The following is a 57086-nucleotide window of genomic DNA, read 5'->3' on the forward strand; positions in this document are numbered from 1 at the left end:
CCGGGGGCCTCGGCCTCGTCGCCGAGGCGGTGGGGACGCGGACGGGCCGCCCCTTCGGGCGGTACCGCTACGCCGGGACGCTCGGACCCCAGGTGCTCGACGTGCCCGTCGTCGTGCCGCTGGCGTGGACGATGCTCGCCCACCCCGCGGTGCGGCTCGGCCGGCACCTCGCCCGGGACCTGCCGCCCGGCACGCGGGACGCCGCGGCCGTCGCCGCCGCGGCCTGGACGCTGGCGTCCTGGGACCTCTTCCTCGACCCGCAGATGACGGCCGCCGGGCACTGGGCGTTCCAGACGCCGCGACCGCACCTGCCGGGGGTCCCGGGGATCCCGCTGAGCAACTACGCCGGCTGGCTGCTGACGGCCGCGGCCATCTGCGGCGCCGTGCACGCCACGACGCGCGACACCCCCGGCACGACCACCCCGCAGACGGTCCCCGCCGTCCTCCTGGGGTGGACGTGGCTGGGCTCCACGCTCGGCAACGCCGTGTTCTTCCGCCGGCCGGTGGTCGCGGCCTACGGCGGGGTCGCCATGGGGCTGACCGTCCTGCCGTACCTGCGCTCGGTGTTCACCGGAGGGGGCGAGCGCCCGTGAGGCCCTGGCGCGCCCTGACCTGGGCCGGGTCGGCGAGCGCCGTCGCGCTGACCGTGCACTCCCTGCTCAACGCCCGGGGGTTGCGGGTGCCCGTCCTCGACCCGCCGCCGGCGCCGGGCCGGGTCAGCGTCCTCGTGCCCGCCCGCGACGAGGAGGAGGACCTGCCGGCGTGCCTGGCGTCCCTGCTGGACCAGGTGCAGGTCCCCGACTACGAGGTCGTCGTCGTCGACGACGCCTCGAGCGACCGCACGGCCGAGGTGGTCGGGGCCGTCGCGGCGTCCGACGCACGGGTGCGGCTGGTCCGCGGGGCCGGACCGCCCCCGGGGTGGCTGGGCAAGACCGCGGCCTGCGACCAGGCGGCCCGGCACGCCACCGGGGAGGTCCTCGTCTTCGTGGACGCCGACGTCGTCCTGGCCCCGCACGCGGTGGCGGCGGCGGTGGACCTGCTGCGCCGCACGGGCCTGGACGTGGTCTGCCCCTACCCGCGCCAGCTCGCCCTGACGTGGAGCGAGCGCCTCGTGCAGCCGCTGCTGCAGTGGTCGTGGCTGACGACGCTGCCCCTGCGGACGGCGGAGGTCTCCCCGCGGCCGTCGCTGGCGGCGGCGAACGGGCAGTTCCTCGTGGTCGACGCGGCGACGTACCGGCGGGCCGGTGGGCACGCGGCCGTGCGCGGGGAGGTGCTCGACGACCTGGCGCTGCTGCGGGCCGTCAAGGCCGCCGGCGGCACGGGTGGGGTCGCCGACGGGACGGCGCTGGCGACGTGCCGGATGTACGGCGGCTGGGAGGACCTGCGGGCGGGGTACGCGAAGTCGCTCTGGTCGGCGTTCGGGTCCGCCCCGGCGGCCGTGGCCGTCGGCGCCGGGCTGGTCGTGACCTACCTCGTCCCGCCCGCCGCGGCGCTGACCGGTTCACCGGTCGGCGTCGTCGGCTACCTCGCGGGCGTCGTCGGGCGGTACGCGGCGGCCGAGCGGACCGGTGGGCGCTCGGTCCCCGACGCGTTCTGGCACCCCGCCTCGGTGGCGTTGCTGCTGGGGCTGCTGGGGGACTCCTGGCGCGGCCGCCGTCGGGGCGGCCTGGTCTGGAAGGGGCGGTCGCTCTGAGCCGGGTGGTCGTCGTCGGCGCCGGGTTCGGCGGGTTGTCGGTCGCGGCGCGGCTGGCCGCGCAGGGGCACCGGGTCGACGTCTTCGAGCAGGGCCCGGAGGTGGGCGGCAAGCTCGGCTGGTTCAGCCGGGACGGCTTCTCCTTCGACACCGGCCCCTCGCTGCTGACCCTCCCGGCGGTCCAGCGCGACCTCTTCCTCAAGACCGGGGACCCGGTGGAGTCCGTGCTCGACGTCGTGCAGCTGGACCCGGTGGCGCACTACCGGTTCGCCGACGGGACCGAGCTGGACCTGCCCGGGGGCGGTCTGCCGCAGGTGGCGCGCGCCCTCGACGACGCGCTCGGGGCGGGCACGGGCGCGCAGTGGACGGCGTTCCAGCGCCGTGCGGCGCAGATCTGGGACGTCGCCCGCGAACCGTTCCTGGAGTCCGCGCTCGAGGGCCCCCGGACGCTGCTGCGCCTGGCGAGGGACACGCGCGGCCTGCGGACGGTGGCGCCGTGGTCGTCGTTGCGGGGCGTGGGCCGCCGGTACCTGCAGGACCCGCGGCTGCGGACGTTGCTGGACCGGTACGCGACGTACTCCGGGTCCGACCCGGGGCGGGCGCCGGCCGCGCTGGCCACCGTCCCCTTCGTGGAGCAGGCCTTCGGGGCCTGGTACGTGCGCGGCGGCCTGCACCTGCTGGCGCAGGCCGTGGCCGACCGGGCCCGCGAGCGCGGAGCCCGCATCACCACGGAGGCGCCCGTCGTCCGCGTGCTGGAGGAGGGCGGCCGGGCCGCCGGGGTCCGGCTGGCCGACGGGACGCGGGTGCGGGCCGACGTCGTGGTCTCGGCGGTGGACGCCGCCCGCCTCTACGGCGACCTGCTGCCGCGGCCCCGGTCGCGGCCGCCGCGCCGGCTGCGGTCGAGCTCGGGGTTCGTGCTGCTGCTGGCCCTGGACGGCCGCACCCCGGGCCTGCGGCACCACACGGTGCTGTTCCCCGACGACTACGACGCGGAGTTCGCCGACCTGGCCGCGGGGCGGCCGGTGGCCGACCCCACCGTCTACGTCAGCGCCCCGGACGACCCCGCCCTGCGGCCCTCCGAGAGCACCGAGGCGTGGTTCGTGCTGGTCAACGCGCCGGTGCACGACCCGGACCGCGGGACGGACTGGCGCTCGGGGGACCTCGTGGCCCGGCACACCGACGTCGTCCTGGACGCCCTGGCCCGGCGTGGCCTGGACGTGCGCTCGAGGCTGCGGTGGGCCGAGGTCCGCACCCCCGCCGACCTGGAGGAGCGCACCGGCAGCGACGGCGGGGCCATCTACGGCACCGCCAGCAACGGGGCGCGCTCGGCCTTCCTGCGACCGGCCAACCGCTCCCCCGTCCCGGGGCTGTTCCTCGTCGGCGGGTCCTCGCACCCCGGCGGCGGGCTGCCGCTCGTCGGGTTGTCGGCGCGCATCGTCACCGACCTCGTCGGCCCGGCCTGACGGGAGCGGGCGGCTCAGAGCCGGCGGGCCACCGCGCCGGTCACCTGGACGATCCCGATGAGGCCCAGCACGGCCCAGACGCCGGCCCCCAGGGTCGCCCAGTCGAGCCACACGACGATCGCGGTGGCGATGGAGCAGCTGGCCGCGAGGGCGAGCCGCACGGGACGCTCGGCGACGGAGACGACGGTGACGTCGTCCGCGCCCAGGCCCTGGGCCCGGGCGCGGACGTACTCCTGCAGCTGCGCCAGGCCCCCGGCGACGAGGACGAGCCAGGCCGGGGCCCCGCACCCCCAGAGCACCACGGCGCAGGCGGCGTCCCCGACGCGGTCGACCACCGCGTCGAGCAGCGCGCCGCGGCGGGAGGTGCGGTCGGTCATGACGGCCACGGCGCCGTCGAGGTTGTCGAAGACCCCGGCCAGGGCGAGGAGCACCCCGGCCCCCACGGCGGCGACCCCGCCGCGACCACCCGTGACGGCCAGCGCCGCGGCGGCGGCCGCGAGCGCCGCCCCGGTCAGGGTGAGGACCCAGGGCGCCGTGCCCGCGAGGGCCAGCGGACGGGCCAGGGCGTGGGCACCGCTGAGCCAGCCGCGCACGAGCGCGTTGGCGTGCGTGCCGCCGTGCAGCGCGCTCCAGCGCTGCAGGTACGCCTCCCGGTCCATCACCACGTCCCCACCGTAGGAGACGGCACCCTGTGACCTGCCCGTGACCAGGACCGAGCCGGGGACTGACCAGGGACGACGCCCGTTCGCCGGTGTCGGGGCTCGTGCCTAGAGTGCCCCTGTGCCGCCCACCCCCAGTGTCGAGTCGACGGCCGCCGAGATGAGGGCACCCCTCAGGGCGACGGCTGAGCTGCGGACCGCCGTGTCGACGGTCCTCGAGGAGTTCCTGCACGACCAGACCGCCGTCCTGCGCGAGGTGAGCGCCGACTGCGACCCCGTCCTGGACGCGATCTCCGCCCTGCTCAGCGGGGGCAAGCGGCTGCGGCCCGCGTTCTGCTTCTGGGGTTACCGCGGTGTGGCCGACGACCTGCCGGACGAGGGTGTCGTCACCGCCGCCGCCGCCCTGGAGCTGTTCCAGGCCGCCGCGCTCATCCACGACGACGTCATGGACGACTCGGACACGCGGCGCGGTCAGCCGGCCGTGCACCGCCGGTTCGAGGCCCTGCACCGCGAGCAGGACTGGGAGGGCAGCCGGACGCGGTTCGGCCTGGCCGGGGCCGTCCTCGCCGGGGACCTGTGCCTGAGCTGGAGCGACGAGCTGTTCTCCCGCAGCGAGGTGCCGGCCGAGGCGATGCTGCGGGGCCGTCGCGTCTTCGACACGATGCGCACCCAGCTCATGGGCGGTCAGTACCTCGACATGCTGGAGCAGGCGTCCTCGACGCAGCGCGGCAGCGCCGGCGCGGTCGACCGGGCCCGGCGCGTCCTGACGTTCAAGAGCGCCAAGTACTCCATCGAGCACCCGCTGCTGCTGGGCGGTTCCCTCGCCGGCGCCTCGACCGACCTGCTGGCGGACTACTCCCGGTTCGGGCTGGCCCTGGGTGAGGCCTTCCAGCTGCGGGACGACGTGCTGGGGGTCTTCGGCGACCCGGCCGAGACGGGCAAACCGGCCGGTGACGACCTGCGCGAGGGCAAGCGGACCGTCCTGGTCGGGCTGGCCGTGCAGAACGCGACCCCCGCCCAGGCCGAGACGGTGCGCCTGCTGCTGGGGGACCCCGACCTGACGACGGAGGGTGTGGACACGTTGCGCGACGTCCTGACGGACACCGGCGCCCTGGCCGAGGTGGAGGAGCTGATCGACCAGCAGGTCGGGGTGGCGTGCGAGACCCTCGACGGCGCCGACCTCACCGAGGACGCGCGCGCGGCGTTGCACGCCCTCGTCGTGGCGGCCACGAGCAGGCGCTCGTGAGCGCCCTGCAGAACGCCCTGGACTGGCTGCCGGGCCGGACCCGGCACGTCGCGGGGCGCACCGACGACGTCGTGGTCGTGGGGGCGGGCCTGGCCGGCCTGTCCGCGGCCATGCGACTGGCCGGGGCGGGGCGCAACGTCACGGTGCTCGAGCGCGAGGACGTCCCCGGCGGCCGCGCCGGCCTGGTCGTGAAGGACGGCTACCGCTTCGACACCGGTCCGACGGTGCTGACGATGCCCGACCTCATCGCCGACTGCTTCGACGCGCTCGGCGAGGACGTGCACGACTGGCTGGACCTGCGCCCGGTGGACCCGCTGTACCGGGGGAACTTCGCCGACGGCACCGCGCTGCACGTGTCGGCGGACGTCGAGCGGACCGCGGTGGCGATCGGCGAGCTGTGCGGGCCGGGCGAGGCGGAGGGTTACCGGCGCTTCGTCGACCACGTCGCGAACCTGTACCGCTGGGAGATCCGCGACTTCATCGACAGCAACATCGACACCCCCCTGGACCTGCTCAAGCCGAACCTCGTGCGGCTGCTGGCGGCCGGGGGGTTCAAGAAGCTGGCGCCCGAGGTCGGCAAGTTCCTCAAGGACCCCCGCACCCAGCGGATGTTCTCCTTCCAGGCCCTCTACGCGGGGTTGTCGCCGTACGACGCGCTGGCGCTGTACGCGGTCATCGCCTACATGGACTCGGTCGCGGGGGTCTTCTTCCCCGCCGGCGGCATGCACGCCCTGCCGACGGCGATGGCGGCGGCCGCCGAGAAGCACGGCGTGCAGTTCCACTACGGCACCACGGTGGACCACGTCGAGCGCGAGGGCGGGCGCGCGAGCGCCGTCACGACGACCGACGGACGCCGCTTCCCGGCCGACGTCGTCGTCCTCAACCCCGACCTGCCGGTGGCGCGCGAGGAGCTCCTGGGCCGTCCGGTCCGGCGCAACCTGTCCTACTCCCCCAGCTGCTACCTGCTGCTGGCCGGCTCCTCGAAGGACTACCCGGACCCGGTGCACCACTCGATCCACTTCGGCGACGCCTGGGAGGAGGTGTTCGCCGAGCTGCTCGACGGCCGCCTCATGAGCGACCCGTCCGTGCTGGTGTCGCGCCCCACGGTCTCCGACCCGTCGCTGGCGCCCGCCGGCAAGCACATCTACTACGTCTTGTTCCCGACGCCGTCGCTGTCGGCGGGGTCATCCCCGCTGGACTGGGACCGCATCGGGCCCCGCTACCGCGAGCACGTCGTGCAGACGCTGGAACAGCGCGGGTACACCGGGTTCGCCGAGGGCGTCGAGGTCGAGGACGTGACGACCCCGGCCGACTGGGAGCGGCGCGGCATGGCCGACGGGGCGCCGTTCGCGGCGGCGCACTCCTTCCGCCAGACGGGCCCGTTCCGACCGGGCAACCTGTGGGGCGAGAACGTCGTCTTCACCGGCTCGGGCACCCAGCCCGGGGTCGGGGTGCCGATGGTCCTCGTCTCCGGCCGCCTGGCCGCCGAGCGCGTCACCGGCCGCGACCGCGCCTACCGCTCCCGCGCGTGGCGGCGCGCGTGATCCCCCGCAGCAGCGCCGTCTGCCTCGACGCCGCCGCGCAGGACGACCCGGCCCTGCTGGACCCCGACCTGCGCGAGGCGTTCGAGACGTGCCGCCTCCTGCACGCCGAGCACGGCAAGACGTACTACCTCGCCACGCTGCTCCTGCCGCCGGCCAAGCGGCCGTACGTGTGGGCGCTGTACGGGTTCGCCCGGTACGCCGACGAGTTCGTCGACTCCCTGACGGACCCGGACCCGGACGCGCTCGTGCGCTGGTCGGACGACTTCCTCGCCTCCCTCGACGTGCAGGACGCCGCCGAACCGGTGGGCCGGGCCATGGCCGCGACCATGCGGCGCTGGGACCTGCCGCGCGAGCACGTCGAGGCGTTCCTGGAGTCCATGCGGATGGACATCACGACGACCGGGTACGCCACCTACGAGGACCTGCGCCACTACGTGTACGGCTCGGCGGCCGTCATCGGGCTGGAGATGCTGCCGATCCTCGAACCGCTGACCCCGGACGCCGCGCCGCGCGCGCGTGCGCTCGGTGAGGCGTTCCAGCTGACGAACTTCGTCCGCGACGTCGGGGAGGACCTCGACCGGGGTCGCGTCTACTTCCCGGCCGAGGACCTCGACCGCTTCGGCCTGACCCGCGAGGACCTCTTCGCGGCGCGGGCCGCGGGCACGACCCCGCGGGCGGTGCGCGACCTGCTGGCGTTCGAGGCCGCCCGGACGCGCGAGCTCTACGACTACGCCGAGCCGGGGCTGGACATGGTCCACCCGACGTCCCGCGACTGCCTGCGGACGGCCTACCTGCTCTACGGCGGCATCCTCGGCGAGGTCGAGACCGCCGGCTACGACGTGCTGTCGCGGCGGGTCAAGGTCGGGGTGGGGCGGCGGCTGGCCGTCGCCGTGCCGGGCCTGGTCCGGGCGCGCTTGGCCCGCCGGGACGAGGCGCGCTGGACGACGGCGTCGTGACGGCCGGCCCTCAGAAGCTGAGGGCCTGGGCCCGCCGCCGGACCTCGGTCTTGCGGTTGGCCCGCAGGGCGTCGATGGGCGTCCCGGGCAGGGTGTCGTCGGGCGTGAAGAGCCAGGCCAGCGCCTCCACGTCGGTGTACCCCGAGTCCCCCAGGACCGACAGGGTCCCCTTGAGGTGGTTCAGCGGCCCCTCGTCGGTGACGAACGCGGCCGGTACCTGGGCGACCGAACGCTCACCGCGGCGGACGGCGACGAGCTCGCGCTCCTGCAGCCAGCGGCGCACGACGCGCTGGTCCTGGCCGGTCTGCTCGGCGATGTCGGGGACGGTCAGCCAGGCCGGGACGAGGGCGTCGAGCCCCTCGGTGCTCTTCTCCCGGGCGATGTCAGCTCTCAGCGGTGCGACCACGCCTCCAGTCTGCCGTGTCCGCGGCGGTGGGCACGAACGCAGACCCCGGCAGCGGCGCGACCGCCCGAGACCCCCGCGCGACGCGCCCGGTCACCTCCCGCGAACGGGGGCCCGCCTCCGACATCGTGGAGGTCGGTGCGCCCGGGCCGTCCGATAGGTTCAGCACGCCCCACTGGTGCACCACCTGCACCACCCGTCACGACCAGCGAGGGACGCCATGGCCGACGAGACCCCCGACACCCCGACCCAGAGCTCGCGGCGCGGCCGGTGGCTGACCGCCGCGCTGGTCGGTGCCGCCGCCCCCACCGCCCTCGTCCCGGCCGCGCACGCCGCCGCGGCCGCGGGCGAGACCGTCGTGACGGTGCGGGCCGGGGACACCGTGGGGGCCATCGCCGCCGCGCACGGCAGCACCGTCGAGGCCGTCGTGGCGGCCAACGGGCTGGGTGAGGACGCCTTCGTCGTCGAGGGTCAGCAGCTGCGCGTGCCCGGACCGCAGAGCACGGCCACGGGCGGGTCCTACACCGTGCAGGACGGCGACACCCTGTCCCACATCGCGGTGGCCCAGGGCACGACCGTCGGCGCGCTGCGCGAGGCCAACGGCCTGGCGGCCGACGGTTTCATCCGCGCCGGTCAGGAGCTGACCCTGCCCGGGGGCGGTTCACCCGCCCGCACGTCGGGCGGCGGGACCACGACGGGCGAGGGCTCCTACACCGTCCGGGCCGGTGACACGCTGTCCCACATCGCGCTGCGGACGGGGGTGAGCGTCAGCGACCTGGTGGCGCTCAACGCTCTCGACGAGACCGGTTTCATCGTCGAGGGCCAGACGCTGCGCACGGGCGGGACGGCCCGGTCCGCCGAGCCCTCCCAGCCGGCCACCCAGGCCCCCACCGTCTCCGACGCGGTGTCCGTCAACCGTGCCCGGATCCGGGCGAGCGAGCAGCCGGGCAAGGCGGAGATGCGCGAGATCATCCGCTCCACGGCCGTGCGCCTGGGGGTGGACCCCTCCCTGGCCCTCGCGATCGGGATGCAGGAGTCCGGCTTCCAGATGAAGGTCGTCTCCCACGCCAACGCGATCGGCGCCATGCAGGTCATCCCGAGCTCCGGGGAGTGGGCCTCGGACCTGCTCGGGGAGCCGATCGACCTCTTCGACGCCCGCGACAACGCCAAGGCCGGGGTCGCGATCCTGCGCACCCTCGTGGCGAACAACCCGCCGGACGTGGCGATCGCGTCCTACTACCAGGGTCAGGCGTCCGTCCGGTCCCGCGGGATGTACGACGACACGCGCCGCTACGTGGCGAACGTCCAGACGCTGCAGGCGCGCTTCCGCTGAGTCGTTCGCCGGATCGGGCGCGGAGTCGACCTAGACTCGCTGACCGTGGACGCGACCCTCTCCGACCCGCTCGTCGGACGACGCCTGGACGGTCGGTACCACGTCCTGGGGCGCGTCGGGCGCGGGGGCATGGGGGTCGTCTACCGGGCCGAGGACGAGCGGCTCGACCGCGCCGTCGCCCTGAAGGTGCTGCGCGCCGACCTCGCCCACGACCCGACCGCGCGCTCCCGGTTCGTGCGCGAGGCCAAGTCCGCCGCCCGCCTGACGCACCCGGGCATCGTGGCCGTCCTGGACCAGGGCGTCGACCACGAGGGCGGCACGGAGACGGCCTACCTGGTCATGGAGCTCGTCGACGGCCGCACGCTGCGCGACGTCGTCCTCGACAAGGGCGCCCTGACTCCCGGTGAGGCCCTGGGCGTGACGGCGGACGTCCTCGACGCGCTCGCCGAGGCGCACCGCAAGGGCGTCCTGCACCGCGACGTCAAGACGGCCAACGTCCTCGTCGCCGACGACGGGCGGGTCAAGGTCGCCGACTTCGGCCTGGCCCGGGCGGCCTCGACGGGCGGGCAGAGCACCACCGTCGGCATGGGCGACCTCATGGGCACCGCCGAGTACCTGGCCCCCGAGCAGCTGGAGGCGGGCGAGCCGGACGCGCGCAGCGACGTCTACGGCGTCGGCGTCATGCTCTACGAGATGCTCACCGGCGCCCCGCCGTTCACCGGGGACAGCCCCTTCACGATCGCCTACAAGCACGTCCACGAGCCGGTCCCGCCGCCGTCGGCGAAGGCGCCGGGACTGCCGAAGGCGCTCGACGCGCTCGTGCTCGACGCCCTCGCCAAGGACCCCGACGAACGCCCCGCCGACGCCGGGGAGATGCTCGAGCAGCTGCGGGCCGTGCGGTCCTCGCTGACCCCCCAGCAGCTCGGCGCCCGTGCCCCCCGGCCCGCGGCACCGGCCGCGCCGGGCAGCACGACCCGCATCGGGACCGTCGCCACGGGCACGACGAGCACGACGGGCACGGCGGACGACGGGGCCGCCCCGGAGGGCCACCGGTCCCGCCGCGGCCTGCTGGTCGGGATCGTGCTGCTCGTCCTGGCCCTCGTCGCGGGCCTCTCCTGGTACTCCCTGGCCGGTCCCGGCGCCTACACGACGACGCCCGCCGTGGCCGGGAAGTCGCCGCAGGAGGCGCAGTCGATCCTGCAGGCGGCCGGGCTCGACGTGACCGAGGAGCAGGGGTTCAGCGACACCGTCCCCGCCGGGCTCGTCGCCGCCAGCGATCCCGGCGAGGGTGAGCGCGTCCGCAAGGACGGCACCGTGACGCTCGTCGTCAGCCGCGGGATCGAGCAGTTCCCCGTGCCGGACGTCGTGCGGGCCCCCCGGTCCGCCGCCGAGGACCGGCTCCGCGAGACGGGGCTGGCCGTCGGCGCGATCAGCCAGGAGTTCAGCGAGGACGTGCCGGAAGGCGCCGTCATCCGCGCCGACCCCACCGTCGGGCAGGTCGTGGACCACGACACGCCCGTCGCTCTGGTCGTGTCCCGGGGCCGGGAGCCCATCGAGGTGCCGGACGTGGTCGACCAGCCGCAGGACGCGGCGACCACGGCGATCACCGACCGGGGCCTGGCCGTCGGGTCCGTCGACCAGCAGGTCAGCGAGACCGTGCCGAAGGGGCAGGTCATCTCCCAGACCCCCGCCGACGGCACCCTCTTCCGCGGCGACGCCGTCGAGCTCGTCGTGTCCTCCGGCCCGCCGCTCGTGCCGGTGCCCGAGGTCCAGGGCAAGAACGTCGACGCGGTGACCCAGCAGCTGCAGGGGTTGGGTTTCCAGGTGGCGCGCAACAACATCCTCGGCGGTGTCTTCGGCACCGTGCGCAGCAGCGACCCCGCCGCCGGGCAGCGCGTCCCCAAGGGCTCGACCATCACCCTGACCGTGGTCTGACCCACCGGCGCACGAAGGGCCCGGGACCGCGCGGTCCCGGGCCCTCCGTCGTCTCGGCCGGTCAGCGCTGCGAGAGCATCTCCGCCGCGAGGAACGCCAGCTCCAGGGACTGCTGGTGGTTCAGCCGCGGGTCGCACAGCGACTCGTAGCGGGTCGCCAGGGCCGCGTCGTCGATGTCGAACGCGCCACCGAGGCACTCGGTGACGTCGTCGCCCGTGAGCTCCACGTGCAGGCCGCCAGGCACGGTGCCCAACGCGCGGTGCACCTCGAAGAACCCGCGCACCTCGTCCACGACGTCGTCGAACCGGCGCGTCTTGTACCCGCTGGTCGAGGTGATCGTGTTGCCGTGCATGGGGTCGCAGACCCACGTGACCTGCGCCCCGGCGCGGGTGACGCCCTCGACGAGCGCGGGCAGCGCCTCGCGGATCGTCGAGGCCCCCATGCGCGTGATGAAGGTCAGCCGGCCCGGCTCGCGGTACGGGTCGACCTTCTCGACGAGCGCGAGAGCGTCCTCGACGGACGTCTTCGGGCCCAGCTTGATGCCGACGGGGTTGCGGATCCTCGCCGCGAAGTCCACGTGCGCGCCGTCGAGCTGACGGGTGCGCTCCCCGATCCACACCATGTGCGCGGAGACGTCGTAGGGACCGCCCTGGCGCACGTCGCTGCCGACGGGCTCGCTCAGCGGCGGTTCCTCGTCCAGGGTGCGGGTCAACGGCCGCTCGTAGTCGAGCAGCAGGGCCTCGTGGCTGGCGAAGAAGTCGACCGACTTGAGGGCGTCGAAGTCCGCACCGCAGGCGATCATGAACTTCATGGCCTTGTCGATGTCGCGCGCCAGCGCCTCGTACTCCTGGTTGGCCGCCGTCGCCGCGAAGCCGCGGTTCCACTCGTGGACCTTGCGCAGGTCCGCGTAGCCGCCGGTGGTGAAGGCGCGGATGAGGTTCAGCGTCGCCGAGGACGTGTGGTAGGCGCGCAGCAGCCGCTGCGGGTCCGGGATCCGCGCCTGCGGGGTGAAGGCGTAGTCGTTGACGGCGTCCCCGCGGTAGGCCGGCAACGTGACCCCGTCGCGCGTCTCGTCGTTGCTGGAGCGCGGCTTGGAGAACTGCCCGGCCATCCGGCCGACCTTGATCACCGGCAGGCTCGCGCCGTAGGTGAGGACGGCCGACATCTGCAGCATCGTCTTGAGCCGGCGGCGGATGCCGTCGGCCGTCGCACCGGCGAACGTCTCGGCGCAGTCCCCGCCCTGGAGCAGGAACGCCTCGCCGCGGGCCGCCTCGGCCAGCTGCGCGCGCAGCTGGTCGGCCTCCCCGGCGAACACGAGGGGCGGGTACGACGCGAGTTCCGCCTGCACCTCGGCCAGCGCGGCGGCGTCCGGCCACTGCGGCTGCTGGGCGGCGGGCAGGTCCGGCCAGCTGGTGCTGGACTGACCCGGGATCGAGCTCGGGGCGGTCGTCGCGGTCGTGTGCGTGCTCACGCGGGCCAGTGTCGCACCCCGGTGCCCCCGCGGGCGCCGGAGTTCACCAGCGCAGGCCCGCCGTCTCCGCGCGCCGGCTCTCGGGAACCGTTCGCAGGACGCCGGTCGCGTCGGCGAGCGGCACCTGCACCACGTCGACCCCGCGCAGCGAGGCCATGGTCCCCAGGTCCCCCGCGGCCAGGGCCTCGATCGCGGACAGCCCGAACCGCGTCGCGAGGACGCGGTCGGCGGCCGACGGCGTCCCGCCGCGCAGCAGGTGCCCCAGGACCGTGACGCGCGTGGACAGCCCCGGCACCCGTGCGGCGACCTCGTGCTCCAGGGCCTGGCCCGCGCCGCCGAGCTGGACGTGTCCGAAGGCGTCCCGCGGTGCGTTCCTGACGGCCTCGTCGCCGTGCACCCTGGCGCCCTCGCTGACGACGACGAGCGGCGCCTCGCCGCGGGCCAGCACCTCGCGCAGCGTCGCGCCCACGGCGTCGAGGTCGACGTCCTCCTCGGGCAGCAGCGTGACGTGGGCGCCCGCGGCCATCCCGGTGTGCAGCGCGATCCAGCCGGCGTGCCGGCCCATGACCTCCACGATCATCGCCCGGTGGTGGCTGGCGCCCGTCGTCCGCAGGCGGTCGCACGCGTCGACCGCGGTCTGGACGGCGGTGTCGAAGCCGAAGGTCGCGTCGGTGGCCGACAGGTCGTCGTCGATGGTCTTGGGCGCACCGACGACGGGGACCCCCGCCTCGTGCAGCGCCGTCGCGACGCCGAGGGTGTCCTCCCCGCCGATGGCCAGCAGCGCGTCGACGCCCAACGCCGCCAGCTGCTCCTGCACCCGGGCCACGCCCTGCTCGGCGCCGCCCTCGAACGGGTTGGTCCGCGACGAGCCCAGGACCGTCCCGCCCAGGCCCAGCAGCGGCCGGACGGCGGCCTCGTCCAGGGGGACCGTCTCGCCGTCCAGCACGCCCCGCCAGCCGTCGAGGAACCCGACGAACCCCATGCCGTGACGCTGCGTCCCCGCGATGACCGCCGCACGCACGACCGCGTTCAGACCGGGGCAGTCGCCGCCCCCGGTGAGGATCCCCACCCGCATCCTGGACTCCACTCCCCGGCGTCCTCGCCGGCGTGCCGCACCCTCGGACGACCCTGGACGGGCAGCACTCTGCCACCGCGCGGTCAGCGCGGCGCGGCACCCCCGCCCGGCGCGTCGCCGCCCGGCCCCCCGGCGCGCGGCGCCTGCCCGGCCGGGGCCGCGCGCCCGCCCGGCCCGCCGGAGGACGGCGTCGCCGGTGCGGGGACGCCGGTCCCCCTCGACAGCTCGGCGCGCAGGCGGCTGCGCTCGGCGTAGACGTCGACGTACTCCTGGTGCGACAGGGCCTGGACGGCCGCCATGACCTCGTCGGTGACCGAGCGCACGACGAGCTGGTCGTCCGCGCGGCCGGCGTAGCGGGAGAAGTCCAGCGGCTCACCGATGACGACCCCGACGCGGCGCACCTTGGGCAGCACCCGGCCCGTCGGCAGCAGGTCCTCGGTGCCGACCATCGCGACCGGCAGCACGGGTGCCCCGGAGGCCAGGGCGATGCGGGCCACCCCCGTGCGCCCGCGGTAGAGGCGCCCGTCCGGTGAGCGCGTCCCCTCGGGGTAGATCCCGAACAGCTCGCCCCCGCGCAGGACCGAGACCGCGCTGTCGATCGCGGCCGAGGACGCCCGTCCCCCCGACCGGTCCACGGGCAGCTGCCCGATGCCGTGCAGGAGACCGGCCGTCAGGCGGCCCTTGAGGCCCGTGCCCCGGAAGAGGTCGGCCTTGGCGATGAAGGTGACGCGGCGGCGCACCACCGTCGGCAGCAGCACGGTGTCGGCGGCCGACAGGTGGTTGCTCGCCAGGATCGCCGGACCGGAGGCCGGGACGTGCTCGAGACCGCGCACCCACGGCCGGAAGACGGCGGTGACCAGCGGTTCGGCGACGAGGAGCTTGATCGGCCAGTACAGGACCGGGAACCGGGGCACCTCCGGAACGCTACCGGTGGGCACACCGGCGCCGCGGCGACCTCGACCGGTCCGGGCCCGGCGTGACACGATGAACTCGTGGCCCGCACCCCGGACGACGGATCCGGCCCCCTCGACGTCGACGCGGCGTTCGCCGAGATCGTCGCGCACTGGGGGGACGACGTCACGGCTCCGGAGCGGCCCGACGACACCCAGCGCCCCGACCCCCGCGACGACGTCGAAGACGGCGCCGCGCCGACGGACCCGGCCGCCGAGACGCCCGCGGACGAGCAGACCGCGGACGAGCAGACCGCGCCGCCGGAGCCGGACGAGGACCGCACCCCCCGGCACCGCGCCGCGGAGGAGGCCGGCGAGGGCACGGAGGACCGCGGCCGGCTCGTGCGGCCCGCGGCCCCGCTGCCGCCGCCCCCGCGCGAGGACGTCCCGCCCCCGGAGTGGTTCGCGACCCCCCGCCAGCGCGACGACGAGCCGGCCGAGCTGCGCGCGTTGGGCGAGGAGCGCTTCGTCCCGGCCGAGCCCGCCCCGCTGCCGCGCGACGTCGTCGGCTGGGCCGCCTGGATCGCCGTCGTCGGCGCTCCCCTGTTCCTCCTCGTGGTCGCGCTGGGGTGGAAGGACGTGCCCCAGGTCATGACGGCGATCACCGCGGCCGTGTTCGTGGCCGGCTTCGCGACCCTCGTCATCCGGCTGCCCGGCAGCCGCGACGACGACGATGACGACGGTGCCGTCGTCTGAGACCCGGCGTCCGCCTCCTCAGCGGGGTCCGGCGGGCACGAGCAGGTCCGCGACGACGGGCAGGTGGTCGCTGGCTCCCGGGTGGTCGGCCGGGGTGCGCACCTGCAGGACCGACAGCTGACGGTCGGCCAGCAGCACGTCCAGCCGGCGGCGCGGGGCCCGGGCGGGGAACGTCGGCGCCGCGGCGCCGGCGGCCTGCGCGACGTCCACGAGCACGGTGGACAACCGCTGGTGGACCGGCCCACCGGGTTCCTCGTTGAGATCGCCCGCGAGGACCGTGGGCGCGTCGCGCCAGCCGGTGAGCGGGCCGTCGACGGCGGCGCCGGGCACGAGCCGGGACAGGTGGTCGAACCGTTCCCCCGCCTCGAGGCCGAGGTGGACGCTGCGCACCAGCACCGCCGCCGACCAGCCGCCGGCCAGCGGCACCCGCACGACGGCCTCGGCCGTGCCGCGACGGCGGACCGGCCTCCACCCGCGACGGCACGGGGTCGGCAGGGCGCGGACCCCGGCGGCGCGGACGTCGACGCGCGTGGCCGTCAGCACGGCGGTGCCGGCACCTCCCGGCCCGGCGGCGGCGACCCACAGCCCCGTGTCGGCCGCCAGGACACCCAGGCGGTGCCGGGCCAGGACGTGGGTGGGCACCTCCTGCAGGCACACGACGTCGGGGGTGAGCCCGCGCAGGAGCTCGCGGACGGCGACGGTGTCGTCGAGCAGCTCCCGGACGTTGAAGGTGGCGACCCGCAGCCGGGCCGCGGCCCGTCCACCGGCCGACGGGGTGGCGCTCACCCCCAGCCGCGCGAGAGGTCCGCGGCCCCCACCAGGCCGGCGGCCGGACCCAGGCTCGCGCGCACGACGGTCAGCTCGGGCCGGAAGCCGCGCCCGGTGAGCGTGCGCCGGTAGGCCTCGCGGCACGGACCGAGCAGCAGCTCGTCGGCGTCGGAGACCCCGCCGCCGATGACGACGGTGCCCGGGTCGAGGGCGGCGGCCAGGTTGGCGACGCCGATCCCCAGCCAGCGGCCGACGTCCTCGAAGAGCTCGACGGCGGCCGGGTCCCCGGCACGGGCGGCGTCGGTGACCATCGGGCCGTTGATGGCCTCGGGGTTGCCGCCGGCGAGGTCGAGGAGGTGGTGGGCCACGGGCGAGTTCGACCGGGCCAGCTCGCGGGCCTCCCGGACGAGGGCGTTGCCGGAGGCGTACTGCTCCCAGCAACCGCGGTTGCCGCACTCGCAGCGGTGCCCCCCGGGGACGACGATCATGTGCCCGAACTCGCCGGCGATGCCGTAGCGCCCCCGCACGACGCGGCCCTGGGTGACGATCCCGCCGCCGATGCCGGTGCCCATCGTCACGCACACGAGCCGGGACTCCCCCCGGCCGGCGCCGAAGCGGTACTCGGCCCAGGCGGCGGCGTTGGCGTCGTTCTCCACGACGGTCCGCCGCCCCACGCGCCGGCCGAGCCGGGTGCGGACGCGGCGTTCGACGGCCTCGCGCAGCGGCTCGTTGCGCCAGGCCAGGTGCGGGGCGAAGAGGACGTTGGCGCGCTCGGCGTCGACGAAGCCGGCCGCACCGATGCCGACGGAGACGATGTCGTGGTGGGCGGCGAGCTCCTCGACGACCTCGGCGATGGTGTCCTCCACGCCCTGCGGGCTCGTCGTGGGGGTCTCCCGGCGCAGCTGCGCGACGACGCGGCCCTCCCCGTCCACGACGCCCGCGGCGACCTTCGTCCCCCCGATGTCGACCCCGACGGCGGGACCGTCCCCGATGAAGACGCGGCGCGTCTGCTGCCGCAACCGCTGCTGCAGCGCCACCCGGCGGGGGTCGGGCGCGCGCCGGCGACGCGGGGTGCGGGGTGCGCGGGGGGTGGCCATGCGGTCTCCCGGGATCGTGGGGTGGCCGGAGCTCAGACGCGGGCGAGGTCGGCGGCGCCGATGATCCCGGCGTCGTTGCCCTTGGTCGCGGTGCGCAGCGGCGGCGGCTCCCGGTGGGTCCGGCCGGGCAGGTTCGCGGCCAGGCTGACCCGCGCCGGGCCGAGCAGCAGGTCACCGGCGCTCGAGACACCGCCGCCGATGACGACGACCTCCGGGTCCAGGACGGCGACGAAGCTCGCCACGGCCTCGCCGAGCCAGCGACCGACGTCGGCCAGCAGCCGCGCGCACCCGGGGTCGCCGGCCTGGGCGAGACGGGTGACGACGGGACCGGTCACGGCCTCGGGGTCACCCCCGACGGCCGCCAGCAGCGGCGCACCGCCCGGGTCCCCCGAGAGCAGCAGGTCGCGCGCGTCGCGCACGAGGGCGTTGCCCGCCACGTACTGCTCCCAGCAGCCGGAGTTCCCGCAGCCGCACGCGCGACCACCGGGGACGGCGCGGACGTGGCCCAGCTCGGCCGCGGCCCCGTTGGCCCCGCGCTGCAGGACACCGCCGGTGACGATGCCGCCGCCGAGCCCGGTCCCGAGGGTGAGCATGACGAGGTCGTCGACGGCGTTGCCGTGCTCGTCGAGACCGCCGCCGAAGCGGTACTCGGCCCAGGCGGCGGCGTTGGCGTCGTTCTCGACGACGACGGGCGCGTCGATCCGCGCCTCGAGGTGGTCGGCCAGCGGTTCGTCCCGCCAGGCCAGGTTCGGGGCGAAGACGACCTGCCGGCGCGCGGCGTCGACGAAACCCGCGGCCGCGACGCCGACCGGGCCGAAGACGTGGGTGGTGCGCAGCTCCGCGACGGCGTCGGCGACGGCGTCGGCGATGGCCGAGGGGTGCGAGGCGGGGGTCTCCCGACGGGTCTGGACGAGGATCTCGCCGCGGTGGTCGACGACCCCGGCCGCGATCTTGGTGCCGCCGATGTCGACACCCACCGCGTGGGGCACGGCGTGGGGGACGGGGTTCTGGGCTGCCAGCTCGACCATGCCGGTGCGGTTCTCCCTGCGACGTCGGCCCCGCGGCGCAGGGCGGCCACGCGGACGCGGGCCCGCCAGAGGTTACCCGGTCGCTCGGGCCGCTCCCGCGCCCCCGGGCCTCAGCCCAGGACGGAGCCGAGCACCGCCGTCCCCGCGAGCAGCAGCGCCGTCAGACCGGCCGCGCCACCGGCGGCGACGAGGACCTTGGCCCGCCGGCTGCCGAGGCCGCGCAGGCCCGTCCCGCCCTGGCGGGACAGCGCACCGAGCATTCGCTCGACCTCGGCCTCGTCGAGGGCCGGGCGTCCGGGGGTGCCCGCGGGCGCGCCGAGGTCGAGGGCGAGCTGGCCGCCGTCGTCCTCCACGACGCGGGCGGGCCGGGACGGCGCGGGGCCGGGAGCCGGGGTGGCCGGGGTGGCTGAGGTGGCCGGGGTGGTGGGGGGCACCGGGGCGGGCAGCAGGGAGGTGTGGCACAGCGAGCACCACGACTCCTCCGGCCGGGTGCGCGCACCGCAGGACGGGCACCGCTGCGCGGCGACCGCGGCGCGGGCGGGCCCGGCCGGGGCGGGAGCGGGCGCCTGCCCGGGCGCGGGGACCGCGAGCCGGCTCACCGGCGGGCCGACCTCGAGACCGCCGAAGGCGGCCGACGTCGCCGTGGTGGGGCGGGGGCCCCGCCGCGGGACCCAGCCGAGGTCGCCGTCCTCGTCCGTGGCGGGGTGCAGCGCGCCGAGGAACGAGCTGGGCCGCGACGCGCGGGGGTCCTGGGTCACACCCGGCGGCATCGGCAGCCGCGGCCCCCTCCTTGAGCCCCGCGGGAACCCCGGGCCCGGGTGCGCGTTGAGCCGGACGTGGGACCGCGCGGCGCACGCGGGGTGCGCGGCGGCTCCACGGGTAGGGTCGCTGCCACCCGTCGGGCTCGGTCCCGCGGCACCACCACGACCGCACCACCCGACCGCGCGACCACCGCACGACCACGTCCTCGCAGCGCGGCGAGGCCGACCTGGGAGGAACACCGTGCCGAGCAGCAGCGAGCCCCCGCTCGTCCCCCCGGCCACGACGGGGAACATGACGGACTGCGTCGCCCGGACGGCGCGCGAGGACCCGGGCCACGTCTCGGCGAGCCGCAAGCAGTCCGACGGCAGCTGGCGCGACGTGACGGCCGCCGAGTTCCTGGGCGACGTCACGGCGGTGGCGAAGGGGCTGCTCGCCGCGGGGGTCGCCCCCGGGGACCGGGTCGGGATCATGGCCCGCACGAGCTACGAGTGGACGCTCGTCGACGTCGCGGGCTGGTTCGCCGGAGCGGTCACCGTGCCCGTCTACGAGACGAGCTCGCCCGAGCAGGTCGAGTGGATCCTGTCGGACTCCGGGGCCGTGGCGTGCTTCGCCGAGACGAGCGCCAACGCCGCCCGGATCGCCGCCGTCCGCGACCGGCTCCCGGGACTGCGGGACGTCTGGACGCTGGAGGCCGGCGGTCTGGACGAGCTGCGCGCCGCCGGCCGCGAGGTCCCCGACGCCGACGTGGACCGGGCCCGCGCGATCGCCGGACCGGGCGACCCGCTGACGGTCATCTACACCTCCGGCACCACCGGCCGTCCCAAGGGCTGCGTCCTGACGCACGGCAACTTCCTCGACCTGGCGCGCAACGCCGAGGCCGCCATCCCCGAGGTGCTGCGCCACCCCGAGGCCGCGACGCTGCTGTTCATCCCCCTGGCCCACGTCTTCGCCCGCTTCATCCAGGCCCTGTGCCTCGTGTGCCGCATCCGCGTCGGGCACACCCCCGACGCCAAGGACCTGCTGCCCGACCTCGGGGGCTTCCGCCCGACCTTCATCCTCGCGGTGCCGCGCGTGTTCCAGAAGGTCTACGCCGGCGCCCAGCAGAAGGCCGCCGCCGGCGGGAAGCTGCGCTCCCGGATCTTCGAGCAGGCCGCCGCGACCGCCGACGCGTGGTCGCGCTCCTTGGACACCGGCGGTCCCTCGCCCGCGCTGCGGGTGCGGCACCTGGTCTTCGACCGCCTCGTCTACGCCAAGCTGCGCGCCCTCATGGGCGGCCGGGTCGAGTACGCGGTCTCCGGGGGCGCCCCCATGGGCGAGCACCTCGCCCACTTCTTCCGCGGCGCGGGCCTCGTCGTCCTGGAGGGCTACGGCCTCACCGAGACCACCGCCCCCCTGGCGGTGAACCGCCCCTCGCGGCTGCGGATCGGCACGGTCGGGCCGCCGCTGCCGGGCACCGACCTGCGCATCGCGCCCGACGGGGAGGTCGAGGCCCGCGGGATCGGGGTCTTCACCGAGTACCGCGGGCGGCCGGAGGAGACGCGCGACGCCTTCGACGACGGCTGGTTCCGCACCGGTGACCTCGGCTCCCTCGACGAGGACGGCGCCCTGCGCATCACGGGCCGCAAGAAGGAGATCATCGTCACCGCCAACGGCAAGAACGTGGTCCCGGCGGCGCTGGAGGACCGCCTGCGGGCGCACCCGCTCATCTCGCAGGCCGTCGTCGTCGGCGACCAGCGGCACTACGTCGGCTGCCTGCTGACCCTGGACGAGGAGGCCCTGCCGCCCTGGGGCGCCAACCACGGCAAGGCGGGGCTGGACCTGTCGACGGCGCGCACCGACGCCGACGTCCTCGCCGTGCTGCAGGCCGCGGTCGACAAGGCCAACGAGTCGGTCAGCCGGGCGGAGTCGATCCGGAGGTTCCGGGTCCTGACCGAGGACTTCACCGTCGAGAACGGGTACCTCACACCGTCGCTGAAGGTGAAGCGGCACGAGGTCCTGCACGACCTCGCCGACGAGGTCGAGGCGCTCTACCGCTCGTGAGGTCGCGCGACACCGCCGCCCTCGCCGCCTGGACGGCGCTGCTGGCCCTGGCCACCCACAGCGTCGTGCGCTACCGGTGGTGGATCGTCGCCGGGTACGTCGTGGTCGCGGCCGTCGTCGTCGCGCTCGCGTGGACGGCCCGCGCCGACCCCGGCCACCCGGCGCCCCGCACGGGGGGCTGGGTGCCGTCGGCCGTCCTGGCGGTCGTGGGCCTGGTGCACCTGGCGGTGACGCCGTTCTCCTACCTCGACGCGCGGGCGCTCTCGGGCGTCCAGCTGATCCTGGGCGTGGCCTCGGTCGCGGCCGCGGGGCTGCTGCTGCCGGGCCGCGGCGCCTCCCGCGTCCTGGCGGCGGGGGTCGCGCTCGCCGGGGCGGTGGCGAGCGGGGCGCTCGTGGTCGTGGGTGACCCGGCGCCGCGCATCGACGTGTGGGTGATCCTGCAGCAGGCCGCCGACGCGACGGCGCGCGGGGAGTCGGTCTACGGCCGGCAGTGGGTGGGCTCGCCCGGCATCTCCGACGCCTTCGCCTACCTGCCGTGGACGGCGGTCCTGTCGGCCCCGGGGCGCTGGATCGCCGGGGACGTGCGCTGGGCGATGCTCGCGCTCGTCGTCGTCAGCGCTCTGGCCGTGGCCGCCGTGGGCCGGTGGCGCCGGGGAGCGGTCGCGGCCGCGGCGCTCCTGCTGCTCGCGCCGGGGTCGAGCACGCTCGTCGAGCAGGCGTGGACCGAGCCGACGGTGCTCGTCGGCCTGGCGCTGTGGGCGTGGCTGGTCCGCGCCGACCGGTGCTGGTGGTCGGTGGCACCGCTCGCCCTCGCCCTGGCCAGCAAGCAGCACGTCGTGGCCCTGCTGCCGCTGCTGGCCGTCTGGCCGCGGTTCGGCTGGCGGCGGGCGCTCGCGGCGACGGGCGGTGCGGGGCTGCTCATGGCCCCCTGGATCGTCGCCGACCTGCCGGTGTTCTGGCACGACACCGTGCGCACGATGCTGGGCCTGCCGCCCCTGCGCTTCGCCGACACCCTCTACACCCTCGTGCTCAACGAGACGGGCGTGCGGCTGCCCCTGCCCGTCGTCGGGCTCGTCGTCCTCGCGGTGCTCGGCGCGGCCGTCGTGACCCTGCGGCGGCACCCGGTCGGCCTGGCGGGGCTGCTCACGTGGTGCGCCGCCGTGCTGTTCGCCGCGAACCTGGTCAACAAGCAGGCCTTCTACAACCAGTTCTGGCTGGTGGGGGCCCTGCTGCTGCTCGCGGTCGCCGCCTCGGCCGGTGAGGGCGCGGGGCGGGGCGTCAGCGGGACGGCCCGGCGGGGTCGGCCGGGACGTCGGCCCCGGCCAGCAGGGCCACCAGCCGCCGCGTCTGCTCCTCCCAGCTCCAGCGCCGGCTGACCCACTCCCGGCCGGTGGCGCCGAAGGCCGCCGACCGGGCCGGGTCGGTGAGGAAGCCGGCGACCTCGCGGGCCACGGCCGCCTCGTCCCGGCCGTCGACGACGACGCCGTTCGCCCCCGCCAGGACCGCGTCGGGCGCGCCCCCGGAGTCGCCCGCCACGACGGGCAGCCCGCAGGCGGCCGCCTCCAGGTAGCAGATGCCCAGCGCCTCCGGTTCCAGGCCGCCCAGGCGCGTGCGCGTGGGCATGCAGAACACGTCCCCGGCGGCGTAGAGCGCCGGGGTCCGCTCCCAGGGGACCGCCCCGGTGAGGACGACGTGCTCGCGGACGCCCTCGCGGTCGGCCAGCCGCTCCACGGCGGACCGGTGCGGGCCGTCCCCGACGAGGAGCAGGACCGCGTCCGGCACCCGCTCCCGCAGCGCGGGCAGGGCCCGCACGAGGACGTCCTGGCCCTTGCGGGCGACGAGGCGGGAGACGCACACGACGACGGGCCGCTCGCCCAGGCCGTACCGGTCCCGGACCGCGCGGCGGGCGCCGGGGTCGGGGCGGAAGACCGCCGTGTCGACGCCCGGGGTGAGCCGGCGCATCCGCGACCGGGCGGCCGGGGTCAGGGGCCGTTGCACCCGCGAGCGGCACCAGTCCCCCAGGTAGGTGACGGTGTCGTTGCCCTCGCCGATCCGGCGCAGCGCGCTGCGCGAGCCCGGCAGGCTCGACCACCACACCTCGTGCCCGTGCGTCGTGGCCACCGTGCGCTCGACACCGGCCGCGCGCAGGGCGGGCGCCATGAGCCCCAGCGGTGCGGCCGCCCCGAACCACGCCCGGTCGGCGCCGTGCTCGCGGGCCGTCCGCTGGACGCGGCGCACGATCCCGGGGGTGGGGACCAGGAACGGGGACGGGTCGCGCACGACGGTGATCCCCGCCTCGGCGAGCGCCGCGTCGGTCCCCACGTCCCCCCGCTGGCGGGCCGTGTGCACGACGACGGGCCCACCGCCGTGCTCCGGCAACCGCCGGACCACGGCGTGGACGAACGACTCGATGCCCCCGGTGCGCGGCGGGAAGTCGTTGGTGACGACGAGGGTGCTCACGGCACCCACCCCACCAGGCCGGTCCGCACGTCGCGGCGCCAGGTGGCGACGACGTCGGCGAGCGGTCGCCCGAGCCGCGCGGCGCACGCCGCCCCCAGGGCCGTGCCCGTCCACACGTCCCGCACGAGCGCGGTGACGGCGGGGGTGCCGCTCACGCGCGCGGCCGAGGTCACGAGCGTCCACGCGGCGGCGTAGGCGACCTGGGCGCGGGCGGGGTCCGGTGCCGTGAAGTCGGCGTCGGCCGGGACCTGCGGTTCGCCGGGGTCGGCGAGCAGGGCGGCGGCCAGCGCCGTCGCCGGGACGTCGCGCCCCCGGCGGGCGACGTGGTCGGCGTAGCCCTCGGTGAGCCAGCGCGGCACGAGGGCCCCGGGCGGGCGCGGGGTGGCCCGGGTCGCGACGTGCACGAGCTCGTGGGTGAGGACGACCGCTCGCCCGAGCGGTGTGAGCGCGGCGAACCGCTCGGCGGGCAGGACGACGCGGACCCCGGCCGGACGGCCGTCGGCGAGGTCGGCGTCGAGCCCGACGGTGACGGCGTCGAGGTCACCGCCGGTCCCGGCGAGCCGGGTGAGGTCCTGCGCGCGGGGGACGACGACGACGGCCGTGCCCCGCGGCCGGTCGGCACCCCACGCCGCGTCGACGCGGGCGGTGGCGTCGGCGAGGTCGGCCGCGACCTCCCGGCCGACCGCCGACGGCCGGCCCACGTGCAGGACGACCCCGCCGTCGACGCGCTGGGCCGTGACCGGTGCGGACAGGTCCCAGGGTTGCGGCGTGCCGGTCGCCAGGTGCAGCGCTCCGTCCCACCGCACGCGCACCTCGGACGCGACCGCCCGCCCCTCCCCGGCGACCCGCACCCGCAGCAGTCCCCGGACCTCGCGGTCGCCGCCCGTCGCGGCGGCGGGCAGCTCGACGGCCCAGTCGTCGAGACCGGCGGCCAGGGCGGCGGCGTCGCGGACGCGCTGAGCCGCCCGGTCCCCCGGGGCCAGGACCGCCACCGCCCCGTCGAGGTCACCGGCGAGGAGGGCGCTGCGCCGGTCGGCCAGGGCCTGCGCGGCCGGAACCCGCACCGGCGTCCCGGGCCCGTCCGCGACCGGTGCCGCGGGGCCGCACGCCGCCAGCGCCGCGGGTGCGAGGACCGGGGCGAGGAGGAGGGAGCGCCGGGGGAAGGACGGACCGGCGGGCACGGGGCCATCATCCCGCCTGCCGCTCCCCCGAGCGCGCCGCCGGCAGGCCGACGACCCGCGCCACCGGGGTGGTCGTCCGCAGCCGCAGCGGCGGGACGAGCCCGGAGGCCGCGAGCACCTCCACCGCACCGACCTCCTCCTCGTCCAGCACCCGCTGGTCGGGGGCGCCCAGCAGGACGGAGACGACGCACTCGGAGCAGGCCAGGGGACGGGCCGTGCAGCTGTCGCAGTCGATGAGCACCGGGACCTCCAGCTCGTCAGGACCGGTCACCGCGACCGGTGCTGCGCACTGAAGCACCGACCTCCGACACGAGGGGTCGAACAGGGGTTCGAGGACCCCCGGCCGCCGGCCCGCCGCGTGTCGGCGGCGTGGTGTCGGACCGCTCGCCTACCGTCCGCCCCATGCCCGGCGACACCCACGCCCCGACGAGCTTCCAGGCCAGCTTCGACGACCTCGGGCAGCCGCTGGCGGACGTCACGTTCGTCGTGCTGGACCTGGAGACGACGGGTGGGCCGCCCTCGGGCGGGGAGATCACCGAGATCGGCGCGGTGAAGGTCCGCGGCGGTCGGGTGCTGGGCGAGTTCCAGACGCTCGTGCGGCCCGCCTCCCCGATCCCGGCCTTCGTCCAGGTCCTCACCGGCATCACGAACCGCATGGTCGCGGGCTCCCCGACGACACCGGAGGCGCTGCCGAGCTTCCTGGAGTTCGCCGGCTTCGACCGAGGGGCCGTGCTCGTCGCGCACAACGCCCCCTACGACGTCGGCTTCCTCAAGGCCGCGTGCGCGCTGACGGACCGGCCGTGGCCGGCGCCGCGGGTGGTGGACACCGTCGTCCTGGCCCGCCAGCTCGTCGACCGGGACGAGGCGCCGAACCGCAAGCTGGGGACGCTGGCCCGCCTCTTCGGCACGACGACGACGCCGGACCACCGGGCGCTGCACGACGCGCGGGCGACGGTGGACGTCCTGCACGCGCTGCTGTCCCGGGTGGGCAACCGGGGGGTGCACTCCCTGGAGGACCTGGCGGCCTTCACCGCCACCGCGGTCAACCCGGCTCGACGGGCCAAGAAGCACCTGGCCGTGGGGCTGCCCTCGGCGCCGGGGGTCTACCAGTTCCGCGACGGTGCGGGCCGGGTGCTGTACGTGGGGACGTCGGTGGACGTGCACCGGCGGGTCCGGTCCTACTTCACGGCCTCGGAGACCCGGCCGCGGATGACCGAGATGGTGCGGGCCGCGACGACGGTGGTGCCGGTGGTCTGCGAGACGCCCCTGGAGGCGCGGGTGCGCGAGCTGCGCCTCATCGCCGAGCACTCCCCGCCGTACAACCGGCGCTCCAAGACCCCGGAGAAGGTCACCTGGGTCAAGCTGACCGCCGAGGCGTGGCCGCGGCTCTCCCTCGTCAAGCAGGTGCGCGACGACGCCGCCGACGGGGCGGAGTACCTCGGGCCCTTCCGGTCGGCCCGGACCGCCGAGCTCGCCGTCGCCGCGCTGCACGACGTCCACCCGCTGCGCCAGTGCACCCGGCGCATCCCCCGCGCGCCGAGGGCCGACGGGCCGGGGGCGTGCGTCCTGGCCGAGATCGGCCGGTGCGGGGCGCCCTGCCTGGGCACCGAGCGCGGCGGGCAGGACGCGCAGTCTTACGCCGAGGTCGTCGAGCAGGTGCGGCGGGCGCTGCGCGAGGACGCGGGCGCGACCCTGGACCAGGCCCGCCGGCGGCTGCAGGCGCTGGCCGCGCAGCAGCGCTACGAGGAGGCCGCCGGTGCCAGGGACCGCCTCGAGGCCTTCCTGCAGGCCGCCGACCGCGCGCAGCGCCGCGCTCCGGTGGCGGCGAACCCGGAGATCGTCGCCGCCCGGCGCAGCGCGCCGACACCCGGCTGGCCCACGGGCGGCTGGGAGGTCGTGCTCATCCGCCACGGCCGGTTCGCGGGCACCTGCCTGACCCCGCGCGGGGCCGACCCGGTGCCGCACATCGAGGCGCTGCGCGCCACGGGTGAGGTCGTCGCCCCGCCGGGCCCGGGGCGGGCGGGGCTGCTCGTGGAGGAGACCGACGCCCTCGTCAGCTGGCTCGAGCAGCCGGGGGTGCGGCTCGTCGCGCTGCAGGACCCGGACGCCTCGCCGTGGACGTGCCCGGTGCGCGGCGCGGGCTGGGCGCGCAGCCGGCTGGCGGCGACGGCGGTAACCTCACCCGCGTGATCACCGCCATCGTCAACGTGGCCTGCGACGGCCGGCGCATCCCCGAGGTCGCCCAGGCCCTCGCCGAGCTCGACGGCGTCAGCGAGGTGTACTCCGTGACCGGTGACGTCGACCTCGTCGTCATGGTGCGGGTGCGCGAGCACGAGCACCTGGCCGACGTCATCGCCGGCGGCGTCAGCCGCGTCGAGGGCGTCGTGTCGACCACGACGAACATCGCCTTCCGCGCCTACTCCCGGCACGACCTGGAATCGGCGTTCGCGCTCGGCGTGGACTGAGCCCTCCCCGCGGTCTGCCGGCGGGTCCGCGTCCTCGGGCCGTGCACGCGCTGTGGACCGGTGCCCCGACCGCGGCACGGGGCCTCACGCGGACGCGCGCACCCACCGGTCGAGCACGTCGGCGGCCGCACCGGAGTCCAACGAGGCGGACGCCTGCCGCACGCCCTCGGCCAGGTGGGCGGTGAGGCCCTCGGCCAGCCCGCTGCCGTCGGCCCGCACCCCGGCGGCGACGAGGGCGGCCGCGGCGTTGAGGACGACGGCGTCGCGGACCGGACCGCGGGTCCCGGCGAGCAGGTCCCGGGCGACCCCGGCGTTGTGCGCGGCGTCGGCCCCCCGCAGGTCCGCCAGCGTCGTGGGCGCCAGCCCGAGCTGGGCGACGGGGTCCAGGCCCACCTCCGTGACGTGCCCGTCGTCGACGACCCAGACGCGGGCGGGGCCCGTGCTCGTCAGCTCGTCGAGGCCGTCCTCGCCGCGGAAGACGAGGGCCTGGGTGCGGCGGGCGGCCAGGACGTCCGCCACGAGCGGGGCGATCCGCCGGTCCGCGACGCCCACGGCCGTGGCTCCGGCGCGGGCCGGGTTCGTCAGGGGCCCCAGGACGTTGAAGGCCGTGGGGACGCCGAGGCCGGCGCGGGCGCCGGCGGCGTACCGCATGGCCGGGTGGAAGACCTGGGCGAAGCAGAACGTGATGCCGACCTCGACGGCCAGCTCCCCCACCCGCCGCGGCGGCAGGTCCAGCCGCACGCCGAGCGCCTCCAGGACGTCGGCGGACCCGGAGGCCGACGTCGCGGCGCGGTTGCCGTGCTTGACCACCCGGTGCCCGGCCCCGGCCAGGACGAGGGAACCCATCGTCGAGATGTTCACCGTGTGCGCGCGGTCACCACCGGTCCCGACGAGGTCGACGACCGGTCCGGGCACGGACAGCGGCACGGCGTGCGACAGCATCGCGTCGGCCAGGCCCGTGAGCTCCTGGCTCGTCTCCCCCTTGGCCCGCAGCGCCACGAGGAAGCCCGCGAGCTGGACGTCGCCGGCGTCACCGCGCATCACCTGGTCCATGGCCCAGCCGGCCTGCTCCGCCGTCAGGTCGCAACCGGCGAGCAGCTCGGTCAGCAGCCCGGCCCACGTGGGTGCGGCGGTGGTCATGGCGTCCTCGGCTCCCGCGGGTCGTGTGCGCGCCCCGGCGTGCCCGGAGCGCTCCGCACCCTACTGAGGGGGCCGTGCCCCGGGTCGGCGGCCCCGCCGCGCGGGCTCCCGGCAGATCGAGACCGTTCTGTGATCCGGGACTGAGGCTCCCCTGACCGCCGGGGTCCTCGCCCGCACGGACGAGCGGTCGCGGGCACCCTGCGCACGACCTGCGCACACCGCGTGCCGAACCTCCCCCACCCGGCGGAGCGGTGGTCTACGACACGTTGTCGGTCCCCGGGCAGCGAACCGCGCCGGGGGTGGGGCATGATTGGCGCCGTGGCGAGTGCACAGGCTGTCCAGAGCAGTACCCCGAGTCCTGCACACGGGTCGGTGAACCGACCCAACATGGTGTCGGTCGGCGTGATCGTGTGGCTGTCCAGCGAGCTCATGTTCTTCGCCGGGCTCTTCGCCATGTACTTCACGATCCGCTCCGTGGCGCCGGCGCTGTGGGAGTCCGGGCCGGAGCTGCTCAACGTCCCGTTCTCGAGCGTCAACACGACGATCCTCGTGATCTCGTCGTTCTGGTGCCAGTTCGGCGTCTTCGCCGCGGAACGCTTCCAGCCCCGCCGCACCGGTGGCCTCCTGCAGTTCTCCAAGTGGGGCATGCAGGAGTGGTTCATCCTCACCTACGTCTTCGGCGGGCTCTTCGTCGCCGGCCAGGTCTTCGAGTACGCCGAGCTGGCGCACGAGGGCCTGACGATCGCCACGAACGCCTACGGCTCGGTCTTCATCCTCGCCACCGGCTTCCACGGCATCCACGTCTTCGGCGGGCTCGTCGCCTTCCTCATGGTGATCGGCCGCTCCTACGCCTCCAAGCGCTTCGGCCACCAGGAGGCGACGAGCGCGATCGTCGTCTCGTACTACTGGCACTTCGTCGACGTCGTCTGGATCGGCCTCTTCACGGTCATCTACGTCCTCAAGTGACGAGCAGGACCCCGACGACGTTCCCCCCGCGCAGTTCCGATCGCCCCCGTAGGAAGCGAGCACCAGCACCGTGACCAGGACCCTCACCGCACTCAGCGCCCGGCGGCGCCACCCCATGGCCGTCGTCGTGCTGATCGCGTTGGCGCTGCTCCTCGTCGGGGGTCTGTACGCGGCCCTGTCGCCCCGCCAGGCCCAGGCGACGACCGCGACGGCCTCGGCCGACGACATCGAGGAGGGCAAGCGGCTCTTCCTCGCCAACTGCTCCACCTGCCACGGCATCGACGCCCAGGGCGGCGGGGTGAACGACGGCCGCAACCCCGGCCCGTCCCTCATCGGCGTGGGGGCGGCCTCGGTCGACTTCCAGGTCGGCACCGGCCGGATGCCGCTGGCCCAGTCGGGCCCGCAGGCCCCCGAGGTCGACAAGATCCGCTTCTCCCAGGAGCAGATCGACCAGATGGCGGCCTACATCGCCTCGCTCGCCCCGGGCCCGGCCATCCCGACCGAGGAGCAGCTCGGCACGAGCGGCGTCTCCGACGAGGAGGTCGCCCGCGGCGCGGCGATCTTCCGCACCAACTGCGCGATGTGCCACAACTCGCAGGGCAAGGGCGGAGCGCTCACCGGCGGCAAGTACGCCCCGGACCTGACGGGCACCTCGGCCAAGCACATCTACGAGGCCATGCAGACCGGCCCCCAGTCGATGCCGGTCTTCAACGACAACAACATCAGCCCCGAGGACAAGACGGCGATCATCGCCTGGCTGACCGACCGCGGCGGGCAGGACACCCGTCCCGACCCGGGCGGGCTGACCCTGGGTTCGCTCGGACCGGTGTCCGAGGGGCTGGTGGCCTGGATCGCGGGCATCGGCGCCCTCATCGGCGTCTCGGTGTGGCTGGGGATGAAGTCCTCCTGATGAGCACCCCGACGCTGACGAGCACCTCAGTGAGCAACGTGTTGGAACCGGACGGGCAGGGAGCATGAGCGACATCGAACGCGCCGACGAGGCGCACGGGCAGCCGGGGAACACCCTGGCCAAGCCCGGGGGCGGCGTCCCCGACCGCTTCGAGAACCCCGGGCTGCCCCCGCACCGCCACCGCATGGGGGACACCGACCCGAAGGCGGCCAAGCGCGCCGAGCGGCAGGTCGCCTTCTTCCTGCTGCTGTCCATCCTGGGTTCGATCGGGATCGTCGTCGCGATCATCGGGATCAAGTACGACGGCAGCTTCGAGCGCGTGAGCTGGTCGACGAAGGCCATCGGCCTGTCGATGTTCCTCTCGCTCTTCGCCCTCGGCGTCGGCGCCGTGCACTGGGCCAAGACCCTCATGCCGGACGACGAGCGCATCGACATGCGCCACCGCCAGCGCGGCACGACGGCCGAGCGCGAGGAGGCCGTGGCCATCCTCAAGGAGGGCGTCGGCGAGGCCGGCCTGGGCCGGCGGCCGCTGATCCGCAACACCCTCGTCGGTGCGCTGGTGCTCTTCCCGATCCCCGCGGTCTTCTTCCTGCGCGACACCGGCCCCCTGCCCGGGGACGACCTGTCGACCACCATGTGGGCGGAAGGCACCCACCTGGTCAAGGACCCCGAGGGCGGACGGATCCGCGCCGCGGACGTCACGCTGGGCTCGGTGGTCCACGTCCTGCCCGAAGGCATCGAGGACCTCGAACACCCCCTGGACGAGAAGGCCAAGTCCGCCGTGCTGATCATGCGGCTGGAGCAGGACCTCCTGAGCGCGAAGCAGAACGAGTGGGGTGTCGACGGGACCGTCGCCTACTCCAAGATCTGCACCCACATGGGCTGCCCCGTGGCCCTGTACGAGCAGCAGACCCACCACCTGCTGTGCCCCTGCCACCAGTCGACGTTCGACCTGACGCAGGACTGCAAGGTGATCTTCGGCCCCGCCAAGCGGCCCCTCCCCCAGCTCCCGATCGCTGTGGACGACGAGGGTTACCTGGTGGCGACGAGCGGCTTCCACGAAGCCGTGGGCCCGAGCTTCTGGGAGCGCGGATGAGCACCATCGACAAGGCAGCGGGTGGCGTCGCCAACTTCGCCGACGACACCGTCGGCGCGAGCAAGGTCGTCAACGGGTTCGCCCGCAAGATCTTCCCCGACCACTGGTCGTTCATGCTGGGCGAGATCACGCTGTACAGCTTCGTGATCCTGCTCCTCACGGGCACGTTCCTCACGCTGTGGTACGAACCCAGCGCGGCCGAGACGACGTACACCGGGAACTACATCCCGCTCTACGGCCAGCACGTCTCCGAGGCGTACCAGTCGGCGCTGCGGATCTCCTTCGACATCCGCGGTGGTCTGCTCATGCGGCAGATCCACCACTGGGCCGCCCTGGTCTTCGTGGCCGCCACGGTCGTCCACATGGCCCGCGTCTTCTTCACCGGCGCGTTCCGCAAGCCCCGCGAGGTCAACTGGGTCATCGGCTCGATCCTGGCCATCCTGGCCGTCTTCGAGGGCTTCACCGGGTACTCGCTGCCCGACGACCTCCTCTCCGGCACCGGGATCCGCATCGCGCAGGCGATCATCCTGGCCGTCCCGGTCGTGGGCAGCTACATCAGCTTCTTCCTCTTCGGCGGCGAGTTCCCCGGGGTGGACTTCATCCCGCGGTTCTTCACGATCCACATCCTGCTGCTGCCGGCGGTCATCCTGGCCCTCATCGCCGTGCACCTCATGCTGGTCGTCGTGCACAAGCACACCCAGTACCCCGGCCCCGGCCGGACCGAGGACAACGTCGTGGGGTTCCCGCTGTTCCCCGTCTACATGGCCAAGGCCGGCGGGTTCTTCTTCATCGTCTTCGGCGTCATCGCGGCGCTCGGGGCACTGGTGCAGATCAACGCCATCTGGGCCTACGGCGCGTACGACCCCTCGCCCGTCACCGCCGGCTCGCAGCCGGACTGGTACATGGGCTGGCTCGACGGTGCGGTCCGCCTCATGCCGGGGTGGTTCGAGTTCACGCTGTGGGGCTTCACGTTCTCGATGAACATCTTCATCCCCACCACCGTCGTCATCCTGCTGACGATGGGCGTGATGGTGCTCTACCCGTGGATCGAGCAGGCCGCGACGGGTGACCGCCGCGAGCACCACCTGCTGGACCGCCCGCGCAACCAGCCGACCCGCACGGGTCTCGGCGTCATGGCGCTGACGTTCTACATCCTGCTGTGGATCTCCGGCGGCAACGACATCATCGCCCACATGATGAGCCTGTCGATCAACGACATCACGCGGTCGCTGCGCGTCCTCGTGTTCGCGCTGCCGGCGCTGGCGTTCGTCGTCACCAAGCGCATCTGCCTGGGGCTGCAGCGCAAGGACCGCGAGAAGGCGCTGCACGGCCGCGAGACCGGGCGCATCGTGCGGCTGCCGCACGGTGAGTTCATCGAGGTCCACGCCCCCCTGACGGACCTCGAGCGCTGGACCCTCGTCCAGCACGACTCGCTGCGCCCGATGGAGATCGAGGACCGTGTGGACGCCGGGAACCCGGACACGCTGTTCGGCAAGGTCCAGCGCCGGCTCTCGAAGTTCTACTTCGAGGACCGCGTCGAGCCGGTCACCCCGACCGAACTGGCCGCCGCCCACCACGACCACCACGGTGAGCTGGAGCAGGCGCACGCCGACGAGCTCGACCGGGCCGACCACCCGGCCATCGGGACGTCGCAGACGACCCACAGCTGATCCGCCACCAGAAGGGCCCCGAGCCACCGGCTCGGGGCCCTTCTGCGTGAGCGGACCGGCCGATCCGCACCCGACCACCCCCGTCCCGACGAGCAGTTAGGCTCCTGCCCCGTGACCAACCCCCTCGCCCCCGGCAGCCTCTCCGGCCAGCGCGTCCTCATCACCGGATCCTCCCGCGGCATCGGCGCCCAGACCGCGACGTACCTCGCCGAGGCCGGCGCCTCGGTCGTCGTCAACTACCGGAACAAGGCCGCCCGCGCCGACAAGCTCGTCGCCACCCTCACGGCCGGTGGGGCCGAGGCGAGGGCCGTCGCCGCCGACCTGACGGAACCGTCGTCGGTGCAGGCGATGTTCGACCGCGTGCGGACCGAGCTCGGTGGGCTGGACGTCCTCGTCCTCAACGCCTCCGGCGGCATGGAGCAGGGTGTCGCCGAGGACTACGCGATGCAGCTCAACCGCGACGCCCAGGTCAACGCGCTGGAGACGGCGCTCCCCCTGCTGGCACCCGGTTCGCGCGTCGTCTTCGTGACGAGCCACCAGGCGCACTTCATCGAGACGGTCCAGACGATGCCGGAGTACGAGCCGGTCGCGCGCAGCAAGCGCGCCGGCGAGGACGCGCTGCGGGCCCTCATCCCCACGGTCGAGGCCGCGGGAGTCGAGTTCGTCGTCGTGTCCGGGGACATGATCGAGGGCACCATCACCGCCACCCTGCTCGAGCGGTCCAACCCCGGCGCCCTCGCCACCCGCAAGGAGGCGGCCGGCAAGCTCTACGACGTGGCGGGGTTCGCCGCCGAGGTCGCGCTGGCGGCGGTCGAGCCGGTCCCGGCCGACCACACCCGCTACGTCGGGGACATCTCCTCCTTCGTGAGCTGACCCCGGACACCGGGGCACCGCGCGCCGGGGTGCCCCGGCCCGTCGGACGGCCCTCGAACGGCTCTCAGACGGCGTGGCGGCGCCGCAGCCACAGCAGCGCCACCCACGCCGGCGGCACCCGCACCCAGAACGTGAGGGCCCGGTGCAGCAGAGCCGCGGACAGGGCCGCCTCCGCCCCCAGCCCGCAGGCGACGAGACCCGCGGTGAGGGCGGCCTCGGAGGCCCCGATGCCGCCGGGCACCGGGACGGCCGCCGTGACCGCGGAACTGCCCACGACGACGAGGACCAGGAGCAGGAGCGGCGCTTCGCCCCCGACGGCCCGGGCGGAGCACGCCAACGTCGCCGCGAACCCCAGCGGGACGGTCAGGTGGCCGAGCAGCGCCACCGCCACCCGCCCGGGGTGGGTCAGCACCCGACGCAGCGCCGGCCACTCCGCGCGCACCGGCTCGACCACCCGTCGCACCGACCACCGCCGCAGCCGCGGGTGCCACCGCACGACCAGCACCGTCACGGTCAGGGCGGCGGCTCCCACCCCCAGGACCGGCCACGGGACGCTCAGAGCCGACGCGGCGGACCGCCCGGCGCTCAGCAGCGCGGTGAGCACCAGCACGCCGGTCACGACGAAGGACGTCGACTGGACGACGCCGATGGTGGTGACCGCCACTGCGAGCGGCAACCCTCGGCGCTGCAGGTAGCGGACCGTGAGGGCCACCCCGCCCGAGCTCGAGGGCGTGACGAGGTTGACGAAGGAGGTGGCCAACCACACCACCACCGTGCGGGGCACGGGGATCGGCACGGGTGACAGTGCGGTCATCGACGCGACGTTCCCGGCGATCGGCAGCAGGGAGCAGACGGCGGCGGCGAGCACCCAGACCGGGTCCGCCGACCGCAACCGCTCCCCGAGGTCGGCGGCCTCCAGCCGTCGGGTGAGCACGACGACGGCGACCGCCGTGGCGACGACGAGGACGACCCGCCACGCGCGGCGGGCCGTCACCCGCCCCGTCAGGCGCGGAGGGCCGAACCCTGCTGCCACTGCGGGTAGGCCTCGTTCCAGACCGTGAAGCCGTTGCCCGGCTCGATGCCCCGGTCGCTGCCCGTGTAGACGACGACGTCCCCCACCTTGGACTGGTCGAACATCCACTTCGCGTTCTCGGTGCTCATGCCGGTGCAGCCGTGGCTGACGTTGGCGCGTCCCTGCGACGACACCGACCAGGGTGCCGCGTGGAGGAACTCGCCGGAGTTCGTCACGCGCATCGCGTACTCGACGTTGACGTTGTAGTAGTTCGGGTCGTCCTGCCCGATGCCCGTGGTCTCGGAGTCCATCTGCCGTGAGGCCTCCAGGCTCATGATGACCTTCGTCCCGCTGCGGGTCACGAACTTCCCCCCGTGGCCGGGCTGACCGAGCGTGACGGGGATGGTCTTGAGGACCTCACCGTCGCGGGTCACCGTGAGGGTGTGGGCGGCGATGTCGACGGTGCTGACCATGGCCGACCCGATGGTGAAGTCGATGTCGCGGGTCTTCCCCCACACCCCCGGGGCCACCTCGATGGACCCCAGGTCGACGTCCAGGTGGACCGCCGAGCGGGCGGGCCAGTACTGCTCGGGCCGGTACTCGACCTTGGTGTCGGACTGCCAGCTCCACGACCCCGGGACGGGTGTCGGCGTCACGGTGACGTGGAGGTTCTCCTCGACGAGACGGCGCCGGTCGTCGGCGACGGGTGAGTCGAAGGTGACGATGATCGGCATCCCCACGCCCACCTCCTTGCCGGACAGCGGGGCGACGGCCGGGAAGGCCGTCTCCGCCGGCGTCAGCGTGGTGAGGGTGCTGTCGTGGGCGACGGCGTCCCCCGGCGCCCCCTGCGCCACGGCGTGGACGGCGTAGGCGGAGCCGACGGCGAGGGGCCCCTGCGAGGTCCACGTCGTCCCGGCCGCGTCGAGGGCACCGGCCAGGGGCGCACCGTCGGGACCGGTCACGGTGACGTCCGTGAGCGTGCCGTGGGCGACCGAGACGGTGACGGGAGCGTCCGGGCGGACGTCGACGGCCGCGTCCGCGGGGGTCACGGTGAAGCTCGGCGGCGTCGCCGTCGGTGATGCCGACCGCGTCGCCGTCGGCCCTGCGGCCGCGCCGGTGTCGGACTGGCAGGCCGCGGCCGTCGGGACCGCGGCGGCCGCCAGCAGCGCACCGACGAGCGTGCGTCGACGCACGGACGTGGACTGACCAGGACTCTTCATGACAGACGTGTTCTCCCCCGGGCTCGACGGCCCTCTCGTGCTTCCCCCACCGACCATGCTCGCACCTCGGCGGCCGCTCTCACGGGATGGGACGCCGCGCGCCCCCCGTCACGTTGCACGCACCGTGTCACAGATCCGTGACACGACCCGGAACGCGCGAGGGCCCCGCACCGACGACGGTGCGGGGCCCTGCGGACGACGAGCTCAGTGGGCGTGCTCGCCCTTGTAGTACTCGAACACCCAGCCGACGATCATCGGCACGGTGATCACGACGCCGATGAGCCACAGCCACCAGCCGACGGCCACCCCGAAGAAGGTGATCGCGCCGCCGAGGGCGAGGTAGAGCGGCCACCACGAGTGCGGGGAGAAGAAGCCCTGCTCCCCGGCGCCCTCGGAGATGTCGGCCCGGGGGTTGTCCTCGGGGCGGTCGTCGATGCGGCGCGCGGTGATCGTGAGGTAGGTGCCGACGAGGAGGGCCAGACCGCCGGTGAGCAGGAGGGCGATGAAGCCCACCCACTCGTCCCAGCGGGTGAGCATCCCGTAGACGAAGGCGACGGGGAGGAAGAACAGGATCCCGCCGGAGAACAGCCAGGTTTCAGGCTTCATCGGTCAGCGCCCTCCGTGGACGTCTTCGCGGCCACGACGGTCGGAGCCGCCGTACACCGCATCGAGCAGGTTCCCGCCACCGTCGTGGTCGTCGTGCGCGGCGACCTCGGGGTGGTGCAGGTCGAACGCCGGACGCTCGGAGCGGATGCGCGGCAGCGACGTGAAGTTGTGCCGCGGCGGGGGGCAGGAGGTCGCCCACTCGAGGGAGGCGCCGTAGCCCCACGGGTCGTCCACGGTGACCTTCTCGCCGAAGCGGGCGGTCCGGTAGACGTTCCAGAGGAAGGGCAGGAAGGACAGGCCCAGGACGAACGACCCGATCGTGGAGATCTGGTTCATCGTCTCGAAGCCCTCCCCCACGAGGTAGTCGGCGTAGCGGCGCGGCATCCCGGCCGCCCCCAGCCAGTGCTGGATGAGGAACGTGGTGTGGAAGCCGACGAACAGCAGCCAGAAGTGCAGCTTGCCCCAGCCCTCGTGCAGCATCTTGCCGGTCAGCTTGGGCCACCAGAAGTAGAAGCCCGCGAACATCGCGAACACGACCGTGCCGAAGACGACGTAGTGGAAGTGCGCCACCACGAAGTAGGAGTCGGACAGCTGGAAGTCCAGCGGCGGGGCGGACAGGATCACGCCGGTCAGACCGCCGAAGAGGAACGTCACGAGGAAGCCGACCGCCCACAGCATCGGAGTGTCGAAGGTCAGCGACCCGCGCCACATCGTCCCGATCCAGTTGAAGAACTTCACGCCCGTGGGGACGGCGATGAGCATCGTCATGAAGGCGAAGAAGGGCAGCAGGACCTTGCCCGTGACGTACATGTGGTGGGCCCACACGGTCACCGAGAGGCCGGCGATGGAGATCGTCGCGAAGACGAGGCCCTTGTAGCCGAAGACCGGTTTGCGGCTGAAGACCGGGAAGATCTCGGTCACGATGCCGAAGAACGGCAGCGCGATGATGTAGACCTCCGGGTGGCCGAAGAACCAGAACAGGTGCTGCCACAGGATCGGCCCGCCGTTGGCGGCCTCGAAGACGTGGGCGCCCATGATGCGGTCCGCCGCCAGGGCCAGCAGCGCGGCCGCCAGCACCGGGAACGCCATGAGGATCAGGACGCTCGTGATGAGCGTGTTCCAGGTGAAGATCGGCATCCGGAACATCGTCATGCCGGGAGCGCGCATGCAGATGATCGTGGTGATGAAGTTGACCGCACCGAGGATGGTGCCGAACCCGGCGAACGCCAGGCCCATGACCCACAGGTTGCCGCCCAGCCCCGGGGAGTGGACGACGTCGCTCAGCGGTGCGTAGGCGAACCAGCCGAAGCTCGCCGCCCCGCCGGGGGTGACGAAGCCCGCGGCGGCGATGAGGCCGCCGAAGAGGAACAGCCAGTAGGCGAACATGTTCAGCCGCGGGAACGCCACGTCGGGCGCACCGATCTGCAGCGGCATGATCGCGTTCGCGAAGGCCGAGAAGAGCGGGGTCGCGAACAGCAGCAGCATCACCGTGCCGTGCATGGTGAACGCCTGGTTGTACTCGTTCTTGGTGGCGAACACCTGCATGCCGGGCTCGAAGAGCTCGGCGCGGATGAGCAGCGCCATGATCCCGCCGAGCAGGAACCAGATGAACGAGGTGATGAAGTACAGGTTGCCGATGACCTTGTGGTCGGTGCTGGACAACCAGTTGGCGATGACGCGACCGCGGGAGCGCGGGACGACCGCACCCAGCGGCTGGCGCGAGGTGACGCGCGCCGCCGCGCCGGGCAGGTCGAGGCTCTCAGCAGCCATCAGTTCTCCCCCTCGTTCGAGTGGACGGAGTCGGCCTGGACGCCGGCGAGCTCCTCGGCCCCGGCCAGGGTGGTCGGCAGGGACCCGGTCTGGCCGGCCGCTGCCAGGTCGTCGAGGTGCTGCTGGTACTCCTCGGCCGAGACGACGCGGACGTTGAAGAGCATCTCGGAGTGGTACTCACCGCACAGCTCGGCGCACTTGCCCTTGAACTCCCCCTCCTTGGTGGGGGTGACCTGGAACTGGTTCGGGCTGCCCGGGATCATGTCCATCTTCATGAGGAAGGCGGGGACCCAGAACGAGTGGATGACGTCGCGCGAGTACAGGTCGAACTGGACCGTCTCGTTGACCGGCAGGTACAGCGTCGGTAGGTCCTCCTCCACGCCGTCGCGACCGGTGAGGTCGGCCTGCCGGCCGGTGTCGTAGACGCCCGGCTGCGCGGACTGGCCGTTGCCCTCGAGGTAGTTGAAGTCCCAGGACCACTTCTTGCCGACCACCTGGATCGTGACCTCCGGGGTCTCCGAGGTGTCGAGGATGGCCTGCTGGTCGCGGGCGACGTAGTAGAAGAGGACGCCGACCATCATGACCGGGACGATCGTGTAGAGGATCTCGATCGGCATGTTGTACCGGACCTGGGGCGGCAGCTCCGGGTCGTTCTTGCGCCGCCGGTAGGCCACGACGCACCAGATCGTCAGACCCCAGACGAGGACGCCGACGACGAGGGCGGCGATCCAGGACCCGTCCCACAGCTGGGAGATACGGGGGGTCATGTCGGTGGCCCCGATGCTGGCGTCGGGGAGGAAGAAGTTGCTCGCCGAAGCGTTCGGCCAGTCCCCCGCGCAACCGGTCAGCAGCAGCGCCGCACCCCCGGTGAGCGCACCGGCGACCAGCGCCTTGGGGGGACGGCGACGACGCGTCGCGCCCGAGTCTCGCGTACCCAACGTCGACCTCTCCACGTGCGAGCAGTGAACGGGGACGTTTCGTGCCCCTGACGCGTTGGTCCTGAGCAGAGTCGTCCCTCGGAGGAGAGACTACCCCCCGTCGTAGTCGTTCGGCCGATCGGGGCGCGCCGGGACCGCCGGGCGCAGGGGCCGGGGCACGGGGCGGGCCAGGGCCGTCCGCAGGGCGGCCAGGTACGCGGGTCGCGGCACCTCCCGCACCCCCAGGGTGGCCAGGTGGTCGGTGCGCCACTGGACGTCCACGAGCCGGCCGTCCACGCCGTCCGACGTCATGACCTCCGCCAGCGCCACCACCGCGGCCTTGGAGGCGTCGGTGACGCGGTGGAACTTGGACTCGGCCGCGAACAGCCCGCCCAGGCTCAGGCCGTACAGACCGCCGACGAGCTCCCCGCCCCGCCAGACCTCGACCGAGTGGGCCCAGCCCAGCCGGTGCAGGCGCCCGTAGGCGCGGGCGACCTCCTCGGTGATCCACGCCCCCGGCCGCGCCGGGTCCGCGCACCCGGCGACGACGTCGTCGAAGGCCGTGTCCAGCCGGACCTCGAAGGTGCGCAGGGACCGCCGCAGGGAGCGGGAGACGTGGACGCGCTCGGGGGCGAGGACACCGCGGGGGTCCGGGGACCACCAGCCCAGGGGCCCGCGGCCACCGCCGCCCAGGCCCATCGGGAACAGGCCGCGGCGGTAGGCCTCCAGCACGGTCGCCGGCCGCAGGTCGCCACCGGCCGCGACGAGGTCCTCGCCCGCCTCCGCCGCGACGTCGCCGAAGGCGAAGCGGGACCCGCCCACCTCGAAGCGCTCCCGGCCGACCGGCTCGCGGGGCGGGGGCGCGGCCCAGACGCGAGCGGCCCCCGTCCCCGGGGTGGGGGCGGGGGCCGGCCGGCCGGTCGCGGGATCAGCTGAAGGAGTCACCGCAGGCGCAGCTGCTCCCGGCGTTGGGGTTGTCGATGGTGAACCCCTGCTTCTCGATGGTGTCGGCGAAGTCGATCGTCGCGCCGTCGAGGTAGGGACCGCTCATCTTGTCCACCACGACCTCGACCCCGTCGAAGTCGCGCACGGCGTCCCCGTCGAGGTTCCGCTCGTCGAAGTAGAGCTGGTAGATGAGGCCGGAGCAGCCGCCGGGCTGCACGGCGATGCGCAGCCGCAGGTCGTCGCGGCCCTCCTGCTCGAGCAGGGTGCGCACCTTGGTCGCGGCCACGTCGGTCAGCAGGACCCCGTGGGTCGCCACCGCGTCGGCGGTCGTCGTCGCGGTGGTGTCGCTGGTGGTGGTCATGAGCATCGTCTCCGGTAGCGCTCGCGGCGGGCTGTCGGTGGTGGCAACCGCCGGGGCGGTCGCCGTGTTCCCGACCACCCCGTTCCCGACGGTCGGACCCGACCAGGCTACGCCCGCCGGGCGCTCAACCCGTCGAGCAGCAGGACCTCGCCGAGGCAGACCTTCGCGAAGTCCCCCAGGTGCAGGGACTCGTCGGCGCCGTGGGCGCGCGAGTCCGGGTCCTCCACGCCCGTCACGAGGATCGCGGCCTGCGGGTAGACCGCCGACAGGTCGGCGATGAAGGGGATCGACCCGCCCATGCCCATCTCGACGGCGGGGACGCCGAAGGCGGCCGCGAACGCCTCCCGGGCGACCGCGTGCGCCGGCACGGAGGTGTCGGCGGAGAACGCCTGGCCCTCCTCGCCGTCCTCGACGCGCACGCGCGCGCCGAACGGGGCGTTGGCCAGCAGGTGCCGGCGCAGCGCCGTCGCGGCCACCGAGGGGTCCTGGCCCGGGGCGATCCGCATGCTGACCTTGGCGCGGGCCGAGGGGACGAGGGTGTTGCTCGCCCGGTCCACGGGCGTGGCGTCCAGCCCGATGACGGCGATGGCCGGCTTGGTCCACAGGCGGTCGGCCACCGTGCCCGTCCCCGCGAGCCGGACCTCCGGCAGCACCCCGGCGTCGGCGCGGAAGGTGGCCTCGTCGAGGTCGACGACGGGCGCGGCGGAGGCGTGCAGGCCGTCGACGGCGACGTCCCCGTTCTCGTCGTGCAGGGTCGCCAGCAGCCGCGCCAGGCACGTGAGCGCGTCCAGCACCGGGCCGCCGTTGACCCCCGAGTGCACGGCGTGGGAGAGGACGTCCACGGTCACGTCGCAGTCGACCAGGCCGCGCAGCGTCGTCGTGATCGCCGGGACGCCCACCCGCCAGTTGCCCGAGTCCGCCACGACGATGACGTCGGCCGCCAGGGCCTGCCGGTGCTGGTCGAGGAAGGCGGCGAAGGTCGGGGAGCCGATCTCCTCCTCGCCCTCGACGAAGACCGTCACCCCGACGCCCTCGTCCGGCCCCCACGTCGGCAGCAGCGTCCGCAGCGCGTGCACGTGGGCCATGACCCCGGCCTTGTCGTCCGCGGCACCGCGGCCGTAGAGGCGGCCGCCGCGCTCGACCGGCTCGAACGGCGGGCTGGACCAGTCGGCGTCCCGGCCGGGCGGCTGCACGTCGTGGTGGGCGTAGAGCAGGACGGTCGGCGCCCCGGCCGGGGCGGGGCGGTGGGCGATGACCGCGGGGTGGGACTCGAGGTCGCCCCCACCCGGACCGGCCCCGGCGGCGCGCGCCGTGACGACGTCCACCCGCGGCACCCCGGCTCCGCGCAGGAGCTCGGCGACGGCGGCGGCGCTGGTGTGCACGTGGGCGGCGTCGAAGGCGCGGGCGGACACGCTCGGCACGCGGACCAGCGCCTCCAGGTCCGCCCGGGTCGCGGCGTCCTGGGCGGCCGAGGCGGCGCGCAGGCGGCCCGTCCGGTCGGCGGGGACGGGGGCGGACGCGGCGGTGGACTGGCCGGCGGGGGCCGTGGGATCGCTCACCCCGGCGACGCTACACATCCGGGTCCGGGCCGTTCCCGGTGACGTACCCTTCACCTGTGTTCGGACGCTCGAAGGACAAGACGGCCCCCGCGGTGGAGCATCGTCCCGCCGTCGAGCTGACGAAGGTCGGCGGCAAGGGCCGCCCGACCCCCAGGCGCAGCGAGGCGCAGGCCCGCAACCAGCGCCCGCTCGTGCCGACCGACCGCAAGGCGGCCCAGAAGGCGAGCCGCGAGGTCCAGCGCGAGCAGCGCGCCAAGATGCAGGCCGCCCTGCTGACCGGCGACGAGCGCTACCTGCCGGTCCGCGACCGCGGCCCGCAGAAGCGCTTCGTCCGCGACGTCGTCGACGCCCGCCGCAACGTGGGCGAGTACTTCCTCATCATCGCGGGGATCTCGCTGGTCCTGTCGATGGTCGCCACCCCGCTGGGGTCCACGACGCTCGTGCTCGGCACCACCCTGCTGATCTACGCGATGCTCGCGATCGTCGTCGTCGACAGCGTCCTGCTGGGCCGCAGGGTCAAGCGCGCCGTCGCCGCGAAGTTCGACGAGCCCGAGCGCGGCCTGGTCTCCTACGGGGTGACCCGCGCCCTGCAGATCCGTCGCATGCGCCGCCCGGTCCCGATGGTGGCCCGCGGCGCCCACCCCGCCTGAGCCCGTGCCGTGAGCCCCGCACCCACGACCCACTCGCGCGCCGTCCGCTGGACGACGACGATCGCCGTCGCCGTCGCCGTCCTCATCATCGTCACCGGCGGCATCGTCCGCGTCACCGGTTCCGGGCTCGGCTGCCCGACGTGGCCGCGCTGCACCGACGACTCCTTCACCTCCGCGACGGCCGCCACCGGTCTGCACGGCGCGATCGAGTTCGGCAACCGGCTGCTGACCACGGTCATCTGCGTCGCGGTCGGCGCCGTGATCATCGCCTGCCTGCTGCAGCGGCCGCGCCACCGCGCGCTGCTGTTCTCCGCCTGGGGCCAGTTCGTCGGCGTCCTGCTCAACGCGGTCGTCGGCGGCATCACCGTCCTGACGGGCCTGAACCCCTACGTGGTGGCCGGGCACTTCCTCGCCGCCATCGCGCTGCTCGTCTCGACCACGGTCAGCTACGACATCGCCCACCGCGCCCTCGTCCCGGCCCCCGCCGGGAGCACCCGCCGGCTCGCGCGCTGGCTCGTCGTCGTCACCGGGGTCGTGGTCGTCGTCGGGACGGTGGTCACCGGTGCGGGTCCGCACCCCGGGGACAGCGCCGAGATCCACCGGATCCCCCTGCACTGGGCGACGGTGACCGTCGTCCACGGGGTCTTCGCCGTGGCCGCCCTCGTCCTCGCCGCCGCGGTCGTCGTGGTGGCCCGGCGCGCCGGCGACGACCTCGTCCGCCGCCGCGCCACGGTCCTGCTCGTGCTGTTCGTCGCGCAGGCCGCGCTCGGCACCTACCAGAGCCTCGACGGCCTGCCCGGTCTGGCCGTCGTCCTGCACCTGCTCGGAGCGGCCCTGACCGCGGCCGGGGCGACGCGGGTGCTGCTCGCCGCCCGGTCCACGACCGTCGACCGCCGTGCCCCGGAGGCGTTGGCCGTCTGAACGCGGCCCCCGACCCTCGCCCCCCGCGTGCCGTGGGACTAGGTTCGCGGCCATGGAGTTCCGACACCTCGGTCGCAGTGGTCTGAAAGTCTCCGAGATCACCTACGGCAACTGGCTCACCCACGGTTCGCAGGTCGAGAACGAGGCGGCGGTCGCGTGCGTGCACGCCGCCCTCGACGCGGGCATCTCGACGTTCGACACCGCCGACGTCTACGCCAACACGGCCGCCGAGACGGTCCTCGGCACGGCGCTGAAGGGTCAGCGCCGCGAGAGCCTGGAGATCCTCACCAAGGTCTACTTCCCCACCGGCCCCAAGGGGCACAACGACTCCGGTCTGTCGCGCAAGCACGTCCTGGAGTCGATCGACGGCTCGCTGCGCCGGCTCGGCACCGACCACGTCGACGTCTACCAGGCCCACCGCTGGGACGTCTCGACGCCGGTCGAGGAGACGATGCAGGCGTTCGCGGACGTCGTGCGCGCGGGCAAGGCGCTCTACGTCGGCGTCAGCGAGTGGACCGCCGACCAGCTGCGGCAGGGCCACGAGCTGGCCGACGAGCTGGGGTTCCAGCTCATCTCCAACCAGCCGCAGTACTCCGCGCTCTACCGAGTCATCGAGCCGGAGGTCGTGCCGACCTCTCGCGAGCTCGGCGTCTCGCAGGTCGTCTTCTCCCCCGTCGCCCAGGGCGTGCTGACCGGCAAGTACACCCCGGGCGGTGCGCCGCCGGAGGGCAGCCGCGCCACCGACGAGAAGGGCGGCAAGCAGATGATCAGCCGCTGGATGCGCGACGACGTGCTGTCGCGGGTCCAGGAGCTGAAGTCCGTCGCGCGGGAGCTGGAGCTGTCGATGGCCCAGCTCGCCGTGGCGTGGGTGCTGCAGAACGACAACGTCGCGTCGGCGATCATCGGCGCCTCCCGTCCCGAGCAGGTGCACGAGAACGTCAAGGCGTCCGGGGTGCGGATCCCCGAGGAGCTGCTGCAGCGCATCGACGCCGTCCTCGGCGACGTCGTGGAGCGCGACCCGGCCCGCACCGCCGCGACCTCCCCCACCGAACGTCCCTCCTGACGCGTCGCCCGGTCCCCCGGGGGTGGGCTCCTGCACGCCGCCGACTCAGCCGGTGAGCCGGCTGCGTCGGCGGTCCGCACCCCGGGGGGTCAGTCGGCGGGGCGCAGCGAGAGCGGTCCGTACACCTTCGCGCCGTCGGCCCACAGGTGGGCGTTCTCGACACCCTGCGCGCGCAGCCCGCGCCACGTCTCCCCGATCCACACCTCGGCGTCGGCCTGCGTCGGGAAGACCGCGCTCTCCTGCGCGACGGCCCGGCCCTCGGCGTCCTCGTAGGTCCACGTCCACTGCGTCGCTCTCACGGGTCGACGCTACCCGGCCTCCCGGCTACCCGGCGCGGTGCTTGGCCACCGAGGCGTCGTGCGCGCCGTGGTGCCCGCGGGGGTGCTCCTCGTCGCCGTGCTCCCGGCGCAGGAGGTCCACGACGGCGACCACGAGGGCGAGCAGGACGAGGGCGATCGAGACCCGCAGCCCGTCGGAGAGCGCCTGCCCGAACACGTCCTGCACCTGCGGCGGTGTGCCCTGACCGGCGCCGGCCTGCTCCGCCCGGCCACCGAGCCCGGCGCCGACGACGGTGGAGAAGAAGATCGAGGTCGTGGCGGCCACGCCGACGGCCGACCCGACGCGCTGCCCCGTCTGCAGCACCCCGCCGGCCACCCCCGCCACGCGCGGCGGGACGTCGGCCAGGGCGAGGGTCTGGTTCGGGGAGATGACGAGGCCGGAACCGGCCCCCGCGACGGCCAGGCACGCCGCCAGCGCGACGGCCCCCGACGTCCCCTGCACGGCGGCGGCGGCGAGGTCGGCCGCCAGCAGACCGGCCGCGACGACGACGAGACCGAGGACGACGACCTTGCGGCCGCGGGCGGCGACCTGGCGACCACCGATCTGGGCGAACAGCGCCGACAGCACGGCGAAGGGCGTCTGCACGAGCCCGGCCTGCCAGGGGGCCAGACCGAGCCCGGACTGCAGGTACAACGTCACGACGAGGAAGATGCCGGTGAACCCGGCGAAGTAGGCGATGCCGACGAGGGCGCCGTTGCGGTAGGACCGGGTCCGCACCAGCTCACCGTCCACGACGGGTCCACGACCGCGCCGACCCTGCCGGCGCTCCCAGGCGACGAAGGCGGCGAGCAGCACCGCGGCCGGCAGCAGGAACCACCAGCGCGCCGCGGAGTCCCCCTGCCCGGTGGTCAGGACGAACGGGAGCATGCCCAGGACGGTGGCCGCGGCCAGCAGCAACAGCCCGGGGACGTCCAGGTGCAGCGTGCCCCGCGCACGGTCCGGGTCCCTGCCGGGCAACCACCTCCACGCCAGCGGGATGAGGACGAGCCCGATGGGGACGTTGACGAGGAACACCCCGCGCCAGCCCTCCTGCTCGCCGAAGACCGCCAGGATGGCGCCTCCCAGGAGGGGACCGACGGCGGTCGACAAGCCGACGGTCGTGCCGAAGGCCCCGAAGGCCCGAGCCCGCTCGGCGCCGCTGAACAGCTGCTGGATGAGCGCGAGGACCTGCGGGTTCACCAGGCCGGCGCTGATGCCCTGCGCGAGCCGGACGACGGCCAGTGCGGTGGCCGACTGCACGGCCCCGGCGGCTGCGCTGGTGAGCACGAAACCCGACAGCCCGAGCACGAACATGAGCCGGCGCGAGGAGAGGTCGCCGATGCGTCCGGACGGGACGAGGACGAGCCCGAACGCCAGGGCGTACCCGGCGACGATCCACTGCACCTGCGAGGAGCCCGCCCCGAGGGAGGACTCGATGGAGGGCAGGGCGACGTTGACGATGGAGACGTCGAGCAACGTCATGAACCCCACCACCAGGCACACCGCGAGGGCGCGCCAGCGGTTGGGGTCGGGCGCCTCGGAGTCGTCGGTGGCGGGGCGCCGGGCCGTGTCGGTCACGGGTCTCCTCGGTCGGGGTTTCGCTGGGGCAACCGTCGAAGCGTCACCCGCGCGGAACGACCGCACAACTCGGGACTAGCGGTCGCTCTCGCGCCGCGTCCGGCTCGCCGCGAGCTGCTCGAGGACGCGGCGCGCCCAGCCCGGGCCCTCGTAGACGAACGCCGTGTACGCCTGGACGAGGGAGGCCCCGGCGTCGAGGCGTTCGGCGACGTCGTCGGCCGTCTCGAGCCCCCCGACCCCGACGAGGACGAGCGAGCCGCGGGTCCGCGCGGCGAGCCGGCGCAGCACCTCCAGCGACCGCGCCTTGAGCGGCGCCCCGGACAGCCCGCCGCCCCCGGCCGCCTCGACGACCTCGGGCGGGGTCCGCAGCCCCGCGCGAGCGGTCGTCGTGTTCGTGGCGACGATGCCGTCCAGGCCCAGTTCCAGGGCCAGGTCGGCGACGGCGTCGACGTCCGCGTCGGACAGGTCCGGGGCGATCTTGACCAGGAGCGGGACGTGCCGGTGGGCCGCGCCGTCGGCGGCCTCGCGCACGGCGGCGAGGACCGGGCGCAGCTTCTCGACGGCCTGCAGGTCGCGCAGTCCGGGGGTGTTCGGGGAGGAGACGTTGACGACGAGGTAGTCCGCGTAGGGCGCGAGGAGGCGGGCGGAGGTGGCGTAGTCGGCGGCGGCGCCGGTCTCCCCCACGACCTTGCTCTTGCCGATGTTCACCCCGACGACGACGGGGTGCGCGGGCGGGACGGCGCGGTACTGCCGCAGCCGCTTCGCGACGACCTCGGCGCCGTCGTTGTTGAACCCCATGCGGTTGACGACGGCGCGGTCGGCGACGAGCCGGTGCAGCCGGGGCTTGGGGTTCCCCGGCTGCGGCAGCGCCGTGACGGTGCCGACCTCGACGCAGGAGAACCCGAAGTTCCCCAGCGAGGTCAGCCCCGTGGCGTTCTTGTCGAACCCGGCCGCGAGCCCCAGCGGGGTCGGGAAGTCCAGGCCGAGGACCCGCACCCGCAGCCGGTCGTCGTCGGCGGCGAAGCTGCGGCGCAGCACGTCCGAGGCGACCGGGACGCGACTGGCGAGCCGCATCCCGGCGAAGGCCCAGCGGTGGGCGACCTCGGCGTCGACGCGGGTGAGCACGTGCCGGTAGAGGGTCTTGTACACGCGTCCGCTCGCCGCCACGCCAGCACCCTAACGGGGGTCACTCCAGGGACGAGGTGCGGGTCTCGCGCAGCAGGGCCAGTGAGACGAGGCTCACGACGGCCGTCCCGGCGAGGTAGTACCCCACCCAGCTGACGTCGTGCGCCGCGGCCAGCCGGACGGCGGTGTAGGGCGCCAGCGAGGCCCCGAGGATCGACCCGGAGTTGAACGCCAGCGAGGCGCCCGTGTACCGCACGGTCGTCGGGAAGAGCTCGGGCAGGTAGGCCCCGATGGGCCCGAAGACGAGGCCCATGAAGAACAGCCCGGCGCACAGCCACACCATGACGAGCCCGGTCCGCCCCGAACCCAGCAGCGGCCCGGTGAGCAGGCCGACGACGGCCCCGCCGACCATCGCGGTCGCCAGCACCGGCCGGCGCCCGAAGCGGTCCGACAGCCAGCCCGACAGCGGCGTCGCGGCGGCCATGAAGAGGACGGCGACGCACAGCATGAGCAGGAACTGCTGGCGCGAGTAGTCCAGCGCGGTGGTGCCGTAGCTCAGCGACCACGTGGTCGTGAGGTAGAAGAGCGTGTAGGTCAGCATGACCGAGAACGCCCCGAGGACGACGACCTTGCCGCTGCGGCGGAACGTCTCGGCCACCGGGACACGCACGCGGCGCTCCTCGGCGAGGGCCTTGGCGAACACCGGGGTCTCGGCCAGGCTCAGCCGGATCCACAACCCGAGGACCACGAGCAGGGAGCTCAGCAGGAACGGCACCCGCCACCCCCACGACTGGAAGGTCGCGTCGTCCATCTGCGTCGCGAGCAGGATGAACAGGGTGTTGGCCAGGACGAAGCCGAACGGCGCACCGAGCTGAGGGAACATCCCGTACAGGGCGCGCCGGTTCGGCGGGGCGTTCTCCGTCGCGAGCAGCGCCGCGCCGCCCCACTCCCCGCCGAGGCCGAAACCCTGCCCGAAGCGCAGGACGCACAGCAGCGCCGGGGCGAGGTTGCCCGCGGAGGCGTGCGTGGGCAGCACCCCGATGAGGACGGTCGAGATGCCCATGACGAGCAGGGCGGCCACGAGGGTCGTCTTGCGGCCCACGCGGTCCCCGAAGTGCCCGAAGAACACCGACCCGACGGGCCGGGCGACGAACGCGATGGCGAAGGTCGCCAGCGACGCCAGCGTCGCCGCGGTGTCGTTGTCGGAGGGGAAGAACAGCGCGGGGAACACCAGCACGGCGGCGGTCGCGTAGACGTAGAAGTCGTAGAACTCGATCGTCGTGCCGATGAGGCTGGCGGCGGCGACCTTGCCGACGGGGTTGGTGGGCGGCGCGAGGGGTGCGGTCGTGCGGGTCTGACCGGACATGGGGAACCTTCGGGGCATCGCGGGACGGGACGGGCCCCCAGGGGTCCTCCTGGCCGGGCGGTCGACACCCGGTGCGCACCGGGGTCGCCGTCGTCGCTCCCGGGTGTTCCGGCAGCTTACGCCGCACCTGCGGAGGGTCCAACTCGCGGGACGCGCGTCTCACTCCGCGAGACGGTCGGGCTCGCCGGTGCGGGCGGGCGCACGGACCGCGTCGAGGACCCGCGTGGCGATCCGCACCCCGACCGGGGTTCAGGTGCGGCAGAGGTCGGACCGGACGAGGAACCGGACCCCGTCGGGCGCCTCGAGGGAGAACCCCGCCCCCCGGCCGGGCACGAGGTCGATGGTCAGTTCCGTGTGCGCCCACACCCGGTGCTGCTCCTTCGACATCCACACCCCCACCGTGAACCCCTCGGTGCGTCCGTCCTCGCCGTCGACCGGTGGGACCTCGACGTCGCCGAGGAACTCGTCCGCGTCCGAGAGGACGAAGTCGCCGTCCGCGAAGCACATGGGGGAACTGCCGTCGCAGCACCCCCCGGACTGGTGGAACATGAGGTCCCCGTGGCGGGCCCGGAGGCTGCGGAGCTCGGCCGCGGCCTCCGGGGTCAGACCGACGGCCACCTCAGAAGAAGCCGAGCTTGGACGTCGAGTAGCTGACGAGCAGGTTCTTCGTCTGCTGGTAGTGGTCGAGCATCATGGCGTGGTTCTCGCGGCCGATGCCCGAGCTCTTGTAGCCACCGAACGCCGCGTGCGCGGGGTAGGAGTGGTAGTTGTTCGTCCACACCCGCCCGGCCTGGATGCCGCGGCCCATCCGGTAGGCGAGGTGGATGTCCCGCGACCACACCCCGGCCCCGAGGCCGTAGAGCGTGTCGTTGGCGATCTTCAGCGCGTCGTCCGGGTGGTCGAACCGGGTGACCGAGACGACGGGCCCGAAGATCTCCTCCTGGAAGATCCGCATCGAGTTGTCGCCCTCGAACACGGTGGGGTTCACGTAGTACCCGCCGGACAGCTCCCCGCCGAGGTCGGCGCGCTCCCCGCCCGTCAGCAGCTTCGCGCCCTCCTTCTTCCCGATGTCGATGTAGGACAGGATCTTCTCGAGCTGGTCGTTGCTCGCCTGCGCCCCGATCATCGTCTCGGTGTCCAGGGGGTTCCCCTGCTTGACGGCCTTCGTCCGGTCGAGGGCGTCGCCCAGGAACGTGTCGTAGACGCCGCTCTGGATGAGGGCCCGGGACGGGCACGTGCACACCTCGCCCTGGTTGAGGGCGAACATCGTGAACCCCTCGAGGGCCTTGTCGTAGAAGTCGTCACGGGCGGCGGCGACGTCGTCGAAGAACACGTTGGGGCTCTTGCCCCCGAGCTCCAGCGTCACCGGGATGAGGTTCTGGCTGGCGTACTGCATGATCAGCCGGCCGGTCGTCGTCTCACCGGTGAAGGCGATCTTGCGGATGCGCGGGTTGGCGGCCAGGGGTTTGCCGGCCTCGGCACCGAACCCGTTGACGACGTTGACGACCCCCGGGGGCAGCAGGTCCCCGATGAGGTCCATCAGCAGCATGATCGAGGCGGGTGTCTGCTCGGCCGGCTTGAGGACGACGGCGTTGCCGGCCGCGAGCGCCGGGGCGAGCTTCCAGATCGCCATGAGCAGCGGGAAGTTCCACGGGATGATCTGCCCGACGACGCCGAGGGGTTCGTGGAAGTGGTAGGCGACGGTGTCGTCGTCGATCTGGGAGATCCCGCCCTCCTGGGCGCGGACGACCCCGGCGAAGTAGCGCAGGTGGTCCACGACGAGGGGCAGGTCGGCCGCGAGGCACTCGCGGACGGGTTTGCCGTTGTCCCAGGTCTCGGCGACGGCGAGCTTCTCGAGGTTGGCCTCGACGCGGTCGGCGATGCGGTTCAGGACGAGGGCGCGCTCGGCGACGGACGTGCGGCCCCAGGCCGGGGCCGCGGCGTGCGCGGCGTCCAGGGCGCGTTCGACGTCGGCGGCCGTGCCGCGGGCGACCTCGGTGAAGGTCTGCCCCGTGACGGGGCTGGGGTTCTCGAAGTACTGCCCCTCGGCGGGCGGTACGCGTTCACCGCCGATCCAGTGGTCGTACCGGTCGGCGTACTCGACGACGCTCCCGGCGCGTCCGGGTGCCTCGTAGACCGTCATGGCAGACCTCCGCGGTGAGGGGACGGCGACTGCTCCGTCGCCGTGGCCCCACCCTGCACCCGCCCGCGTTGCACCACCGTTGCACGCCCGTCGCGCGAGGCCCCGCGCTCAGCCCCGCAACCGCTCCCAGCGGGCGACCGCCTCGGCGCGGCCGGGGTCCCCCGGGCCGAGCCGGGCCACCAGGTCCCGGGCGACGACGACGTCCCGGCGCCCGGCCCCGGTGCGGGAGAACTCCAGCAGGGCCAGGTCGTCGTCCCCCTCCAGGACGGCCGTGCGCAGCTCCAGGAGCAGCTCCTCGCGCAGGTCGCGCACCCCGGGGGCGTCGGAACCGGGCAGCAGGTCCCCGGTCCAGCCTCCGACGGCCTCCCGCAGCCGGCCCTCGCGCAGGGCCGCCCGCACGTCGAGGGCGTCGCAGCGCAGGTCGCCGAGAAGCCGGTAGGGCGCCGGGGACAGGTCCAGCCCGCCGCGGGTGCGCTCGCGCAGGACGGCCCGCAGGCGGTGCACCTCGGCCCGCACCGAGACCGGGGCCAGGTCGCGCTCGTCGAGCTCGGCCGCGAGCTGGGCGGCGGACAGCCCCGGCCCCGGGGCGAGCGCCAGGAGGAGCAGCACCTCGCTGTGCCGCCACGACAGCGGCCGCGCGTGCCCACCGGCTGCGAGCGCCGGCACCGGCCCGAGCACGGTGAGGCGGGGCGCGGCGGGCGCGAGGGCAGCGGTGGCGGTGCGGGCACCGGGGGCGAGGCGGTGGCGCAGGGCCACGACCCGCAGCTCGGCCTCCACGGCCCCGACGGCGGCGCGGACGAACTCCAGCGCCCGCTCCCGGCCGAGGTCGTCCCCGCCGGTGAGGTCCAGGACGCCGAGGACCTGCCCGGTCGAGGGGTCGCGGACGGGGGCGGCCGAGCAGCTCCAGCCGGACACGGCGGTCGCGTAGTGCTCCCCCCGGCGCACGCGGACCGGCCGGCCCAGCGCCAGGGCGGTGCCGGGGGCGTTCGTGCCGGCGACGTCCTCGCTCCACCGGGCCCCCTCGGTGAAGGCCATCCGCTCGGCCGAGCGGCGCAGACCGGGATCGCCCTCCACCCACAGCAGCGTCCCGTCGGCGTCGCTGACGGCCATGAGCACGGGCACGCCCAGGGGCTCGGCCAGCAGCAGCCGCCGCGCCGTCGGCAGGACCGCGGCCAGGGGGTGCGCCTCGCGCCGTGCCCGCAGGTCCGAGGGGTCGGTGAGGACCGGGGGTGCGACCCGGTCGGGGTCGAGGCCGGTGCGGCGGGCGCGCCACCAGGAGGAGGAGACGAGGTCGCGAGCCCCCGGCAGGGGCGTGCCCGCGGCGGCGCTCGCGCTCTGGGCCAGCCAGTCCTCGCGCGCCCCGGACAGCTCCCCCGACGTCATCCCCGACCTCCCGCCGGGACCGTCCTCGGTCCGGGCCCGACCACGGTAGGCGGGTGCGTGCGCACCCCACAAGAGCGCCGTGACGCGACCACCGGACGACGACCCGCCGGACGGGTGGGCGGGCCCTGACGGGGGTGGGCGGGTGGGAGCATGCCGGGGCACCACCGGTGCTGTCCCGCCCCGACCACCGCCCCGACCACGAGGAGTCCCGATGACCGACGGCCCGCGGCCGTTGAACCTGCGCGAGATCGCGGAGGGCCTGCGGTCCCCGCACACCTCCGAGGCGCGCCCGCGCCGGGTGGCGCCGCTGCTGCCGGCCTCCCGCGCGGACGAGCTGGCCCGCTGGCTGGCCGGGACGCAGGACCGGGACGTGGCCGTGCCGCTGGACCGCGTCCGCCTCGTGGTGTTCGCCGGCGACCACGGCGTGGCCGCGCGCGGCATCTCGCGCCTGGAGCCGGGCTGGACCGCCTCGGCCGTGCGGGACCTCGTCGCCGGGCGCGGGCCGGTCGCCGCCCTCGCCGCGCAGGTCGGCGCCCGGGTCGAGGTGCACGCCGTGGGGGTGGACTGGGGCGCGCGGGGGCCCGTCGACGTCCCGGCGTCCGTGCTGGCCGGGGCGCTGCACCCCTCGGGCGACATCGCCCGCGAGGACGCCCTCACCGAGGCCGAGGTCGAGGACGCGGTGCGCGCGGGGGCCGCGGTGGCCGACGCCGCGGTCGACGCCGGGGTCGACCTGCTGGTGCTGGGCGACCTGGGCGTGGGCGCCACGGCCGTCGCCTCGACGGTGGTGGCGGTGTGCCTGCGCAAGGGCGCCGTCGACGTCGTGGGGCGCGGCAGCGGGATCGACGACGACGCCTGGATGCGCAAGACCGCGGCGGTGCGCGACGCCGTCCGCCGCGGCCGCAAGCTGGCCACGCGCCCGACCGCCGTCCTGCAGGCCGTGGGCAGCGCCGACGTCGCCGCGGCCGTCGGGTTCCTCCTGCGCTCGGCCGCGCGGCGCACCCCGGTGCTGCTCGACGGCAGCCTCGGCACCGCCGCGGCCCTGCTGGCCTCGCGCGGGGTCCCGGGGGCGGAGAAGTGGTGGCGGCTCGGGGCGGCCACGGCCGAGCCGGCGCAGGCGCTGGCCTCCGAGCGGCTCAAGCTGCCTCCCGTGCTCGAGCTCGGGGCCGGCCGCGGCGGCGGGGCCGGCGCGCTGGCCGCGGTGGGGGTGCTGCGGGCGGCGCAGGCGCTGGCGGCGGCCGACGAGGCCGAGCTGCCGCCGCTCCCCGAAGCCGAGCCCGAGCCTCAGCCCGAAGCCGAGCCCGAAGCCGAGGCCGAAGCCGAGGCCGAGGCCGAGGCCGAGGCCGAGCCTCAGCCCGAGGCCGGTCCCGGCGAGGAGAGCACCCGCCCGAACGTGTGACCGGTGGGCGAGCGGTCGAGCTCGGTGAACCCGGTGCGGCGGTAGAACGCCACCGCACCGGGGTTGGCGGCCGAGACCCCGAGGTGCACCCCGGGCGAGCCCGCGGCGGCCAGCTGCGCGCAGAGCCTCTCGACGAGCAACCGGCCCACCCCGCGCCCCTGCAGCCGGGGCAGCAGGTCGACGTGCAGGTGGGAGGGGAAGGGCGAGGGCCGCCGCGCCCACAGCGGGTCCGGCCGCACGCCCTCGTGGACCGTCCGCAGCAGCGGCTCGTCGTAGGTGCCGACGTACCCGTCCTCCGGACGCGGGTAGCGCCGGCGCAGCGGGGGCCACCAGTGCTCCTCGCGCCAGGCCTCGAAGCGCGCGGTGTCGAGGCAGCCCAGGAGGTAGCCGGCGGGCCCCTGCACGTCGAGGACGAGCGTGCCGAAGGAGACCCCTTCGACGCGGTAGGCGTGCGCGTACGGGGTCGCGTAGACGTCGCCGAGCAGGCCCGGGAAGGCCGTGCGCCCGCTCGCGTCGCCACCGCTGTCCCCCGTCAGCCGGCACAGGTCCGACAGCACCGGGGCGTCCGCGGGCACGACGGACCGCCACCGGACCCCCGGCCGGACCTCCTGCTCGGTCCCGGCCCCCTCGTCCCCGACTGCGCGCACGCGGTCACGTTAAGGTGCCCGGGTGCCGCGTCTCCTCCTCAGCAGCAAGTCCGTCAAGAGCGTGTCGGTGGACGCCCTGGTGCTCGGGCTGACCCCCGCCGCCGCGGGCGCGAAGTCCGCCGCCCCCGTCCTGCTGGGGGGTGAGGACCTGCCCCGCGCGACCCGCTCGGCGCTCGTCGACGCCGCCGGGGCCCTGGGGGCGACGGGCGCCGCCGGTCAGGTCCACCTCGTGCCGGGTGTCGCGGGGCTGGGCACCAGGCTCGTCGCCCTGGCCGGGACGGGGGCCGACCCCGACGCCGAGGCGCTGCGCCGCGCCGCCGGTGCGGCCGTGCGCGCCCTCGCCGGGCACCGCCGCGTCGCCCTCGCCCTCCCCGTGCCGGACGCCGTCACCGCCGCGGCCCTCGCCGAGGGCGCGGCCCTGGGCGCGTACGCCTTCACCCGCTACCGCGCCGCGACGCGCGAGCCGGTCGCCGAGGTGACGCTCCTGGTCGACAAGCCCCGCGACAAGGCGCTGCGCGCCGCCGTCGACCGCGCCGGCGTGGTCGCCACCGCCGTCCACACGGCCCGGGACCTGATCAACACCGCCCCCGCCGACCTCGCGCCCGAGGACCTGGCGCAGGCCGCCGCGCAGGCGGCGGCCGGCACGTCGCTCGCCGTGCGCGTCCTGGACGAGGAGGCGCTCGCGGCCGGCGGGTACGGCGGCATCCTCGGCGTCGGCCAGGGCTCCGCCCGCCCGCCCCGCCTGGTGGTGCTGGAGCACGCCCCGGCGCGGGCGAAGGGGCACCTCGCCTTCGTCGGCAAGGGCATCACGTTCGACTCCGGCGGTCTGTCCATCAAGCCGGCGGCCGGCATGGAGACGATGAAGAGCGACATGTCGGGGGCCGCCGCCGTGCTCGCCGCCGTCCGCGCCGTCGCCGAGCTCGACCTGCCGGTGAAGGTGACCGGCTGGCTGGCCGTGGCCGAGAACATGCCCTCGGGCACGGCGATCCGCCCCTCCGACGTCCTGACGATGTTCGGTGGGACGACCGTCGAGGTGCTCAACACCGACGCCGAGGGTCGCCTCGTGCTGGGAGACGCCCTGGTCGCGGCCTCGGACGAGCAGCCCGACGCGATCGTCGACGTCGCCACCCTCACGGGGGCGCAGGTGGTCGCGCTGGGGAACCGGGTCTCGGGCGTCATGGGCAACGACGAGACCTTCCGGGCGGCCGTGCTCGCGGCGGCCGGACGTGCCGGGGAGTCGTTCTGGCCGATGCCGCTGCCCGAGGAGCTGCGCGCCACGCTCGACTCGCCCGTCGCCGACCTGGCGAACATCGGTGACCGGGCGGGCGGGATGCTCGTCGCCGCGGTGTTCCTGCGCGAGTTCGTGGGCACGGGCCCGGCCGGTGCACCGATCCCGTGGGCGCACCTGGACATCGCCGGTCCCGCGTTCGCCACGGGTGAGCCGTGGGGCTACACGCACCGCGGCGGCACCGGCGTGGCGGTGCGCACCCTGGTCGCGCTCGCGGAGGACCACGCCCGCCGCTGACCGGTGGAGGTCGGGGGGTCCCCCGAAAGGGGGGCGCCCGTTGACCGGGAACGGACCGGGGGGATCCGGACCGGTCATCGGCTGGGATCGTTTCCGGACCCCGAAGCATTGTGCCGCAAGGGATTCACCACACCTTCCTGGGGCCGCGACGGCTCGACTGCTCCAGACGGGTGATCCTCGCCCCTCGGGCTCCGCACACGATGAGCAACTACCTATATGCTCACCGTGACGGCCTAGTTCGGGGGCGTCACATCCGACCGGTCCGGTTCTCTCAACCAGACTCCCCGGTGTGCACCGGGGCACACGTCACGGAGGCACCATGTCCACCCGTCAGACCACCTCTGCCGCCCGCGGTCCCCTGCAGCGCCTCGCCCGCACGGCAGCCCTCTCCCTCACCGCGGCCGCCGTCATCGCCGGCGGCGGGCTCGGTGCGGCGGCCTCGGCCTCCGCCGCCCCCTCCGCCACCCTGACGGTGACGAAGACGGCCCCCGGCCTCAAGGGCTCCTACGACACCCAGCGCAAGGAGAGCTCCACCGACCGCAAGGAGAGCTCCACGGACCGCAAGGAGTCGACGGTCACCCGCAAGGAGAGCTCCACCGACCGCAAGGAGTCGACGGTCACCCGCAAGGAGTCGGTCGTGACCCGCAAGGAGAGCACGGTCGAGCGCAAGGAGTCCTGGACCGCCGAGAAGGAGCGCTGAG

At 74.9% G+C, this 57086-nt stretch carries 53 protein-coding genes (1 of these 53 only partly in view); 24 read left to right on the top strand and 29 right to left on the bottom strand.

Translation table 11 applies throughout. The features are described 5' to 3' along the window. The 3 genes in view from AB2L28_RS00515 to AB2L28_RS00525 are tightly spaced (each overlapping or abutting the next) and all read left to right on the top strand, a layout consistent with a single transcriptional unit that may run on beyond the window. A protein-coding gene (locus AB2L28_RS00515) for a carotenoid biosynthesis protein (protein ID WP_370716771.1) crosses the window boundary here: on the top strand, window positions 1-593 show its 3' portion. It extends 199 nt beyond the left edge of the window; only the last 593 of its 792 coding nucleotides appear in the window; its start codon lies off the left edge, out of view; it ends in the stop codon at window positions 591-593. Next, window positions 590-1693: a glycosyltransferase family 2 protein gene (locus AB2L28_RS00520; protein WP_370716772.1), complete on the top strand. Its 1104-nt coding sequence runs from the start codon at window positions 590-592 to the stop codon at window positions 1691-1693. The genes AB2L28_RS00515 and AB2L28_RS00520 overlap by 4 nt, the downstream gene beginning before the upstream one ends. Further along, window positions 1690-3156 carry a phytoene desaturase family protein gene (locus tag AB2L28_RS00525; protein ID WP_370717245.1) on the top strand — a complete coding sequence of 489 codons (1467 nt, stop codon included), beginning with the start codon at window positions 1690-1692 and terminating at the stop codon, window positions 3154-3156. The genes AB2L28_RS00520 and AB2L28_RS00525 overlap by 4 nt, the downstream gene beginning before the upstream one ends. Before the next feature lie 14 nt (window positions 3157-3170). Here AB2L28_RS00525 and AB2L28_RS00530 read toward each other — a convergent pair whose 3' ends face one another. Beyond that, window positions 3171-3815 (bottom strand): CDP-alcohol phosphatidyltransferase family protein, encoded by a 645-nt coding sequence (locus AB2L28_RS00530; RefSeq protein WP_370717246.1) that lies wholly within the window; start codon window positions 3813-3815, stop codon window positions 3171-3173. Between the two features lie 160 nt (window positions 3816-3975). Here AB2L28_RS00530 and AB2L28_RS00535 point away from each other — a divergent pair, with 160 nt between their 5' ends. Genes AB2L28_RS00535 through AB2L28_RS00545 form a run of 3 tightly spaced genes read left to right on the top strand, consistent with a single transcriptional unit; the run spans window position 3976 to window position 7561 of the window. Then, on the top strand, window positions 3976-5061 hold the full coding sequence (locus AB2L28_RS00535) for a polyprenyl synthetase family protein (RefSeq protein ID WP_370717247.1): 1086 nt from the start codon (window positions 3976-3978) through the stop codon (window positions 5059-5061). Continuing rightward, entirely contained in the window at window positions 5058-6605 is a 1548-nt protein-coding gene (crtI, locus tag AB2L28_RS00540; RefSeq protein ID WP_370716773.1) for a phytoene desaturase family protein, read from the top strand. Before AB2L28_RS00535 ends, crtI begins: the two co-directional genes overlap by 4 nt. Further along, window positions 6602-7561 (top strand): phytoene/squalene synthase family protein, encoded by a 960-nt coding sequence (locus AB2L28_RS00545; protein WP_370716774.1) that lies wholly within the window; start codon window positions 6602-6604, stop codon window positions 7559-7561. The genes crtI and AB2L28_RS00545 overlap by 4 nt, the downstream gene beginning before the upstream one ends. 10 nt (window positions 7562-7571) lie before the next feature. Here the strand turns inward: AB2L28_RS00545 and AB2L28_RS00550 are convergent, their stop codons facing one another. Continuing rightward, the gene (locus AB2L28_RS00550) at window positions 7572-7967 is read right to left on the bottom strand and encodes an Rv2175c family DNA-binding protein (protein ID WP_370716775.1); all 396 of its coding nucleotides are present in this window, start codon (window positions 7965-7967) and stop codon (window positions 7572-7574) included. Window positions 7968-8184: 217 nt separating this feature from the next. Here AB2L28_RS00550 and AB2L28_RS00555 point away from each other — a divergent pair, with 217 nt between their 5' ends. Continuing rightward, window positions 8185-9297 carry a LysM peptidoglycan-binding domain-containing protein gene (locus tag AB2L28_RS00555; protein ID WP_370716776.1) on the top strand — a complete coding sequence of 371 codons (1113 nt, stop codon included), beginning with the start codon at window positions 8185-8187 and terminating at the stop codon, window positions 9295-9297. Between the two features lie 45 nt (window positions 9298-9342). Beyond that, complete coding sequence (gene pknB, locus AB2L28_RS00560) at window positions 9343-11232, top strand: Stk1 family PASTA domain-containing Ser/Thr kinase (RefSeq protein ID WP_370716777.1); 1890 nt, start codon at window positions 9343-9345, stop codon at window positions 11230-11232. Window positions 11233-11293: 61 nt separating this feature from the next. On the opposite strand, the gene AB2L28_RS00565 is transcribed toward pknB, so the two are convergent. The 3 genes from AB2L28_RS00565 to AB2L28_RS00575 all read right to left on the bottom strand — a co-directional run bounded on the left by AB2L28_RS00565 (window position 11294) and on the right by AB2L28_RS00575 (window position 14692). Then, a complete protein-coding gene (locus tag AB2L28_RS00565) occupies window positions 11294-12664 on the bottom strand; it encodes a class II 3-deoxy-7-phosphoheptulonate synthase (protein ID WP_370717248.1) in 1371 nt (456 codons plus the stop codon). Between the two features lie 82 nt (window positions 12665-12746). Beyond that, window positions 12747-13778 carry a 6-phosphofructokinase gene (locus AB2L28_RS00570; RefSeq protein WP_370717249.1) on the bottom strand — a complete coding sequence of 344 codons (1032 nt, stop codon included), beginning with the start codon at window positions 13776-13778 and terminating at the stop codon, window positions 12747-12749. An 83-nt stretch (window positions 13779-13861) separates the two neighbouring features. Continuing rightward, window positions 13862-14692 (bottom strand): lysophospholipid acyltransferase family protein, encoded by an 831-nt coding sequence (locus AB2L28_RS00575; RefSeq protein WP_370716778.1) that lies wholly within the window; start codon window positions 14690-14692, stop codon window positions 13862-13864. Window positions 14693-14770: 78 nt separating this feature from the next. On the opposite strand from AB2L28_RS00575, the gene AB2L28_RS00580 reads away from it, so the two are divergent. Then, entirely contained in the window at window positions 14771-15424 is a 654-nt protein-coding gene (locus AB2L28_RS00580; protein ID WP_370716779.1) for a hypothetical protein, read from the top strand. 18 nt (window positions 15425-15442) lie between these two features. Here AB2L28_RS00580 and AB2L28_RS00585 read toward each other — a convergent pair whose 3' ends face one another. The 4 genes from AB2L28_RS00585 to AB2L28_RS00600 form a co-directional block, all read right to left on the bottom strand. Continuing rightward, a complete protein-coding gene (locus AB2L28_RS00585; protein ID WP_370716780.1) occupies window positions 15443-16210 on the bottom strand; it encodes an endonuclease/exonuclease/phosphatase family protein in 768 nt (255 codons plus the stop codon). Then, window positions 16207-17289, bottom strand: coding sequence for an ROK family glucokinase (locus AB2L28_RS00590; protein ID WP_370716781.1), 1083 nt, complete (start codon window positions 17287-17289; stop codon window positions 16207-16209). Before AB2L28_RS00590 ends, AB2L28_RS00585 begins: the two co-directional genes overlap by 4 nt. Window positions 17290-17321: 32 nt before the next feature. Then, the gene (locus AB2L28_RS00595; RefSeq protein WP_370716782.1) at window positions 17322-18317 is read right to left on the bottom strand and encodes an ROK family glucokinase; all 996 of its coding nucleotides are present in this window, start codon (window positions 18315-18317) and stop codon (window positions 17322-17324) included. Between the two features lie 110 nt (window positions 18318-18427). Next, the gene (locus AB2L28_RS00600; protein ID WP_370716783.1) at window positions 18428-19075 is read right to left on the bottom strand and encodes a hypothetical protein; all 648 of its coding nucleotides are present in this window, start codon (window positions 19073-19075) and stop codon (window positions 18428-18430) included. A gap of 244 nt (window positions 19076-19319) precedes the next feature. Here AB2L28_RS00600 and AB2L28_RS00605 point away from each other — a divergent pair, with 244 nt between their 5' ends. Both AB2L28_RS00605 and AB2L28_RS00610 read left to right on the top strand, forming a co-directional pair. Next, window positions 19320-21119: an AMP-dependent synthetase/ligase gene (locus AB2L28_RS00605; RefSeq protein WP_370716784.1), complete on the top strand. Its 1800-nt coding sequence runs from the start codon at window positions 19320-19322 to the stop codon at window positions 21117-21119. Beyond that, complete coding sequence (locus AB2L28_RS00610; RefSeq protein ID WP_370716785.1) at window positions 21116-22495, top strand: hypothetical protein; 1380 nt, start codon at window positions 21116-21118, stop codon at window positions 22493-22495. Before AB2L28_RS00605 ends, AB2L28_RS00610 begins: the two co-directional genes overlap by 4 nt. Here AB2L28_RS00610 and AB2L28_RS00615 read toward each other — a convergent pair. The 3 genes from AB2L28_RS00615 to AB2L28_RS00625 are packed head-to-tail and all read right to left on the bottom strand — an operon-like array spanning window position 22398 to window position 25031. After that, complete coding sequence (locus AB2L28_RS00615; RefSeq protein WP_370716786.1) at window positions 22398-23579, bottom strand: glycosyltransferase family 4 protein; 1182 nt, start codon at window positions 23577-23579, stop codon at window positions 22398-22400. The two genes, AB2L28_RS00610 and AB2L28_RS00615, sit on opposite strands and share 98 nt — an antisense overlap. Continuing rightward, a complete protein-coding gene (locus tag AB2L28_RS00620; RefSeq protein ID WP_370716787.1) occupies window positions 23576-24760 on the bottom strand; it encodes a hypothetical protein in 1185 nt (394 codons plus the stop codon). Before AB2L28_RS00620 ends, AB2L28_RS00615 begins: the two co-directional genes overlap by 4 nt. A gap of 7 nt (window positions 24761-24767) precedes the next feature. Next, complete coding sequence (locus AB2L28_RS00625) at window positions 24768-25031, bottom strand: hypothetical protein (protein WP_370716788.1); 264 nt, start codon at window positions 25029-25031, stop codon at window positions 24768-24770. Between the two features lie 131 nt (window positions 25032-25162). Between AB2L28_RS00625 and AB2L28_RS00630 the strand changes: the two genes are divergently transcribed. Both AB2L28_RS00630 and AB2L28_RS00635 read left to right on the top strand, forming a co-directional pair. Further along, entirely contained in the window at window positions 25163-26950 is a 1788-nt protein-coding gene (locus AB2L28_RS00630) for a DEDD exonuclease domain-containing protein (protein WP_370716789.1), read from the top strand. Continuing rightward, window positions 26947-27225: an Lrp/AsnC family transcriptional regulator gene (locus tag AB2L28_RS00635; RefSeq protein WP_370716790.1), complete on the top strand. Its 279-nt coding sequence runs from the start codon at window positions 26947-26949 to the stop codon at window positions 27223-27225. Before AB2L28_RS00630 ends, AB2L28_RS00635 begins: the two co-directional genes overlap by 4 nt. 84 nt (window positions 27226-27309) lie before the next feature. Here the strand turns inward: AB2L28_RS00635 and trpD are convergent, their stop codons facing one another. Then, entirely contained in the window at window positions 27310-28365 is a 1056-nt protein-coding gene (gene trpD / locus AB2L28_RS00640) for an anthranilate phosphoribosyltransferase (protein ID WP_370716791.1), read from the bottom strand. A 306-nt stretch (window positions 28366-28671) separates the two neighbouring features. Here trpD and ctaE point away from each other — a divergent pair, with 306 nt between their 5' ends. The 5 genes from ctaE to AB2L28_RS00665 all read left to right on the top strand — a co-directional run bounded on the left by ctaE (window position 28672) and on the right by AB2L28_RS00665 (window position 33880). Further along, a complete protein-coding gene (ctaE, locus tag AB2L28_RS00645) occupies window positions 28672-29331 on the top strand; it encodes an aa3-type cytochrome oxidase subunit III (protein WP_370716792.1) in 660 nt (219 codons plus the stop codon). Window positions 29332-29446: 115 nt separating this feature from the next. Beyond that, window positions 29447-30241 carry a cytochrome bc1 complex diheme cytochrome c subunit gene (qcrC, locus tag AB2L28_RS00650; protein WP_370717250.1) on the top strand — a complete coding sequence of 265 codons (795 nt, stop codon included), beginning with the start codon at window positions 29447-29449 and terminating at the stop codon, window positions 30239-30241. Window positions 30242-30305: 64 nt separating this feature from the next. After that, a complete protein-coding gene (gene qcrA / locus AB2L28_RS00655; protein ID WP_370716793.1) occupies window positions 30306-31337 on the top strand; it encodes a cytochrome bc1 complex Rieske iron-sulfur subunit in 1032 nt (343 codons plus the stop codon). Further along, window positions 31334-33007, top strand: a complete 1674-nt coding sequence (qcrB, locus tag AB2L28_RS00660; protein ID WP_370716794.1) for a cytochrome bc1 complex cytochrome b subunit — start codon at window positions 31334-31336, stop codon at window positions 33005-33007. Before qcrA ends, qcrB begins: the two co-directional genes overlap by 4 nt. A gap of 111 nt (window positions 33008-33118) precedes the next feature. Then, entirely contained in the window at window positions 33119-33880 is a 762-nt protein-coding gene (locus tag AB2L28_RS00665; RefSeq protein ID WP_370716795.1) for an SDR family oxidoreductase, read from the top strand. 64 nt (window positions 33881-33944) lie between these two features. On the opposite strand, the gene AB2L28_RS00670 is transcribed toward AB2L28_RS00665, so the two are convergent. From AB2L28_RS00670 to AB2L28_RS00705, 8 genes are all read right to left on the bottom strand, one after another. Then, window positions 33945-34874, bottom strand: coding sequence for a lysylphosphatidylglycerol synthase transmembrane domain-containing protein (locus AB2L28_RS00670; protein ID WP_370716796.1), 930 nt, complete (start codon window positions 34872-34874; stop codon window positions 33945-33947). 8 nt (window positions 34875-34882) lie between these two features. Then, window positions 34883-36085, bottom strand: a complete 1203-nt coding sequence (locus tag AB2L28_RS00675) for a L,D-transpeptidase (RefSeq protein ID WP_370716797.1) — start codon at window positions 36083-36085, stop codon at window positions 34883-34885. A gap of 231 nt (window positions 36086-36316) precedes the next feature. Beyond that, window positions 36317-36718 (bottom strand): cytochrome c oxidase subunit 4, encoded by a 402-nt coding sequence (locus AB2L28_RS00680; protein WP_370716798.1) that lies wholly within the window; start codon window positions 36716-36718, stop codon window positions 36317-36319. 3 nt (window positions 36719-36721) lie between these two features. After that, the gene (ctaD, locus tag AB2L28_RS00685; RefSeq protein ID WP_370716799.1) at window positions 36722-38488 is read right to left on the bottom strand and encodes an aa3-type cytochrome oxidase subunit I; all 1767 of its coding nucleotides are present in this window, start codon (window positions 38486-38488) and stop codon (window positions 36722-36724) included. Continuing rightward, entirely contained in the window at window positions 38488-39426 is a 939-nt protein-coding gene (gene ctaC, locus AB2L28_RS00690) for an aa3-type cytochrome oxidase subunit II (protein WP_370716800.1), read from the bottom strand. Before ctaC ends, ctaD begins: the two co-directional genes overlap by 1 nt. 90 nt (window positions 39427-39516) lie before the next feature. Further along, window positions 39517-40227, bottom strand: coding sequence for a leucyl/phenylalanyl-tRNA--protein transferase (gene aat / locus AB2L28_RS00695; RefSeq protein ID WP_370717251.1), 711 nt, complete (start codon window positions 40225-40227; stop codon window positions 39517-39519). Between the two features lie 106 nt (window positions 40228-40333). After that, complete coding sequence (locus AB2L28_RS00700; protein WP_370716801.1) at window positions 40334-40711, bottom strand: HesB/IscA family protein; 378 nt, start codon at window positions 40709-40711, stop codon at window positions 40334-40336. Between the two features lie 107 nt (window positions 40712-40818). Then, window positions 40819-42288, bottom strand: a complete 1470-nt coding sequence (locus AB2L28_RS00705) for a dipeptidase (RefSeq protein WP_370717252.1) — start codon at window positions 42286-42288, stop codon at window positions 40819-40821. A gap of 38 nt (window positions 42289-42326) precedes the next feature. Between AB2L28_RS00705 and AB2L28_RS00710 the strand changes: the two genes are divergently transcribed. Genes AB2L28_RS00710 through AB2L28_RS00720 form a run of 3 tightly spaced genes read left to right on the top strand, consistent with a single transcriptional unit; the run spans window position 42327 to window position 44904 of the window. After that, window positions 42327-42920 (top strand): DUF3043 domain-containing protein, encoded by a 594-nt coding sequence (locus AB2L28_RS00710; protein WP_370716802.1) that lies wholly within the window; start codon window positions 42327-42329, stop codon window positions 42918-42920. A gap of 9 nt (window positions 42921-42929) precedes the next feature. Further along, the gene (locus tag AB2L28_RS00715; protein ID WP_370716803.1) at window positions 42930-43841 is read left to right on the top strand and encodes a COX15/CtaA family protein; all 912 of its coding nucleotides are present in this window, start codon (window positions 42930-42932) and stop codon (window positions 43839-43841) included. A gap of 52 nt (window positions 43842-43893) precedes the next feature. After that, window positions 43894-44904, top strand: a complete 1011-nt coding sequence (locus AB2L28_RS00720) for an aldo/keto reductase family protein (protein ID WP_370716804.1) — start codon at window positions 43894-43896, stop codon at window positions 44902-44904. Window positions 44905-44993: 89 nt separating this feature from the next. Here AB2L28_RS00720 and AB2L28_RS00725 read toward each other — a convergent pair whose 3' ends face one another. The 7 genes from AB2L28_RS00725 to AB2L28_RS00755 form a co-directional block, all read right to left on the bottom strand. Beyond that, window positions 44994-45203 (bottom strand): hypothetical protein, encoded by a 210-nt coding sequence (locus AB2L28_RS00725; protein ID WP_370716805.1) that lies wholly within the window; start codon window positions 45201-45203, stop codon window positions 44994-44996. A 25-nt stretch (window positions 45204-45228) separates the two neighbouring features. Further along, window positions 45229-46800: an MFS transporter gene (locus AB2L28_RS00730; protein WP_370716806.1), complete on the bottom strand. Its 1572-nt coding sequence runs from the start codon at window positions 46798-46800 to the stop codon at window positions 45229-45231. A 75-nt stretch (window positions 46801-46875) separates the two neighbouring features. Further along, a complete protein-coding gene (locus AB2L28_RS00735) occupies window positions 46876-47967 on the bottom strand; it encodes a quinone-dependent dihydroorotate dehydrogenase (protein ID WP_370716807.1) in 1092 nt (363 codons plus the stop codon). Window positions 47968-47986: 19 nt separating this feature from the next. After that, window positions 47987-49291 (bottom strand): MFS transporter, encoded by a 1305-nt coding sequence (locus AB2L28_RS00740; protein WP_370716808.1) that lies wholly within the window; start codon window positions 49289-49291, stop codon window positions 47987-47989. A 249-nt stretch (window positions 49292-49540) separates the two neighbouring features. Next, complete coding sequence (locus tag AB2L28_RS00745; protein WP_370716809.1) at window positions 49541-49909, bottom strand: DUF779 domain-containing protein; 369 nt, start codon at window positions 49907-49909, stop codon at window positions 49541-49543. 1 nt (window position 49910) lies between these two features. Then, entirely contained in the window at window positions 49911-51434 is a 1524-nt protein-coding gene (gene exaC / locus AB2L28_RS00750) for an acetaldehyde dehydrogenase ExaC (RefSeq protein ID WP_370716810.1), read from the bottom strand. Window positions 51435-51542: 108 nt separating this feature from the next. Then, a complete protein-coding gene (locus AB2L28_RS00755; RefSeq protein ID WP_370716811.1) occupies window positions 51543-52817 on the bottom strand; it encodes a GAF domain-containing protein in 1275 nt (424 codons plus the stop codon). Between the two features lie 211 nt (window positions 52818-53028). Between AB2L28_RS00755 and AB2L28_RS00760 the strand changes: the two genes are divergently transcribed. Next, window positions 53029-54213 (top strand): nicotinate-nucleotide--dimethylbenzimidazole phosphoribosyltransferase, encoded by a 1185-nt coding sequence (locus AB2L28_RS00760; RefSeq protein WP_370716812.1) that lies wholly within the window; start codon window positions 53029-53031, stop codon window positions 54211-54213. On the opposite strand, the gene AB2L28_RS00765 is transcribed toward AB2L28_RS00760, so the two are convergent. Then, on the bottom strand, window positions 54165-54860 hold the full coding sequence (locus tag AB2L28_RS00765) for a GNAT family N-acetyltransferase (protein WP_370716813.1): 696 nt from the start codon (window positions 54858-54860) through the stop codon (window positions 54165-54167). The two genes, AB2L28_RS00760 and AB2L28_RS00765, sit on opposite strands and share 49 nt — an antisense overlap. Window positions 54861-54882: 22 nt before the next feature. Between AB2L28_RS00765 and AB2L28_RS00770 the strand changes: the two genes are divergently transcribed. Together AB2L28_RS00770 and AB2L28_RS00775 are read left to right on the top strand one after the other, a co-directional pair. After that, window positions 54883-56385, top strand: a complete 1503-nt coding sequence (locus tag AB2L28_RS00770; protein WP_370716814.1) for a leucyl aminopeptidase — start codon at window positions 54883-54885, stop codon at window positions 56383-56385. A gap of 319 nt (window positions 56386-56704) precedes the next feature. Then, window positions 56705-57085 (top strand): hypothetical protein, encoded by a 381-nt coding sequence (locus AB2L28_RS00775; RefSeq protein ID WP_370716815.1) that lies wholly within the window; start codon window positions 56705-56707, stop codon window positions 57083-57085. The last annotated feature ends 1 nt before the right edge of the window (window position 57086 follow it).

This window comes from Kineococcus mangrovi (genome assembly GCF_041320705.1).
Taxonomy (GTDB): Bacteria; Actinomycetota; Actinomycetes; order Actinomycetales; family Kineococcaceae; genus Kineococcus; species Kineococcus mangrovi.

Excerpts from the sequence above, each read along its gene's own strand:
- AB2L28_RS00760 (WP_370716812.1), top strand. The coding sequence starts at position 53,029 with ATGACCGACGGCCCGCGGCCGTTGAACCTGCGCGAGATCGCGGAGGGC.
- AB2L28_RS00775 (WP_370716815.1), top strand. The coding sequence starts at position 56,705 with ATGTCCACCCGTCAGACCACCTCTGCCGCCCGCGGTCCCCTGCAGCGC.
- AB2L28_RS00755 (WP_370716811.1), bottom strand. The coding sequence starts at position 52,817 with ATGACGTCGGGGGAGCTGTCCGGGGCGCGCGAGGACTGGCTGGCCCAG.
- AB2L28_RS00595 (WP_370716782.1), bottom strand. The coding sequence starts at position 18,317 with ATGGTCGAGCTGGCAGCCCAGAACCCCGTCCCCCACGCCGTGCCCCAC.
- AB2L28_RS00590 (WP_370716781.1), bottom strand. The coding sequence starts at position 17,289 with ATGGCCACCCCCCGCGCACCCCGCACCCCGCGTCGCCGGCGCGCGCCC.
- AB2L28_RS00680 (WP_370716798.1), bottom strand. The coding sequence starts at position 36,718 with ATGAAGCCTGAAACCTGGCTGTTCTCCGGCGGGATCCTGTTCTTCCTC.
- qcrC (WP_370717250.1), top strand. The coding sequence starts at position 29,447 with ATGGCCGTCGTCGTGCTGATCGCGTTGGCGCTGCTCCTCGTCGGGGGT.
- AB2L28_RS00740 (WP_370716808.1), bottom strand. The coding sequence starts at position 49,291 with ATGTCCGGTCAGACCCGCACGACCGCACCCCTCGCGCCGCCCACCAAC.
- AB2L28_RS00555 (WP_370716776.1), top strand. The coding sequence starts at position 8,185 with ATGGCCGACGAGACCCCCGACACCCCGACCCAGAGCTCGCGGCGCGGC.
- exaC (WP_370716810.1), bottom strand. The coding sequence starts at position 51,434 with ATGACGGTCTACGAGGCACCCGGACGCGCCGGGAGCGTCGTCGAGTAC.
- qcrA (WP_370716793.1), top strand. The coding sequence starts at position 30,306 with ATGAGCGACATCGAACGCGCCGACGAGGCGCACGGGCAGCCGGGGAAC.
- AB2L28_RS00535 (WP_370717247.1), top strand. The coding sequence starts at position 3,976 with ATGAGGGCACCCCTCAGGGCGACGGCTGAGCTGCGGACCGCCGTGTCG.
- AB2L28_RS00705 (WP_370717252.1), bottom strand. The coding sequence starts at position 42,288 with ATGTGTAGCGTCGCCGGGGTGAGCGATCCCACGGCCCCCGCCGGCCAG.
- AB2L28_RS00570 (WP_370717249.1), bottom strand. The coding sequence starts at position 13,778 with ATGCGGGTGGGGATCCTCACCGGGGGCGGCGACTGCCCCGGTCTGAAC.
- AB2L28_RS00530 (WP_370717246.1), bottom strand. The coding sequence starts at position 3,815 with ATGGACCGGGAGGCGTACCTGCAGCGCTGGAGCGCGCTGCACGGCGGC.
- AB2L28_RS00720 (WP_370716804.1), top strand. The coding sequence starts at position 43,894 with ATGGAGTTCCGACACCTCGGTCGCAGTGGTCTGAAAGTCTCCGAGATC.
- ctaD (WP_370716799.1), bottom strand. The coding sequence starts at position 38,488 with ATGGCTGCTGAGAGCCTCGACCTGCCCGGCGCGGCGGCGCGCGTCACC.
- ctaE (WP_370716792.1), top strand. The coding sequence starts at position 28,672 with ATGATTGGCGCCGTGGCGAGTGCACAGGCTGTCCAGAGCAGTACCCCG.
- trpD (WP_370716791.1), bottom strand. The coding sequence starts at position 28,365 with ATGACCACCGCCGCACCCACGTGGGCCGGGCTGCTGACCGAGCTGCTC.
- qcrB (WP_370716794.1), top strand. The coding sequence starts at position 31,334 with ATGAGCACCATCGACAAGGCAGCGGGTGGCGTCGCCAACTTCGCCGAC.
- AB2L28_RS00700 (WP_370716801.1), bottom strand. The coding sequence starts at position 40,711 with ATGACCACCACCAGCGACACCACCGCGACGACGACCGCCGACGCGGTG.
- AB2L28_RS00630 (WP_370716789.1), top strand. The coding sequence starts at position 25,163 with ATGCCCGGCGACACCCACGCCCCGACGAGCTTCCAGGCCAGCTTCGAC.